The organism is Candidatus Omnitrophota bacterium (genome assembly GCA_030688425.1).
GTDB lineage: Bacteria > Omnitrophota > Gorgyraeia > Zapsychrales > JANLHA01 > JAUYIB01.
In genome coordinates this window covers 168244-225914 of sequence record JAUYIB010000018.1, presented here as the reverse complement: position 1 = coordinate 225914, position 57671 = coordinate 168244, and the positions used below count along the sequence as shown (strand labels likewise).

52 protein-coding genes and 1 tRNA gene (2 of these 53 only partly in view) are annotated in these 57671 nt (G+C 58.9%); 6 read left to right on the top strand and 47 right to left on the bottom strand.

The genetic code is table 11. The annotated features are described in order from the left end of the window. Both Q8Q08_08015 and Q8Q08_08010 read right to left on the bottom strand, forming a co-directional pair. Window positions 1-673 carry the 5' portion of a bifunctional 3,4-dihydroxy-2-butanone-4-phosphate synthase/GTP cyclohydrolase II gene (locus Q8Q08_08015; GenBank protein ID MDP2653960.1) on the bottom strand. It extends 530 nt beyond the left edge of the window, so the window shows 673 of its 1203 coding nt (coding positions 1-673); the start codon lies at window positions 671-673; its stop codon lies beyond the left edge, outside the window. 897 nt (window positions 674-1570) lie between these two features. Beyond that, window positions 1571-2320 carry a glycosyltransferase family 2 protein gene (locus Q8Q08_08010; protein ID MDP2653959.1) on the bottom strand — a complete coding sequence of 250 codons (750 nt, stop codon included), beginning with the start codon at window positions 2318-2320 and terminating at the stop codon, window positions 1571-1573. Between the two features lie 183 nt (window positions 2321-2503). Here Q8Q08_08010 and Q8Q08_08005 point away from each other — a divergent pair, with 183 nt between their 5' ends. From Q8Q08_08005 to thpR, 3 genes are all read left to right on the top strand, one after another. Next, window positions 2504-4747, top strand: coding sequence for a hypothetical protein (locus Q8Q08_08005; protein MDP2653958.1), 2244 nt, complete (start codon window positions 2504-2506; stop codon window positions 4745-4747). Between the two features lie 178 nt (window positions 4748-4925). Further along, on the top strand, window positions 4926-5393 hold the full coding sequence (locus Q8Q08_08000; GenBank protein MDP2653957.1) for a CinA family protein: 468 nt from the start codon (window positions 4926-4928) through the stop codon (window positions 5391-5393). 5 nt (window positions 5394-5398) lie between these two features. Continuing rightward, window positions 5399-5965: an RNA 2',3'-cyclic phosphodiesterase gene (gene thpR / locus Q8Q08_07995; GenBank protein MDP2653956.1), complete on the top strand. Its 567-nt coding sequence runs from the start codon at window positions 5399-5401 to the stop codon at window positions 5963-5965. A gap of 50 nt (window positions 5966-6015) precedes the next feature. Here the strand turns inward: thpR and Q8Q08_07990 are convergent, their stop codons facing one another. The 9 genes from Q8Q08_07990 to Q8Q08_07950 form a co-directional block, all read right to left on the bottom strand. Further along, window positions 6016-6780 (bottom strand): Bax inhibitor-1/YccA family protein, encoded by a 765-nt coding sequence (locus Q8Q08_07990; protein MDP2653955.1) that lies wholly within the window; start codon window positions 6778-6780, stop codon window positions 6016-6018. A gap of 162 nt (window positions 6781-6942) precedes the next feature. After that, on the bottom strand, window positions 6943-7410 hold the full coding sequence (locus Q8Q08_07985; GenBank protein ID MDP2653954.1) for a phosphatidylglycerophosphatase A: 468 nt from the start codon (window positions 7408-7410) through the stop codon (window positions 6943-6945). A 30-nt stretch (window positions 7411-7440) separates the two neighbouring features. Continuing rightward, window positions 7441-8031: a CDP-diacylglycerol--glycerol-3-phosphate 3-phosphatidyltransferase gene (gene pgsA, locus Q8Q08_07980; protein MDP2653953.1), complete on the bottom strand. Its 591-nt coding sequence runs from the start codon at window positions 8029-8031 to the stop codon at window positions 7441-7443. Then, complete coding sequence (gene rimO / locus Q8Q08_07975) at window positions 8028-9368, bottom strand: 30S ribosomal protein S12 methylthiotransferase RimO (protein MDP2653952.1); 1341 nt, start codon at window positions 9366-9368, stop codon at window positions 8028-8030. Before rimO ends, pgsA begins: the two co-directional genes overlap by 4 nt. Window positions 9369-9425: 57 nt before the next feature. Beyond that, window positions 9426-10397, bottom strand: a complete 972-nt coding sequence (locus Q8Q08_07970; GenBank protein ID MDP2653951.1) for a DUF4115 domain-containing protein — start codon at window positions 10395-10397, stop codon at window positions 9426-9428. 14 nt (window positions 10398-10411) lie between these two features. Beyond that, window positions 10412-12688 (bottom strand): DNA translocase FtsK, encoded by a 2277-nt coding sequence (locus tag Q8Q08_07965; protein MDP2653950.1) that lies wholly within the window; start codon window positions 12686-12688, stop codon window positions 10412-10414. Window positions 12689-12912: 224 nt separating this feature from the next. After that, a complete protein-coding gene (locus Q8Q08_07960) occupies window positions 12913-15045 on the bottom strand; it encodes a polyribonucleotide nucleotidyltransferase (GenBank protein MDP2653949.1) in 2133 nt (710 codons plus the stop codon). A 9-nt stretch (window positions 15046-15054) separates the two neighbouring features. Then, window positions 15055-15324 (bottom strand): 30S ribosomal protein S15, encoded by a 270-nt coding sequence (gene rpsO, locus Q8Q08_07955; protein MDP2653948.1) that lies wholly within the window; start codon window positions 15322-15324, stop codon window positions 15055-15057. Between the two features lie 218 nt (window positions 15325-15542). Then, complete coding sequence (locus Q8Q08_07950) at window positions 15543-15869, bottom strand: hypothetical protein (protein MDP2653947.1); 327 nt, start codon at window positions 15867-15869, stop codon at window positions 15543-15545. A gap of 169 nt (window positions 15870-16038) precedes the next feature. Between Q8Q08_07950 and Q8Q08_07945 the strand changes: the two genes are divergently transcribed. Together Q8Q08_07945 and Q8Q08_07940 are read left to right on the top strand one after the other, a co-directional pair. After that, window positions 16039-16278 carry a hypothetical protein gene (locus Q8Q08_07945; protein ID MDP2653946.1) on the top strand — a complete coding sequence of 80 codons (240 nt, stop codon included), beginning with the start codon at window positions 16039-16041 and terminating at the stop codon, window positions 16276-16278. Window positions 16279-16295: 17 nt separating this feature from the next. Then, complete coding sequence (locus tag Q8Q08_07940) at window positions 16296-16547, top strand: hypothetical protein (GenBank protein ID MDP2653945.1); 252 nt, start codon at window positions 16296-16298, stop codon at window positions 16545-16547. A 45-nt stretch (window positions 16548-16592) separates the two neighbouring features. On the opposite strand, the gene Q8Q08_07935 is transcribed toward Q8Q08_07940, so the two are convergent. The 26 genes from Q8Q08_07935 to Q8Q08_07810 all read right to left on the bottom strand — a co-directional run bounded on the left by Q8Q08_07935 (window position 16593) and on the right by Q8Q08_07810 (window position 42662). Further along, window positions 16593-17027, bottom strand: a complete 435-nt coding sequence (locus Q8Q08_07935) for a hypothetical protein (GenBank protein ID MDP2653944.1) — start codon at window positions 17025-17027, stop codon at window positions 16593-16595. Window positions 17028-17038: 11 nt separating this feature from the next. After that, on the bottom strand, window positions 17039-17212 hold the full coding sequence (locus Q8Q08_07930) for a hypothetical protein (GenBank protein ID MDP2653943.1): 174 nt from the start codon (window positions 17210-17212) through the stop codon (window positions 17039-17041). A 74-nt stretch (window positions 17213-17286) separates the two neighbouring features. Beyond that, on the bottom strand, window positions 17287-17805 hold the full coding sequence (locus Q8Q08_07925; protein MDP2653942.1) for a hypothetical protein: 519 nt from the start codon (window positions 17803-17805) through the stop codon (window positions 17287-17289). Window positions 17806-17832: 27 nt separating this feature from the next. Next, window positions 17833-18150: a hypothetical protein gene (locus Q8Q08_07920; protein MDP2653941.1), complete on the bottom strand. Its 318-nt coding sequence runs from the start codon at window positions 18148-18150 to the stop codon at window positions 17833-17835. Next, a complete protein-coding gene (locus tag Q8Q08_07915) occupies window positions 18137-19312 on the bottom strand; it encodes an AAA family ATPase (GenBank protein ID MDP2653940.1) in 1176 nt (391 codons plus the stop codon). Before Q8Q08_07915 ends, Q8Q08_07920 begins: the two co-directional genes overlap by 14 nt. Window positions 19313-19353: 41 nt before the next feature. Then, window positions 19354-19935 carry a hypothetical protein gene (locus Q8Q08_07910; protein ID MDP2653939.1) on the bottom strand — a complete coding sequence of 194 codons (582 nt, stop codon included), beginning with the start codon at window positions 19933-19935 and terminating at the stop codon, window positions 19354-19356. 393 nt (window positions 19936-20328) lie between these two features. Beyond that, window positions 20329-21732 (bottom strand): hypothetical protein, encoded by a 1404-nt coding sequence (locus tag Q8Q08_07905; protein MDP2653938.1) that lies wholly within the window; start codon window positions 21730-21732, stop codon window positions 20329-20331. 755 nt (window positions 21733-22487) lie between these two features. Beyond that, window positions 22488-22561 (bottom strand) — tRNA-Arg (locus Q8Q08_07900). A gap of 429 nt (window positions 22562-22990) precedes the next feature. Beyond that, window positions 22991-24709, bottom strand: a complete 1719-nt coding sequence (locus tag Q8Q08_07895; GenBank protein ID MDP2653937.1) for a tetratricopeptide repeat protein — start codon at window positions 24707-24709, stop codon at window positions 22991-22993. 86 nt (window positions 24710-24795) lie between these two features. Further along, a complete protein-coding gene (locus tag Q8Q08_07890; protein MDP2653936.1) occupies window positions 24796-25317 on the bottom strand; it encodes an adenine phosphoribosyltransferase in 522 nt (173 codons plus the stop codon). Then, complete coding sequence (locus Q8Q08_07885) at window positions 25314-26189, bottom strand: substrate-binding domain-containing protein (protein ID MDP2653935.1); 876 nt, start codon at window positions 26187-26189, stop codon at window positions 25314-25316. The genes Q8Q08_07890 and Q8Q08_07885 overlap by 4 nt, the downstream gene beginning before the upstream one ends. Beyond that, on the bottom strand, window positions 26176-27003 hold the full coding sequence (locus Q8Q08_07880; GenBank protein MDP2653934.1) for an RNA polymerase sigma factor RpoD/SigA: 828 nt from the start codon (window positions 27001-27003) through the stop codon (window positions 26176-26178). The genes Q8Q08_07885 and Q8Q08_07880 overlap by 14 nt, the downstream gene beginning before the upstream one ends. Window positions 27004-27009: 6 nt before the next feature. After that, entirely contained in the window at window positions 27010-29793 is a 2784-nt protein-coding gene (ppdK, locus tag Q8Q08_07875) for a pyruvate, phosphate dikinase (GenBank protein MDP2653933.1), read from the bottom strand. Window positions 29794-29900: 107 nt separating this feature from the next. Further along, window positions 29901-31208, bottom strand: coding sequence for a glycine--tRNA ligase (locus tag Q8Q08_07870; protein MDP2653932.1), 1308 nt, complete (start codon window positions 31206-31208; stop codon window positions 29901-29903). 178 nt (window positions 31209-31386) lie between these two features. Further along, window positions 31387-31695 carry a zinc ribbon domain-containing protein gene (locus Q8Q08_07865; protein ID MDP2653931.1) on the bottom strand — a complete coding sequence of 103 codons (309 nt, stop codon included), beginning with the start codon at window positions 31693-31695 and terminating at the stop codon, window positions 31387-31389. Next, window positions 31692-32519 (bottom strand): 3-methyl-2-oxobutanoate hydroxymethyltransferase, encoded by an 828-nt coding sequence (gene panB, locus Q8Q08_07860; GenBank protein MDP2653930.1) that lies wholly within the window; start codon window positions 32517-32519, stop codon window positions 31692-31694. The genes Q8Q08_07865 and panB overlap by 4 nt, the downstream gene beginning before the upstream one ends. 40 nt (window positions 32520-32559) lie before the next feature. Continuing rightward, window positions 32560-33933, bottom strand: coding sequence for an FAD-dependent oxidoreductase (locus tag Q8Q08_07855; protein MDP2653929.1), 1374 nt, complete (start codon window positions 33931-33933; stop codon window positions 32560-32562). A gap of 4 nt (window positions 33934-33937) precedes the next feature. Further along, window positions 33938-34786: a sulfide/dihydroorotate dehydrogenase-like FAD/NAD-binding protein gene (locus tag Q8Q08_07850; GenBank protein ID MDP2653928.1), complete on the bottom strand. Its 849-nt coding sequence runs from the start codon at window positions 34784-34786 to the stop codon at window positions 33938-33940. An 81-nt stretch (window positions 34787-34867) separates the two neighbouring features. Beyond that, window positions 34868-36586: a DNA polymerase/3'-5' exonuclease PolX gene (gene polX / locus Q8Q08_07845; GenBank protein MDP2653927.1), complete on the bottom strand. Its 1719-nt coding sequence runs from the start codon at window positions 36584-36586 to the stop codon at window positions 34868-34870. Between the two features lie 33 nt (window positions 36587-36619). Continuing rightward, a complete protein-coding gene (locus Q8Q08_07840; protein ID MDP2653926.1) occupies window positions 36620-36928 on the bottom strand; it encodes an antibiotic biosynthesis monooxygenase in 309 nt (102 codons plus the stop codon). A gap of 88 nt (window positions 36929-37016) precedes the next feature. After that, complete coding sequence (locus Q8Q08_07835; GenBank protein ID MDP2653925.1) at window positions 37017-37727, bottom strand: hypothetical protein; 711 nt, start codon at window positions 37725-37727, stop codon at window positions 37017-37019. A 58-nt stretch (window positions 37728-37785) separates the two neighbouring features. Beyond that, complete coding sequence (locus Q8Q08_07830) at window positions 37786-38220, bottom strand: carboxymuconolactone decarboxylase family protein (GenBank protein MDP2653924.1); 435 nt, start codon at window positions 38218-38220, stop codon at window positions 37786-37788. A gap of 28 nt (window positions 38221-38248) precedes the next feature. After that, complete coding sequence (locus Q8Q08_07825; protein MDP2653923.1) at window positions 38249-40270, bottom strand: DUF3352 domain-containing protein; 2022 nt, start codon at window positions 40268-40270, stop codon at window positions 38249-38251. A gap of 123 nt (window positions 40271-40393) precedes the next feature. Continuing rightward, the gene (locus Q8Q08_07820) at window positions 40394-41179 is read right to left on the bottom strand and encodes a TatD family hydrolase (GenBank protein ID MDP2653922.1); all 786 of its coding nucleotides are present in this window, start codon (window positions 41177-41179) and stop codon (window positions 40394-40396) included. 87 nt (window positions 41180-41266) lie between these two features. Beyond that, window positions 41267-41710, bottom strand: coding sequence for a D-aminoacyl-tRNA deacylase (gene dtd, locus Q8Q08_07815; GenBank protein MDP2653921.1), 444 nt, complete (start codon window positions 41708-41710; stop codon window positions 41267-41269). A gap of 4 nt (window positions 41711-41714) precedes the next feature. Next, window positions 41715-42662 (bottom strand): 2-dehydropantoate 2-reductase, encoded by a 948-nt coding sequence (locus Q8Q08_07810; GenBank protein ID MDP2653920.1) that lies wholly within the window; start codon window positions 42660-42662, stop codon window positions 41715-41717. A 319-nt stretch (window positions 42663-42981) separates the two neighbouring features. Between Q8Q08_07810 and Q8Q08_07805 the strand changes: the two genes are divergently transcribed. After that, complete coding sequence (locus tag Q8Q08_07805; GenBank protein ID MDP2653919.1) at window positions 42982-45159, top strand: DEAD/DEAH box helicase; 2178 nt, start codon at window positions 42982-42984, stop codon at window positions 45157-45159. A 15-nt stretch (window positions 45160-45174) separates the two neighbouring features. Here the strand turns inward: Q8Q08_07805 and recO are convergent, their stop codons facing one another. The 10 genes from recO to Q8Q08_07755 form a co-directional block, all read right to left on the bottom strand. Then, complete coding sequence (recO, locus tag Q8Q08_07800) at window positions 45175-45909, bottom strand: DNA repair protein RecO (protein ID MDP2653918.1); 735 nt, start codon at window positions 45907-45909, stop codon at window positions 45175-45177. Beyond that, window positions 45906-47759 carry a hypothetical protein gene (locus Q8Q08_07795; GenBank protein MDP2653917.1) on the bottom strand — a complete coding sequence of 618 codons (1854 nt, stop codon included), beginning with the start codon at window positions 47757-47759 and terminating at the stop codon, window positions 45906-45908. Before Q8Q08_07795 ends, recO begins: the two co-directional genes overlap by 4 nt. Continuing rightward, complete coding sequence (gene ybeY / locus Q8Q08_07790) at window positions 47749-48186, bottom strand: rRNA maturation RNase YbeY (protein MDP2653916.1); 438 nt, start codon at window positions 48184-48186, stop codon at window positions 47749-47751. Before ybeY ends, Q8Q08_07795 begins: the two co-directional genes overlap by 11 nt. After that, complete coding sequence (locus Q8Q08_07785) at window positions 48092-49549, bottom strand: HDIG domain-containing protein (protein MDP2653915.1); 1458 nt, start codon at window positions 49547-49549, stop codon at window positions 48092-48094. The genes ybeY and Q8Q08_07785 overlap by 95 nt, the downstream gene beginning before the upstream one ends. 16 nt (window positions 49550-49565) lie before the next feature. Continuing rightward, the gene (locus Q8Q08_07780; protein MDP2653914.1) at window positions 49566-50519 is read right to left on the bottom strand and encodes a PhoH family protein; all 954 of its coding nucleotides are present in this window, start codon (window positions 50517-50519) and stop codon (window positions 49566-49568) included. 16 nt (window positions 50520-50535) lie between these two features. Further along, window positions 50536-51156, bottom strand: coding sequence for a LysM peptidoglycan-binding domain-containing protein (locus tag Q8Q08_07775; protein MDP2653913.1), 621 nt, complete (start codon window positions 51154-51156; stop codon window positions 50536-50538). A 12-nt stretch (window positions 51157-51168) separates the two neighbouring features. After that, a complete protein-coding gene (gene aspS / locus Q8Q08_07770) occupies window positions 51169-52563 on the bottom strand; it encodes an aspartate--tRNA ligase (protein ID MDP2653912.1) in 1395 nt (464 codons plus the stop codon). 6 nt (window positions 52564-52569) lie between these two features. Then, complete coding sequence (gene hisS / locus Q8Q08_07765) at window positions 52570-53919, bottom strand: histidine--tRNA ligase (protein ID MDP2653911.1); 1350 nt, start codon at window positions 53917-53919, stop codon at window positions 52570-52572. Between the two features lie 104 nt (window positions 53920-54023). Beyond that, window positions 54024-54296, bottom strand: a complete 273-nt coding sequence (locus tag Q8Q08_07760) for an HU family DNA-binding protein (GenBank protein MDP2653910.1) — start codon at window positions 54294-54296, stop codon at window positions 54024-54026. A 193-nt stretch (window positions 54297-54489) separates the two neighbouring features. Next, on the bottom strand, window positions 54490-57671 hold the 3' portion of the coding sequence (locus tag Q8Q08_07755) for a DNA polymerase III subunit alpha (protein ID MDP2653909.1). It continues 253 nt past the right edge of the window; the window shows 3182 of its 3435 coding nt (coding positions 254-3435); the start codon falls outside the window, past its right edge; the stop codon is at window positions 54490-54492.

Below are 57671 nucleotides of genomic sequence, written 5' to 3'. Positions count from 1 at the left end.
TGAATTCACCGTATTCTGTCGGCAAAGACGCCTCGACGGTGCGGTGCACGACCTTTTCCGAACGGCGGCGGGCTTCGATGAGGCTTGCGATCGAGCAAATTTTGAGGTTGTGCTCTTTGGAGAATTCAACGAGATCTTCGGTCCTGGCCATGGTCCCGTCTTCATTCATGATCTCGCAGATAACGCCCGCGGGATACAGGCCGGAGATGTTCATCAGGTCCACCGACGCTTCCGTGTGGCCGGCGCGGACCAGGACCCCGCCCTTGCGCGCACGCAGGGGGAACAGGTGGCCCGGGGTCACCAGGTCTTCGGCCTTCGAGTTCGGGTCGATCAGGACCTGGACGGTGCGGGCGCGGTCAAATGCGGAAATCCCGGTGGTGATGCCTTTCGACGCGTCCACGGAAATGACCCATCCGGTGTTGCAGGCCTGGTGGCCGAAATTCTGGGTTTCGTCCTTCATGGGATAAAGTCCCAGTTCATACAGGCGGCCTTCTCCCATGGGGACGCAGATCAGCCCCCTCGCGTGCCTGGCCATGAAATTGATTTTATCAGGCGTGATGAACTGCGCGGCGCAGAGGAGGTCCCCCTCGTTCTCGCGGCCTTCGTCGTCCATGACGATGACCATTTTTCCGTCCTGCAAATCCTTGATGATTTCCGCAATGGTGTTGAACATACGATTGGCCCTTTGTTAAGGTTGTTGAGATTTATCCGTAATCTTGATCCCGGGGCACGGGCCGCGGGAAGAATCTCATCGGGAAAATTTGCTCTTTGTGTCTTGATCCCGGCTGCCTGACCGCTGAAATCTTGACCCCGCATGATTTGCTGTCGTAAATCTTTGGAAGATCCCGGCTGCCCCATACGCTGACGCGGGGCAAGACAGCGCTGTTAGATCAGAACCCCGCATGATTTGCTGCGCAAATCAGGGCTGCGGGGTTAATTCGGTCATACAACTTATGTTCGTCCCGCCTTGAGCGGGACTCCATAAGTTGTGACCTCATTAATTCGCCCAACAAACTTACGTTCGCCTACGGCTCCGTAAGTTTGGGGCTCATTAAAAAAAATTCCCGAGCAAGCATGCTCGGGATTGGATATTGGCAACGGAAATAGAGCAACGGCCCTGCCCGGGGAGAAATAGGATAGACTTCCGTCCCGGAATAGAGCTTCGCCTAAGAATCGATTAATCCGTTGCTTTCTCCCATCTAGGCTTTCTCCCGGCCGTCGCCAAAGAAGAACCGCTTTGGCTACGGGGGGACCCCGTGTCGAGCACGGGACTATTGGCTCAAGATTCGCACTTGATCTGCCCCCACACCTTCGCTTGCGCGAAGGACCGCAGTAGGAGCTCGTAGGCTCATTCCCCGTAACAAACCGGGAAAATTACTACCAGCTGGGATTTACACCCGTCTCCGAATCGGCCTTCCGGCCCTTCGAAGTTCCCGAAAGCATTGTAGCTAATATAAGCGAAATCCCCGCAAATGTCAAGGGACGCCCCTTCGGGTCGCCACTTGGCCGTGGCATGACCACGGCCAAGTACTGCATCAAGCCACGGGCAAAGCCCGTGGCATCTGATTTGTCAAGCTGAGGGAGGCAAACCGGCCTCCCGGACGATCCGGCCCCCCGTCACCGCCGTTTTGCCGGCCGCAGCCTGTCTTTTCCCTAAGATCATCTTCAGCAAACCGCCGAGGCACTGGAGCCCGTCCTTGAAACGATGGAATTTGGACAAACCGATCCGCTGGGAATAGTCGATATGGACCTCCCCGCACTTGACCCGAGGGTTCAAATAAGCATTGATCTTGATCTCCTGGGAAAAACCCATCCCGGGGTTGGCCGGGAGGATCTCCGGAAGGATCTTCCTGCGAAAAACCCACATCCCTGACTGAAGGTCCTTAAAACCCACGGGCAGGAACCGGTGGACAAACCACAGGCTCACACGATTGGCCCACTGGTTGACCCTGGGCATGCTGGCCTGCTGTTTCAGGGGGAAACGGCACCCCGAAACAAAATCATACCCTTCCTGAAGGACGAGTGAAAGCATCTTGGGGATGTCTGCCAATGGATATGTCCCGTCCCCGTCCATGGTGATAATCACGTCTCCGGTCGCTTTCGGCAGGCCGGCCTGGTAGGCCATCCCGTAGCCGCGGCGCGGCTCCGGGACCACCCTGGCCCCGTTCTCGCGGGCGACTTGGGCCGTCAGGTCTTCGGACCCGTTGTCCACGACAATGACCTCATCGATAAAATCCGGCCTTTCCTGCAACAACCGGGCGATCGCCTTCTCCTCGTTGAGGCAGGGAATGACAAGGGACACAGTGCTGGCGTGAAACACGATCCGACCCTTTCTGCGGGAAGGTCCCCTGGAACAAAACGGAGCGGGTCATTCCAGAAAACCATGAACTGGCAAAGTTAACAATTGCCAAATGGGTGTTCTTCGATTAAAGTATTTCTTAATACTTCCGTCGATTAAAGCTTTTGAATCATAACATAATTTTCTACCCCGCACAAATAACGCATGGGATTTCTTTTCATCAATGGCCTCATTTTCTTCACCCACATTCTGCTGGCCCACCGCTTAGGGATCCCCGGGTTTTCCGGCCGGCTCCTCTATGCCGGGGTTTTATCCATGGCGCAAATCATCTCCTGGGAAATCATTCTTGGAATTTTCGGCGTCTTGTACCGCGCGCCTCTCATCGGAATGCACCTGCTGACCTGCGCAGGCATTTTCCTGCTGGGCATCCCGGGAAAAAAAAGGATCCCCGGCTGGCTGGCCCTGGACGCGCGCGTGATCCGCTCCGTCGGGCGTGACGCCCTTTTCTCTTTTGAAAATGCCTGCCTGCTCGGCCTTGTGGCCTTTGTTTCCGCCTGGCTTTTTGTATCCGCCTATTTTCTCCCCCCGAGGGGAACCGACGATTTGAGCTATCACCTCCCGGTCATTTTTGAAACCATCCTGCACCACAAAATCCAACTCTTGCCCGTAGACCTGAACGGCCATTTCGCCTTCCCGATGAACGCCGAGATGCTGTTCCTCTGGCCGGTCATTTATTTTCACCATATCCGTTGGGTGGACATCGTGCAATGGGTTGTCGGATTCTTTGGAGTCCTCGCCATCTACCGGTTGGCCGGAATATTCTCGGTCCCGCGGAGGGAATCCATTTTCATAGCCCTGCTGTTCCCTCTGATCCCCCTGGTGATCACCCAGGGAGGGGTCAATTACATCGACCTGATCATCTCCGTTTTCTATCTGATCTCGCTATGGCTGGCGGCAGAACTTTATCTTCAGACCCGGGACGGCAGGTCCGCCGCCCAGGCGCTCCCCTATCTCTACGGGCTGGCGGTCTCCACCGGGCTCCTTCTGGGGATGAAATACATGAACATCCTGCTTGTTTTGGTCCTGCAGGTTCTCGCCATCCCCGCGATGACACGGCTGCCCCGTCGCCATGTCCTGCGGTGCGCGCTTCTCGCCCTGCTGTTCGGAGGGTACTGGTACCTGCGCAATCTTTTCCTTCTCGGCAACCCGATCTACCCGATAGATCTCCTGACCCACGGTTTTGGCATTTTCACGGAAGGACCCCAAACGGAGCATATCGGATTTTGGGCTGCCAACCTTAAGAAATGGCATCTTTTATTTTTCAAGGACTCAGGGATCGGGACTTTCAACGGCGGATTCGGGCTCACCTTTTGGGGAATGGCCTTCCCGGCCTGGGTCATGGCCTTTTGCTCCGCAGTATTCAGCCAGGGGAAAAACCGGTTCGTCAGATTTTTCATTCTGGCCCAATTCCTGTTCGGCCTATCTTTGCTCCTCGGCGTCAGCCTCCGCCAATTCCCCTACACGCCCCGCTACGCGATCTTCATCGCCGGGCCCGCATTGATCGCGCTCGGGACCATCCTGGCCGCTTTTCAGAAATCCCGGCCATACGCCGTATTAACAAAATCCCTCTGCATAGCGTTCTCTTTTCTTTCCCTCACTTCTCTCCCCTGTTATTACTGGCCCATTTACCGTATTGCGCAACCGATTTCCGACTTCAGGCGAGGAGAGCCTCCTTCAGAATTCAAGTATTACCAAGACGGCACAGAGTACCTCAAAAACATGAAAACCGGAGCGGAACCGCTTGATTTCATCACCCGGCCCCAGGGAGATCCCGGCCTGCGGATTTATCTTGCATCCGATGGGAATTCATTTTGGATTGGGAGTTTTTACGGAAGCCGGCTTCAGAACCGCATCTGGAACATCCAGGAGGACAAAGACCGGGGCCCTGCCGACGCTTTTTATTTTCAGGCGATTGAAAAAGACGAGTTGAGGTTCTACGGAGGCACCGTCACGCCAGAGGACATGGTCGGGGACCCGCAGAAAATGCTGATTGCCACATCCACCTATTCCATGCTTTTCCTGGATGCCGCTGTCCTTCAACACCAGGAACGCCGGCAGAGACTCCTGACCTACTATCAGCACCACTACGCGTCGACCATCCAGCAGGCGAAGGAGGAGGTCCTGCCGGCCCTGGAATCGCAAATCCCCATCCTCATAACCCATCCTTACGGAGCGGTCTTGAGGTCCCTGCAGTTGAACGATGAGCTGCCAAACCCATTATACTGGGTCCCCGGGAATTACGAGGGCCGGCTCCTGGCGCAATACAGATGGCCCGTGGTTTACACATTTCAGAAACCTTTGCAAGATTATCAACAGCGAGAAATCTTGACCTTGACGCTCAAAGATCAAACGTCCCTCAAAATTTTCAAGAACACAAAAATGCAATGAGCGATTTCTCCCGGGAAAAAATAAAAATCACGCTGATGTTCCTCATCCTGGTCATCAGCAGCTTCTGGCAATGGAGCTCCCGTCACACTCCTTACGAAAAAGGCATTCCCATCTTTTTCAATAATTTACAAACTATCATAAAAACCCTTTGGCCATAATCCGCTGTTGAGGTGATCCCATGACACTCGAGCAAAAGGTCGCGAACCGCATGGAACAGCACGGGAAATCCTTAGCCGTGGCCGAATCCTGTTCCGGCGGGCTTCTGTCCCACCGGCTGACCAATATCCCCGGGAGTTCGCAGTTCCTGAAATTTTCCCTCGTGGCCTATGCCTACGAGGCCAAAACACGCCTGCTCCATGTCCCGCCCGCCCTGCTCAAGAGATACGGGGCCGTGAGCGAGCCCGTGGTCCGGGCCATGGCGGACAACGCCCGGAAGCTTTTAGGAACGGATTTTTCCATCGGTATCACCGGCATCGCCGGCCCCGGCGGGGCGACGGCCACCAAACCGGTGGGGCTGGTCTATATCGCGGTCAGCTCCCGCTCCCGGACCGTTTGCCGCCGGTGCCTCTTCCGCGGCAGCCGGCTGCAGATCAAAAAACAATCGACAGACCAGGCTCTGAGAATGTTGCTGCAATTCCTCGCCTGAAGGCCATGGAAAAAATCCGATCTTTCATCGCCATGGAACTGGCCCCTCAAGTCCGAGAACAGCTGAGGGACATCCAGGCACGGCTCAAGCCCCTCGATCTTGACGTGAGCTGGGTCAAACCCGAAAACATCCACATCACCCTCAAATTCCTCGGGGAAGTTCCGGATAAAAAAATCCATGACGTCCAGGACAGCCTTCCGGGTATTTTCAAAAACCTGCCGCCCTTTCCGATCGCCCTGGGCGGCCTCGGCGCGTTCCCTCAACCTGAACGCGCCCGCGTCATCTGGGTCGGGCTTTCCGAAGGCGAAGACCGCGTCAAGGCCGCGGCAGAAACGCTGGAACACCGCCTGGGGCTGATGGGATTTACAAAAGAAGCCCGGGGATTCACGGCCCACCTGACGCTGGGCCGCGTCAAATCCGGGAAGAATCTACCCCGGCTTGTCCAGGCTATCCAGGATCTCACGCCGCCGCACGGCGCCCGGCAGACCGTCTCCCGCATCGTCCTCTTCAAAAGCACGCTCCACTCCTCCGGCTCGATCTACGAGCCCCTCTCCGCCGTTTCCCTTCAATAAAAAAGGAGGCCCTTGGGGGGCCTCCTGTGAAAAATGCGGACATCTGACGCTTAACGTCGCCGTGTTTTGGCCAGCAGCCGGAGAATCTCCATATATAACCAGATCAAAGTCACCATCAGCGCGAAAGCGCCGTACCACTCCATGTGCTTTTGCAGACCCTGCTCACAGGCATTGTCGATCATGTCAAAATCCAGGACCAGGTTCAAAGCGGCGATGACGACGACCACCACGCTGAATCCGATGCCGATCGGCGTGGCGGCGTGAATGAAATTGAAAATGCCGACGTTGAAAAACGAAAAGACCCAGCTCACCAGATAAACCAGCATGATCGCCCCTGTCGCGGCGACGATGCCGAGCCGGAACTTGTCGGTCACCTGGATCAGTCCGGAGCGGTACGCCGTCAACATGCACAACAGCGTCCCGAATGTGAGCATCACCGCCTGCATCACGATCCCGGGATAACTCATTTCATAATAAGCCGAAATCCCCCCCAGGAGAAACCCCTCGCAGATCGCGTATACCGGCGCGGTGACAGGCGACCAGGAAGGGTTGAACACCGTGACCAGCGCGATGATGCCGCCGACCACCAGCGAAATAAAAATCAGGGGCATCAAATAACCGGCGGCCTGCGCCGGTTCCGTCCCTTCGGCCAGCCCCATGATCTTGCCCCAGACCCAGGAGGCCCCGCCGACGATCAGCGCCAGAAGGATAAAACATTTATTGACCGTTCCCCGCATGGTCATGGTTTCCCCCATGCCGTGGCTTCTTGCGTTCAGGAACATCCCTGCCTTCAATGCCGGATTGCTTGTTCTCATTTTGTCCCTCCTCAATGATGGCCTGACTTACGGAAGTCCCGTGAAACGGGACGACGTTAAGTCAGGCGCCCGAACCCCTAATTTTGTCCTTGGTGGTTTGGCCCAGACGGGGCAAACCATTGATCCCGCGGCTTTCGCCAGAAGCGGGATTCCCTTTTATGGCTAGGCCATCCCGGCGATGCGGATGGCAACGTGCATGACAATGTTCGTATAAATCCCGGCGATGATGTCGTCCATCATGATCCCGGCGCCGCCCTTGAGGTCTTCGAGCCTGTTGGCCGGATAGACCTTGAACATGTCGAACGCCCGGAAAAGAAAAAAGGCCGTCATATAAACCGGGGCCGTCATGGGCAGAAGAAACAGCGAGATCATCATGCCGCTCACCTCGTCGATGACGACGCACGACGGGTCTTTTTCCCTCACGGCCGTCTCCACCCGCGACCCGGCGGCGAACCCCGCCCAGGTGACAAGGGCGAAAACCGCCAGATAAAACCCCGGGTTCGGCTGCAGGGCGATGCACACCAGCACCCCCGCCGCGCTGGCAAAGGTCCCGGAGGCGAACGGGATCAGACCGATATAACCGAACGTGGCGAGAAACCGGCTCAATTCATCCAGCATTTTTGCGGACATTCAAGTCTCCTTCACAGTTGGGACGCAGGATCAGGACGTGAGACCGTTAAAGAAAACGACCCTTCGATTGTTCCAAAAATACATGACGCCGGAAACGACGGTCAGCCCCACCGTCAGAAACATGAACACGTCGATGCCGCGCAGGCATCCGGTCTGCCACGACGGGGACAAACGGCCGAACAGGCCGGCCTCCCGGGACATCAAAAGGATCAAGATCAAAAGGATCCCGAACAGCTGGGCGACCGTCTTGCATTTCCCGGCCTTTTCCGCCGCGAGCACCCGCCCCTTGCGGTTCATGGCCGCCAGCCTTGAAGCGGTCACGGCGACCTCCCGCACAAAAATCACCGCAAACATCCAGGCCGGGATCAACTGGCGGCCGGAAAAAATATAAAAGGCCGACAGGACCAGGAACTTGTCGGCGATCGGGTCCAGGATCTTGCCGAAATTGCTGACCTGGTTGTATTTCTTTGCGTAATAACCGTCGTAAAAATCCGTCCAGGACGCCGTCATAAAGGCCGCGGTGGCGAGGACCGCCGCCGTCAGCCCCGAACGGTCCAGGGCGAAGATAAAAACCACCGTCAGGAGGATCCGGGACATCGTCAGGGCATTGGGAAAGTTCATGCCGTTTCTCCGACCAGATCGTACTCGTAGGCGTCCGTGATCCGCGCTGTCACGAAATCGCCGGGCGACAGGTCCCTCGGCGCGTGCACGTACACGACCCCGTCCACGTCCGGCGCGTCATACTCGCTACGGCCGAAAAAAACGCGGCCGTCGCCCTTCTGTTTTTCCTCGATCAGCACCCGGAGGGTGCGCCCGACAAATTTCTGGTGAAGGTCCTGGGCTATTTTTTGCTGCTCGCGCATCAACTCGTCCATGCGGCTGCGCTTCACGCGGTCCGGGACCTGCCCGGGCATGTCAAAGGCCGGAGTGCCCTCTTCGCGGGAGTACACGAACACCCCCACGCGCTCAAACCGTTCTTCCCTCACAAAATCCATCAGCTCGTTGAAGTCCCTGTCCGTCTCGCCCGGAAGCCCGACGATGAACGTGGTGCGCAGGATCCCCTGCGGCATCTGCCGGCGCAACTTCCGGATCAAATCCCTCGTCCCCTGGGTCGTGATCCCGCGGTTCATGCTCGATAAGAGCGGGTCGCTGATGTGCTGGAGGGGCATGTCGATGTACTTGCAGATCTTTTCTTCGCGGGCCATGACGTCAATGAGCTCATCGGTGACGTGCGCCGGGAAGGCGTACAAGAGCCGGACCCACTGGATGTTCTTCGTGACCGGGATGATCTCCTTGAGCAGGCGGGCCAGACTTTTCTCGCGGTAAATGTCCATGCCGTAGGCCGTGATGTCCTGGCCGATGATGTTGATCTCCTGGGCGCCGGCCTCATCAAGGCGCTTCACCTCGGTCAGGACCGATTCGATCGTGCGGGACACGAATTTCCCCTTGATGCCGGGGATGGCGCAAAAACTGCAGCGGTTGTAGCAGCTCTCGCAGATCTTGACGTAAGCGAAATGTTTCGGCGTGAGAGACACCGAGTCCGGCACGGCCTGGCGGTCGAGCTTCTGGACGCCGAGGATCGCGTCGATGCCGTCGATCTCGGCGGCGAGCTCCTTGCCGTACCGCTGAGCCAGGCATCCGGCGACCACCACCCGCTTGATCTTGCCCTGTTTCTTGAGCTCGATCAGGTCCAGGATGGCGTCGATGGATTCTTTCTTGGCGTCCTCGATGAACGCACAGGTGTTCACAATGGCCACGTCCGCGCGGTCCATGTCCACGATGGCATGCCCGTCCTTTTTGAGTTTCCCCAGGATGGTCTGGGAATCCACGAGATTGCGGGCGCAGCCCAGGTTGACCATGCCGATCTTCTGCCCGGCGTAGATCCGCTCGTTCAGAAAATCCAGCGTGGTCCTGATCCCCTTTTTCTTCAGCACATCTTCTTCCGCGGGGCGAATCATGAATAAATTCCTTCGCGCACAGTTTATCCTCCGGATCCCCGGGCCGGGGACGCGGGATTACTTTTTGACCGACAAGCCGTCTTTGGTGATGACGACCTTGCGGGTACGGCTGCCGGTCTTGCCGAGGGAACGGAGTTCTCCGTTCACCTCAAATTCAAGATAATTGATATTGTTGCCGGAGAGCTCGATGGATTCCTTGGCCTGCCAAGTCTCGACGATCCCCTTTTCCAGGGTGGAACGAAAAACCACGCTGCCGTCGGTTTTCACCTGGAGCCAGCTGCGCTTCTTGGCCCTGACCGTGAGGTTCACACCTTTAAAGGCGGGCTTCTTGGCCGCGGGTGACGCGACATCGGGATCAGATTCCGCCGGTGGTTCCTCCCGGGACTGACCGTCCTTCACGGACAGGAGGACCGTTTCCGTTTTGGGTCCGGATTGGGGTTCCGCCTTGCCGGCCGGCTCGGGTGCGGCCTTGACCTCAGCCTTTTTCTCCTGCGCAGGCGCGCCCGGCTTTCGGAGGACCGCTTTTTTCGGGACCGCCACGGCCGGTACGGCCGCCGCTTTCCTGGGCTGTTCGCGTTTGGCCGGAGACTTCACGGCCGTCGCGGCCGCCTTGTTCTCCTTCGGCGCGGGCTTCCCGCCCCACCATCCGAAAACCTTCCCGGCGAACAGCAACGCCACCGCAATCCCCAGGCCGATGACCAGCTGCTGTTGACGATGCTTTGTCAACAGCGTCCCCATTTTCAGATGGAATTCTTCATCGGGATGCTTGTCCTTGAGGACCTTGGGAAGCTTTTCCGTCTGATAATCGTCGATCACCGTCAACGGATCGATCCCCAGATACTGGGCGTACATCTTCAAAAACTGTTTGCGGTAAAACGGGGACATGGACCTGACCGTGTATCCCTCCTCGATGGCCTTCAGGGCGTCCAAAGGGATCTTCGTCGCCTCATGAACGGTCATCAGAGGGATGTCGCGGGCCACCCGCGTTTCTTTCAAAATGGATTCTTTGCGTTTGGGGACGTCAGTCATAGGGTCCGATAAAATTATTGGGATTCTTCTTCCGCGCCCGCCGAAGCGGAATCGGCGCCTTTCATGTTCTGCATCAGCCATTCCTCGCGGTTAATGAGAATGTCGCGGGGCTTGCTTCCGCAATACGGGCCGACGATGCCGTTCTGCTCCATCATGTCGATGAGCCGCGCCGCGCGGGTGTAGCCCAGCCGCATGCGCCTCTGGAGGATGGACACGGACGCCTGGTTGGTCTCCAGGACCAGGCGCAAGGCCTCGTCGTAAAGCTCGTCTTTCTCGCCGTTCACTCCGCCACTCTGGGACGACTGGTGGTGGAGGATGCTGTCGTCATACTCGGGTTTCTGCTGCTCCTTGATGAAAGCCATCACCTTGTCGATCTCCTGGTCCGTGACAAAACTGCACTGGCCGCGGGTCGGCTTGGCATCGCCGGGCTTCATGAACAGGAGGTCCCCTTTGCCCAGCAGGTTTTCCGCGCCGTTCATGTCGAGGACGGTGCGCGAATCCACCTTGGAGGCCACCTTGAAGGAGATCCGCGCCGGAAAATTGGCCTTGATGACGCCGGTGATGACGTCCACCGACGGCCGCTGGGTCGCCAGGATCAGGTGGATCCCCACCGCGCGGGACAGCTGGGCAAGCCGGGTGATCGCGCTTTCGATGGTCTTGGCCGAGACCTGCATCAGGTCCGCCAGCTCGTCGATGATGACCACGATGTAAGGCATCTGGAAACCCTTGGCGTGATAAGCGCTGATGTTGCGCACGCCGGATTTCGACAACAGCGAGTAGCGCGACTCCATTTCGCTCACGATCCAGTTCAGCGCGGCCGAGACCTTTTTGTGGTCCGTCACCGCCGGGCACAGCATGTGGGGGATATCGTTGTACATGGTCAACTCGACCATCTTGGGGTCCACCATCAGGAATTTGACCTCGTCCGGCGAGGCGTTGTACAGCATGGACATGATGAGGCTGTTCACGCAGACCGTCTTCCCGGACCCGGTCGTGCCCGCGATCAACAGGTGCGGCATGTCGGCAAGGTCCGCGATCATCGGCATGCCCGAAATGTCCTTGCCGATGGCCAGCTTCAGCTTGGACCCCTTTTTCTGGTCCAGCAGGTTCGGGATCAGCTCCTTCAGAAAGACCATGGCCGTTGAACTGTTGGGGACTTCGATCCCCACGCGGTTCTTGCCGGGGATCGGCGCGACGATGCGCACGGTGGACGCCTTCATGGCCAGGGCGATGTCATCGGACAGGGTCGTGATCCTCTGAACCTTCACGCCCGGCGCCGGCTCCAGCTCATAACGGGTGATGACCGGCCCCCGCTCGATGTCCGCCACGCGGGCGCTGACGTTGAAATCGGAAAGGGTCTCTTCGAGGATCCTGGCCCCCTGGTGAAGATCGCTCTGCAATTGGGAACTGGACACGGGAGGCGGATCCGCCAGCAAATCCAGCGTGGGCAGGCGATAACTGCCGACGACGATCGGCTCGGGGACCCGGTCAGGCTTCGGCGGCTCTTCCGGCGGCGCCGTGATGCGGATCTGCGGCTTTTCCGGCACCGGCTCCCTGGCCGGAGGCGGAGGTGGAGCCATCTTTTTCAACAATTTGTCTTTAAGGGACTCTTCCTCTTTCTTCCCGGCGACCCGGACTTCCGGCCGTTCGGTCGGCCTCGGCGGGGCCTTGACCTTGACCGGCTCGCGGAATTTTGGGACCGGCTTCACGGAAACTTTCGTCTGCCGGCTTTCCTCCCATCTCTCCCGGAATGCCGCAAGCGCGTCCTGGGCCGAACCGAAAGCCTTGAACACCAGCGGCGACACCAAAACCTCGGCGATCACGATGAGCGTCAGCGTGCCCATGGCGATCAGGATCACGTAAGCCCCGACGGTCCCGATGTAACGGACCAAAAAGTCCGACCCCAGATACCCCACAAGCCCTCCGCGCAAAAAACGCACCGTGGATTCCTGCGCGCCGGCCAGGCTGAACAATGAGCTCACCACGCAGATCGAGACCAGAAAACTCACGAATTTCGAAAAGGAAAACAGGATGGCCCGGGACGTGAATTTGTTCCATCCCCAGAAAATGAGGAACACGACGAGGCAGTACGCGCTGTACCCGAAAACAAAAAACAGCGCGCCCGCTCCGTAAGCGCCGACAATGCGGATCAGGTTCTTGGCCGGGGTGTTCGGGTAGGGCGTGAACCAGGACAGGTCTTCGGGGACAAACGAAGCCAGGCTGGCCAGAAGGATCAGGCCGAAGGCGAGGATCACAACGCCCTGGATTTCGTTGATATGCTCTTTTTTCATAGGCCGGGAAAAACGAAACCGCGGCGAGGGAAAATCCTTGCCCCCTCCGTCCGGTTTTAAAATAATATTGGTATTATTATAACAACCAAAAAAAGAATCTCAAAGACTATTTATGGTCTTTGGGGACCGCGGTGAGGATCAGAAGACAAATGCGTGGGAGGGCGAGGGGACCACAGAGGAAACCCCCTGCGCCCCGCGGAACGCGGAACGCAGGGGGATAAAAATTACTGCTTCTTCGCGACAAGGCCCAGTTCTTCGTCGGCCTTTTTCTTGCTCAGGTTGACCCGGCGCATATCATCGATCTCGACGAGCTTGACCTTGAACTGGTCGCCCACCTTGACCACGGAGGCCACGTCCTTGACGTAGGTGCTGGAGAGCTCCGAGACGTGGACGAGCCCTTCCTTGCCGGGAAGGAACTCGCAGAAGGCGCCGAAATTGGTGACCTTCTTGACCTTGGCGTCGTAAATCCTGCCGATTTCAGGGTCCTCGGTCAGGCCGCGGACGAAGACCAAGGCTTTTTCAGCCGAAGCCATGTCGGTGGACGAGATCAGAACCGTACCGTCGTCCTCGATGTCGATGGACGCGACGCCGGTCTCTTCGATGATCTTCTTGATGGTCTTCCCGCCGGAGCCGATGACCTCGCCGATCTTTTCCGGGCTGATCTGGCAGGTGACAATCTTCGGAGCGTACTGGGAGATCTCCTTGCGCGGAGCCGGGATCGCGGCGTGCATAATATCCAGGATCTTGAACCGCGCGTCGCGGGCCTGTTCCAGGGCCGCGCCCAGCAGGTCCAGGGCGACCTTCTTGACCTTCATGTCAAGCTGGATCGCGGTGACCCCCTTGCGGGTGCCGGCGACCTTGAAATCCATGTCGCCGAAATGGTCCTCAAGCCCCATGATGTCCGTCAAAAGAACGGCCTTCTCGCCCTCGGTCACCATCCCGACGGAAATTCCGGCCACCGGCTCCTTGATGGGAACGCCGGCGTCCATGAGCGACAACGTGCTGGCGCAGACAGACGCCATGCTGGACGAACCGTTGGACTCGAGGATCTCCGAAACGACGCGGATGGTATAGGGGAACTCGTCTTTCCGGGGCAGAACGGCCTTGAGCGACTTGGCAGCCAGCGCGCCGTGTCCGATCTCCCGGCGGCCGGGACCGCGCATCGGGCGGGTCTCGCCGACGCTGAACGACGGAAAATTGTAATGCAGCATGAAGGTCCGGTAACTGGTGCCTTCCAGGGATTCGATGAGCTGTTCGTCGGTGCGGGTGCCGAGGGTCACGATCGCAAGACTCTGCGTCTGCCCGCGGGTGAACAGGCTGGATCCGTGGGTCCGCGGAAGGACGGAGACCTCGCCGGAAATCTGGCGGAGGTCCTTGGGGCCGCGGCCGTCCGCGCGCCGGTTCTTCTCGAAAATCATCCGGCGGACTTCCTCATACTCGACCTGGTCGATCAGGCGGCGGATCTCCGAGACCGGGATCTCGTCCTGGCCTTCGGCCTTGTAGGGGTCGAACACCGACATATCTTCCGTGACATCGTTGACGAGGTCGCTGATCGCGTCTTCGCGCTGCTCTTTCTCGCCGAGCTGATAGACCTTGGACAGGCGGTCCCTGGACAGCTCTCGCACCTTGTTCAAAAGCTTTTCGTTGGCGGGCAACAGGACCACTTCGGATTTCTCCTTGCCGGCCTCTTTGCGGAATTCCTTCTGGATCTCGCAGAGGGGCAGGAGGGCCTTGTGGGCAAACCGCAGGGCCTCCTCCACCTTGGCCTCGGGAACTTCCTTGGCCTCGCCTTCGATCATCACGACGCCGCCGCTGTGGCCGACGACGATAAAATCAAGTTCGCATTCTTCGCGCTGTTTGAACGTCGGATTGATGAGCCATTCGCCGTTGCACGACGCCACGCGAACCGAGCCGACGGGGCCGTCAAACGGGATGTCGGAGATCATCAGGGCCGCCGACGCGCCGTTGAGCGCCAGCACGTCCGGGTCATTTTCGCCGTCGCTGCTCAGCACCGTGGCCACGACCTGGACTTCGTTAAAAAGCCCTTCGGGGAACAACGGCCGGATGGGCCTGTCGATCATACGGGACGTCAGGATCTCCTTCTCGGTGGGACGGCCTTCGCGCTTGAAGAACCCGCCCGGGATACGCCCGGCGGAGTAGGTCTTTTCCTGGTATTCAACGGTCAGAGGGAAAAAATCGATCCCCTCTCTTGGTTTCTGGGCGATACAGGCGGTGACGAGAACGATGGTCCCGCCACAGGTGACAGTCACGGCGCCGTTGGCTTGTTTGGCAAGTTTGCCGGTTTCCATAGCCAAATTCTGGGCGCCGAACGGAATTTCAATTCGTTCGATCTTCATGGGATAACCTCACTTACGGATGTCAAGTTTTTGGATAAGTTCTTCGTACTGCTGGGGATTGTTGCTCTTGAGGTAGGACAAAAGGCGGCGTCTCTTGCCGATCATCATCAGGAGTCCCCGGCGGGAATGAAAATCCTTGCGGTACACCTTCATATGATCGGTGAGATCCGTGATCCGCTTCGTCAAAATGGCGATCTGGACCGCGGCCGAACCGGTATCCTTGGCGTGGAGCTTGTGATTGTCGATGATCTCGCTTTTCTTTTCCTTTACTAAAACCACTTTCTCTTTCCTCCTTACTTACTTAGGCCTTCACATCACTGGCAAAATGACAGCACCAAATGAAAAAGGCCTGTACGCCGGCTCCTCAGGGCCATTCCCTGGCTAAGGCCGGCAGGACGGTCTGCGTCCTTCCTTTGACGTGAAGGCACAATTATACTATCGGCCCGTTCTTTAGTCAAGATGAATTACGGAGGCGGCCCGTGAAGGCCGGGGGAAGGTTATCGGCCGCCCACGGTCCGGATGCCGCGCTGAAGCCCCTTATGCGCCTTGTCGATCTTACGGAATTCGGCGATCAAGGCCTTGAGCTTCGGGGTCTGGGTCCCGGGGCACCTGGCACGGATATACTCCCGGCCGATCAGGTGGTACAAGTGCTCTTTTTTAAGGTTCAGGGTCGCCGAGTCGAGGTGGAGTTTGCCGCGGCCGGAGAACGTCTTGAGCTCTTTCTCGCCCTTTTTCGCCAGACGAAGGGCTTCCCGGCTGAAGGTCATGAGCTGTTTCTTCACTTCGGGCCAATCGGATTTGATGTCAAACTTGTTCTTGTTCATCTCTGCCTCCCGGAAAATCCTCTGTCCTGTTTAAGTGTGTTTTACCGGTGTATTATAGCAACACCCCCGGGGAGGATGCAACGGGATATCCAATTTCCTCATTCCGCCCCGGCCCCGTGTCCTCAATTGAAAAATCCGGGTTGATAATCCCGGGGAGCTCTTCTATACTATGAGTATGAAAGGAATCATGATATTTCTGGTATTGGGCGCCTGGATCGTCGGCATTTACTACGGCTACGTCTACCTCGTGCGAAAAGCCATGAAGACCGAACCCAAAAGCGATTCGGAGGTGATGGCAAGATCGCTCCAGCAGGAAGAACAGCGGAGGAAGGCCCGGGAGACCCTGGAACAACAGCGCCGGCTCATGCAGGACCGCCAGCGCACCATCCAGATGCACCGAAACCGCTGAACCATCCCCTTTCGCCCATGAACAAATTCCTGGCAGTGATCGTTATCATCTGCGCCCTGGCCCTGGCGGGCCGGAGCCTTCAGCAAAAATTCCGGCAACCGGATGTCCTTCCCGCCGCATCACCCTCCGAACGCCCCCTCCCCTTGCCGGCCGATGACCAGGCGCAACAACTCCTGGAAAAACGCCGTCGCGCCGCCGAACAGCAGAGACAACTCCAGCGCCAGCGGCTGGAATCCTACTCCGACACTCGCGCTTTTGAAAACAATTGAGATGTAGCGGAAAGACTCCGGGACCCGGACGGGAACGGCCGGGGATCAGGTGTGGTCCCGGGCCTCGAGGATACGGCGGGTGAATTCTCTCTCGAAAAGCTCCTGCATCTTGCGAAGCTCGCCCTTCCCGAGAAGGTCCACGACCGTTTTCTCGATAGCCGCGAAACGGTTTTTCAGATAGAGGTATTCCGGCTGGAGTGACCGGCGGGCGGAATCGGAAAATTTCTGGGCGACCGCCCCTTTTTCCTTGTCCTCGATGTATTTGACGAACTGCTCGACCTTGAAACGGTATTTGGCCGCCACCTCGCCGGCAAGGCCGGTCTTGTTCTTGTCCAGGTGCGTGAGGATGCGGCGGTCCGCCTCAAGCTGGGTGAACTTGCGGTCGACCCGCTCCAGGTCCTCGCGGGTGGTTTTATAGCACCAGAGCAGATAGCGGCGGACCAGGTCTTTTTTTTCTTTGGGGATTCTCTGGGACGGCATGGGAGAGGTTGTCAGGGGGTGATGGCCTGGGCTTCCTTGTTGATCACGTTCAGCGTCATGTTGATGGAATCCTCGATCGCCCGTTTAAACTGCGAGGACCGCGCGAACGTGACCACGACAATGACGACGATCGCGAACAGCAGAAGGTATTCAATGAATTGTTGGCCCCGTCGGGATCCGCGCATGGCTTTTCTCCGTCAACAACGACATGTGTTTCAAATATAGCACACCCGCCGGGCTTTGTAAACGGGAGATCTCGCTATCCCGCCACCTTGAAGATCTTGGCCCCCGGTTTCGCCTCCCGGTCCACCTTCAGCCCCGCCAGTTTGCCCTTCACGGCCGTCCGCACATCCAGGCTCTCGATCTGGAGCGAAGCCACTTTCTGGACAAAATCCGCCGATCCGCCTCTGACGCGGATGGTGTCGCCGACGGAGAGCCGGCCCTGCTTGACCTCAACGACCACGACCATGATCCTGGAAAAATAATGCGTGATGTTCCCGACGAAGATCTCTTTGGGCGCCTTCACCGCCGGGATGCGGGATTTCGGGGCGGCGGATTTTTTCGCCTTCCGGACGGCAGGGCGTTTCGGTTTCCGGGTAACGGCCCGGCGCCGGCGGAGCGGACGCCTCTTCGCGGGCGCGCGGCGGACGCGGCGGACCGGACGGCGCAAGGACCTAAATTTTTTACGGGGACGGGATTTCCGGGAACCGGCGCGGCGGCGGGGCTTGCCTTTCAGCAGATGGCGGACAGCCGATAGCAAACGTTTCCACAGGGCCATGATGAGGGGACCGGGCGCGGGACGCGCCTATAAAGTGATCTTCTGGGCCAGCTTGGTGACCAGCGGGAACTCCACGTACTGCCCTTTGAGCACGGCGATGATCCCGATGAAAGAGATGAGCAGGAGGACGAACATCCCGACCGGGAGGATCCAGGAAAACGGGATGCTGAAGACAAAAACCCCCACCTCAGCGGTGAAGATCACAAGCCCCTGCCTGCCATGGTACAGGACGAACGGATTCTCTTTTTTCAGGACCAGCGGGATAATGCAAAGAACCGGCAGGTAAGACAGGATGGCGATGACCTTGCCCTCCAGGATGTCCTTGTCCTCATCACGCTTTGACATGGGGCACAACCTCGATCAGGGAATTGATGTCTCCGAACGAATTGCGTTCCTGGCTGGGGTTGGTCGGGTCTTCTCTCCAGCGCCCGTCGATGATGAACTGGTATTTGTGCGTGCCGGGCTGAAGAGGGATGCGGGCCGTCCACCGGCCGTTCTCGTACTTCATCCGGCAGGTTTCGTCCAGGGACCAATCGTTGAAACTGCCCGTGACGTAAACGGACTGGGCCTCGGCGGCCTCGAGCGTGAACGTGGTGGAAAAAAGCTGGGGGGACTGCTCCTTGACCAGGGACTGCATCCGTCCGGACAGCGGCTGGAACCCGGCGTCGGCGGCGGTCTCAACGGCCTCGCGCGTCCCGGCCTTGGCTCCGGCGGCCACGGCCTCCGCGGCCTGCGCGACTTCGGCGCCGGCGCTCTCGCGGGAGATCATTTCCTTGGCCAGGCTGAAATAATCCTTGGACCCGCGGCAGTACTTGTCGAAGGTCACGACGGTCTCGCCCATCACCGCGGACTCCTTGAGCTTGACGTTGATATGGATCATGGTGTCGTAAAGCACGTCGGAAAAACGCTCGCGGATCTTGGACAGCATGGAAAACGAATGCCGCAGGCGGGAATCGAACATGGTGATGAGGATCCGGTAATCGACCTGGTGGTTCAGCCGGTCGCGGATCAGGTGGATGATGTCCAGCAGGTGGTCCACACCCTGCATGGAGAAACGGCTCGTCTCCACCGGGATCACGACCTCGTCGCTCGCCCGCAGGGCGTTGACGGTCAAAAAGCCCAGGCTGGGCGGGCAGTCGATCAGGATGTAATCATAATCGTTGCGGACCCCGCGGATGATCTCGGTCAGCTTCTGCTCGCGGCCGATCTCATCGGCCAGCTCCTGCTCCAGCGTCCCGACGAGGACGTTGGACGGGACGATGTCGAAGCCGTCATGGACCTTCTGGATGATGTTCTCAATGCGCAGTTTGCGGGGCGTGAGGCGCGAAATGACGTTGTAGATGCTGTCCTGGTTCTCCAGGTTCAGCCCGAGCGACGCGTGGGCCTGGGGGTCCAGGTCGATGAGCAGGACCCGGCGGTTGTTCACGCTCAGCGCCGCCGAGAGGTTGATGGCCGTCGTGGTCTTGCCACAGCCGCCTTTCTGGTTCGCGATGGAAATGATTCTCATGTCTTTCGGTCCTCCCTCGAGTTGATAAAATCGGAAAAAATTCAGCTGGAGAAACAAACGTCGTCGATGAGCACGGTCCCCTTTTTCTTCTGCGCGTTCCACGACTCCAGGATGAAAGAGACGTCGCTCACGTTGCTCCAATCGGTGATCTGCTCGAATTCGTCCAGCGGGATGCGCACCGCGTTCCAGTCGAGCCGGACGTCCTTGATGATGACGGAATCGACCTCGTTCTTCCGGTTCTTCATCTCGACGCGCACGATGCCCGGCCAGCCGTCGTCCATCCCCCGGATGGAGAACTGCAGGGTCCGGTATTTCGACGCGTTCATCTCCGGGACGCTCAGCGAAAAGGTCTTCACCGGCGGGAACGGATAGTTCAAGTTGTACGTCACGCGGATGGGGCCGTGGTGCAGGGCGTAGATGATCTTGTCCTGGAACGCGCCTCCCCGCTTCGTCAGGAACGCCGTCAGCCCGTACACCGAGCTGGCGAAAATCACGACGGTGATGCCGATGTTGATCAGCAGCCACGCGCTGAACTGCTCTTTCTTCTTCAGCGCCTGGGTGGTGCCGGTCTTCTTGCCCAAATACACCTGGGCCAGGTGATCATATATTTCGTCTCGAGTCATATCGCTAACCCATTCAGTATTAAAAAGTTATTGATGCGGAAAAATCACGGATGACGGGCGGAAATCTCAAAGAAGCCGCGCAAAAAATTCGATGAATAATTTTATATTAACAAATATCTATCATTTTCAAAACACTATTTCATCTTTTTTAAGAACAGGCCGGCGTGTTTACCGACGGAGAGAGACCGGCGCGCAACGCGGGCCGCGGCCAACGCCACAAATGCCATCAATTCATTTTTTTGGGAGAGAAAACGGCGCGCGGGCCGCATCCGACTGAAAGGAAACGGTTTGAGGCGGAGAAACAGGGAGTGCGCCCTGCCGGGCGCACCCAAAAAAACCCCCTGCCGGGAAATCCCGGCAGGGGGTTAAGCGAAACAGCTAACGCTTCGTCAATTAGAACTTCACGTTCGCGTTGACGACGCTCTGATAAGCCGCTTCGTTGTTGTCTTCGTGAAACGCGCCGCCCGGAACGAACGCGGAGACGCGGGCACCGATCTGAACATCTTCGGTGTAGTCATACACAACGCCGGCGCCGAATTCGTCGCCGAGCATTGTGTTCGTGGTCATCTTCGGTGTCAGCGTGGTCCCATCCGGCTGCAACAGCGTCAAGCAGGTGGCGCCTGAGCAGTCGCCGCTGAAGTCCCCGTCATCGAGGGCCTTATCCAACCAGAGCCTGTCCCAGGTTACTGTCGTCGTAACGTCCTGGATCGGCTTGATGGCCAATTTACCGCCCACGATATGGGCGTTGGTCAGGTTGAACAGCGTGTTGTAGATGGTGCCGCCGCCCTGGTTCTCGAACATCGGGTCCCAGGCGTTGTAATGATCGTCACCGGCCAACGTGCCAGCTTCAGCAGGACCGCTGTCGCCGGAAACGTAGGTGTAAACACCCGTGACAACCGGGCTCCACTGTGCCGTGCTCTCGAACGGGAGCATGTAGTTCGCGATGATCTGGCCGCCCTGGGCTTCGCGGTGAACGTTGTCGCCACCGGAAAGCGTTGTGGCCTTGTTGCCTCTCTGCATGGCACCTTCGGCCTGCAGATTCAACCCCTTGATCGGGTTGGTGCTGACCCTGGCACCCGGCATGTAAACGGTATCATTCTTGCGGCCGACGCCGCCAGTTTTCGTGCTCTGGTCGATCTTGGCCCAGAAGTAGCCTTCGACGACCGTGTTCCACTCGTCGCCGATCTGATAATTGGCGTTGGCCCCGTAGAGGTCAACGTCATCATCATGGGCGCCCAGACCCACCACGGTATTTTCATCCACTTTGGCGAAAACCACGTCAATGGTGAGCGGGTTGTAGTCCAACACCATGCGAATGGCGTTAAGCGCCGTTCTCTTGGTGAAGTCCTCGGCAATGCCGTTGAGCCCGCCTTCGGCCACGTTGTTATTGGTGCCGGAGGCATCGATAACGAACGAGTTGCCGTAAGCGAACACCTGGCGGCCGATGATGACCGTCAACGGCGAGTAGAGCATCTCTCTCATCGTGACATAAGCCAGATTGAGGTCGATGTCGTTGGCCACGTCGTCGTTGGCCTCTTGCCAGACTCTTTCATTGAGGAGACCGACCGTCGCCTGGACGTTGTCCGTGAGGTCAGCATCCACGCGGAGGCGGGTCTGGGTGAGAAACAGGTTCTGCTCGTAGATCGGAGCAGCCCCGGACGTGCCGAGGTCGAAGTCATGGCGGACTAACCACGTGTTGTCGATGTCGCCGCTGACTTTCACGTTCTGAACACTCGCGAACGCGGGCACTGCCACGAGGGCGAATGCGAGCATCGCGAAAAGGATCACTTTTTTCATTACTTAACTCCTCCCAAGAAGCCGGTTTCCCGGCTTTATATCACACTAGGTTTATACTTCGTATATATAACGGCCTAGATTGTTTCGCATTAGACCAGTCCTGATGATTCCCGGCTGATTGGTTTTATCCCTCCTTTCGGCGCCAGATTGAAATCATCACTGGAGAGTAATTAGGTGAAAGACATTTTCACACAAGGAGTTAGGCATGTCAATGAATTATTAAAAAATTTTAAGATTGGGTTAAGTCCGGGGTTACGGGGGAAAAACCGACGGGAGAAACGGCGGGGGAATCGGCCGGATAGAAAAACTTTACGATTCGTCAAGAAATAAGACGCGTATTAGATGCCGGAGCTTGATTTGTTTAAAAAAATAGACGTGCCTGCCCCCTGCCTTTAAAAGAGAAAAGCGCCTGTCCTTGTCAAAGGCAACAGAAAAGGAAAAGCGCCTGCACCCGTTTCTCTAAAAAACTGAAGGAAACGGGTACGAGGCACACCCTTTCTGATTCAAAGGGCAAAAAGCGCCTGCCCTTGCTGGGAAATGCAAGGGCAAGGCGCACTCTTTTCTGGATGTAAGAGCTTGACTGGATAGAAAAAAAAGACGCGCCTGCACCCGTTTCTCTAAAAAATTGAAGGAAACGGGTACGAGGCGCATTCTTTCTGATTCAAAGGGCAAAACGCGCCTGCCCTTGCTGGGGAAACGCAAGGGCAAGGCGCATTCTTTTCTGGATGTAAGAGCTTGACTGGGTTAGGGAAGAATGCGCCTGGACCGATTCGAACGGTCGACGCCGGCCTTAGGAGAGCCGCGCTCTATCCATCTGAGCTACAGGCGCAAATTTCCTCTAAATCTATAGAAGGCGCCGAAGGCGCCCGACATCCAGATAAATTTGCGCCTAGTCCCAGCGTTTTCCAGCTGGGACAGGCGCTTTAAAGCTAAGAACTAACTTCCAGAACGATTTGCGCCTAGTCCCAGTGCCGTCCAACTGGGACAGGCGCTTAAAACTTAAAAAAATACCCGCAAAGCGGCGCAGTCATCCAGAACAATTTGCGCATAGTCCCAGCGGTTTCCAACTGGGACAGGCGCTGTAAAGCCAAAAACTAACGATCCAGAAAGATTTGCGCCTTGCCCCAGTAGTTCCCCATCTGGGGCAGGCGCCGTAAAGCACAGATGCTTAAATGTCCCTCTTATATAAGGAATACTACTCTATATAAGGCAACTCCCGCTTTTCACCCCGCCATTAAACCACCCATCCCGCCCTCTGTCAACCCCCAAACTCCTTCAAAAGCTCCTCTTTGGCTTTGCGGTACCTCTCCCCCTGTCCGGCATCGGCGCTCATCCGCTCCAGCTCGGGCAGGACTTTCTTGAGCATCCGCCCGTGTTCTGGGTAAAGCTCCACCGCCTTGCGGAACGCCAGGACCGCCTCGGCGTGCAGGCCGGCGGCCTGGTTGACCTTGGCCAGCAGAAAATACGCGTCAAAATGGTCTTTCCTCAGCTCAATCGCCCGGGCCAGATTCTGAAAAGCCAGCGGCCCGTTGCCCAAACGGTAATACAGGTCTCCCATGCCGTAAAAGGCGTTTTCGAAATCCGGCTTGATGGCGATGGCGGCCTGGAAATACTGCATCACCATGCCGATTTTGTGAATGTCGTTTTCCAGAAGAAGGCGGTCGTTGTAGTCCAGGGTGTTCAGCGGCCGCTCCTTGATCGCGACGTAATGGTCCAGGATCTTCTGGAAATCCGGCTGGCGCAGGTAGCCGTCGCCGAGCTTTTGATAGATCAGGGCCGTGGCCACGTCGTTGCGGATGTCCATCTGGTGTCCCCACAACGACACACTGTCCTTCCAGACCAGGGTCTGATAGTAGGCCTTGGCCCCCAGCCCCGTCACCGCCGCCAGGAGAAACGCGATGAGCGCCCCGCGGGCGAAGACGTTCTTGCCGTATTTTTCCAGCAGGCGCTGGGCCCCGTATCCCAACAACAGGCAGAACCCGAGGCTGGGCAGATACATGAACCGGTCCGCCACCACGTTGGCATCGGCGGCCGCATCAAAGCGGAGGAGGAAAAAGATCGAGACGATATAAAAAAGGCAGGCCAGCACGAACATCCGGCATTTCCGGAAAACAAAAATCCCGGCGATAAAAAGAACGAACGCCGTAACGGAGGCAAGGTAAGTCAAATTGGTCACGGCCAGCGGTTTGGGCAGGCCGTAGAAGACCACGAACGCGTCCGGATAAAAAAATTTGCGCAGATAAAACGCGAAACACCACACCCACGTCAACAGGCTGTCCGGAAATTTCAGTTCCGGAAGGCGCGCCTGCATCGCGTACGTCACGCCCGCGACCGGCGCGGCCACCAGAAGAAACGGGATCTTCTCCCAAAGCAGGCCCGGGGACCAGGGCCGTTTCAAATACCAGTCGTACAGGATGAACACAAACACCATGCCCAGCGCCATGGGCTTGGCCAGGACCGCCAAAAGCAGGAACAGGAGCACCATGGCGTAATACCGCTCGCGCTGGAACTCGAACTGCCCGACCGCCGCGTACCGGCCGTAACAATACAGCGCCAGCAGGGCGAAGAACGAATACAGCACGTCCTTGCGTCCCGTCACCCACGCCACGGATTCAACGTGCATCGGGTGGACCCCGAAAACCAGCGCCGCGCAGGCCGCGCCCGTCCAGGATATCCCGGCCTGCCGCGCCAGGATCAGGATGAGCAGGCACACGCCCGCGTGCAGCAGGAGATTGTTCAGGCGGTAAACGGCCGGGTTCAGCCCGGACAGCTTGCGCTCGACGGCAAAGGACAGCGTGGACAGCGGGATGTAGGTCCCGTTGACCGTGGTGGTGAAGATCGGACCGAGGGAACGCGGCCCCAGGTCCTCGGTGAACGGGTTTTCCAGCAGATGGACGTCGTCGTCCCAGTTGACGAAGCCGTTGTCCCGCACCGACGGGCCGTAAACAAAGGCGAGCGCCAGAAGGACGAAGGCCATGGACCAGAGGGCTTTGTTGGAAAAAGAAATGAAATGGCGCTTGGGAGGCATGGGAGTCAACCGCGGCGAAGGGGCCCGCGCGCGGATCAGTACCTGATGATGGCGGCCATCGGCGTGTCTTTGAGCTTGGCCTTGCCTTTGAGGAATTTGAGCTCGATCAAAAAGACAACGCCGGCGATCGGGGCCCGGGCGCCCTTGACAAGCTCCACGACCGCGCTCACGGTCCCGCCGGTGGCCAGGACGTCGTCCACGATCAGGACGCGGTCCTGTTCGGTCAGGGCGTCTTCGTGCATCTCCAGGGTGTCGGTGCCGTATTCGAGCTGATAGGTCACGCCGCGCGTCTTGTAAGGAAGCTTGCCTTTTTTGCGGACCGGCACGACCCCGGCCTTCAGTTTATAGGCCAGCGCCGAGCCGAAGATGAAACCGCGGGACTCCACGGACACGACCTTGGTGATCTTCTGGTCCTTGAATTTCCTGGCCAGGAGGTCGATCGACTTCCGGAAGGCCTCCGGGTTGCCGAGCAGGGGCGTGATGTCCTTGAAGATGATCCCTTTAGACGGAAAATCCGGGATGTCGCGGATCAGCGCCTTCAGATCGTTCGCCTTCATGCCGCCTCCTTCCCGCCATGAACGGCCGCGGTGGATTTGCGCGTGACGAGCTTGGCGGCGAGCGTCAGTTTCACGGGCAGTTTCGCGTCGCCCAGACAGATTTTTTTCAGGTTCTCCGCGCCCAGCCGCCCCATCTCCACGATCGGCTGAAACACGGTGGTGAGCGGGACCGGGCTGTTCATGATGAGCGGGTTGTCGTCGAAGCCGACGACGGACAGGTCTTCCGGGACGCGCAGGCCCTGGCTGCGGGCCACGTCCATGAGCTCGAGGGCCATCACGTCCGACGCGGCAAAAACGGCCGTCGGGCGCTCTTTGAGGGCCAGGAGCTTCGTGGCCGCGATGCGCGCCGGCGTGCGGAGGAAATCTCCGTAAGTGATGTACGACTTGGGGACGTCAAGCTCACGCTTGGCCAGGGCTTCCTTGAACCCCTCCAGACGCATCTGCCCGGCCTGGGTGGACATGTCCCCGGCGATGGTGGCGATGCGGGTGTGCCCGAGCTTCACCAGGTGCTCCACGATCTTGTGCGTCACCTCGCGGTTGTCGATCGCGATGCAGTTGACCGGCTCGTCAATGGCGTTGTTGAGGACCATCGTCGGTATCTTCTTGGAGATCACGCGCCTGACCACGCTGAGGTCGTTGTCGATGTCCGCGAAGATGATGCCGTCGATATACTTGGGTTCGAGGAGGGACGAATTCAACCAGCTGCGGTGGTCGAACCGGTCGGTGATATGGATCAGGATGTCGATCTTCAGCCGGCTCGCGGCCAGGCTGACCCCCTTGATGATCTCTCCGGCGTAAAATGAATGAAAAATATCTTCGAAACTGGGGATGATCAGGAGGAACGTTGTCTTGCGCTTTTTACTCGTCAGCATGCTTCTTCCCCTTCTCCCTGTTCTTGATGACCTGGCGGATCTTCTTGATGGTGGAGGCCTCGAGCTGGCGCACGCGCTCGCGGGAAACACTCAGGACCTTGGCGATCTCGGCGAGGGTGTGCGTGTTGCCGTCGGTCAGGCCGAAGCGCATGTCGATGATCTTGCGCTCGCGCTCGTTGAGCGTTTCCAGGAAACCCAGCGCCCGCTCGCGGTTGAAAAAGACCTCCAGCTGTTCGTCGGGGCTGATCAGGCTCTGGTCCTCGATGATGTCCTTGACCATGCCGTCGCCCTCTTCGCCGATGGGCGCGTCGAGACTGGACATCTTGGCGATCGAGTTCTCCAGTTCCCTCACCTTGTCGACCGAGACCTGCAGACGCTTGGCGATCTCGCCGGCGCGGGGCTTGCGTTTGAGCTTGTGGGTCAGGTCCTCAATGGTCTTCTTGTATTTGAGGATCTCCTCGTTCATGTAAACGGGAACGCGGATGAGCTTGCCCTGATCGATGATCGCGCGGGAGATCCCCTGCTTGATCCACCAGGCTGCGTACGTGGAGAAGCGAAACCCCCGGTCGGGGTCGAACTTCTCCACGCTTTTCATCAGCCCGATATTGCCTTCTTCGATCAGGTCGCTCAACGGCACGCCGAGGTTGACGTAACGCTTGGCGATGCTGATCACCAGACGCAGGTTGGCGCGGATCATCATGTTGCGCGCCTCTTTATCGCCCTTCTGGACGCGCTGGGCGAGGTCGAATTCCTCCTCGGCGGTCAAAAGGTCGATCTTCCTGACGTCCCTCAAGTATGCTTTGATCGGATCCATACCGGGTTATCTTTTCTTTCCCTTTTTCGCGGCTTTGGCTTTGGCCGGGGCCTTCTTGCCCTTGGCGCTCAACGCGGCCTGGGCTGCGGCCAGGCGGGCGATCGGAACGCGGAACGGCGAACAGCTCACGTAATCCATGCCGATGGCATGGCAGAACTTGACGCTGTCCGGGTCCCCGCCGTGCTCTCCGCAGATCCCGACCTTCAGGTTCTTGCGGACGGAACGGCCGCGCTCGATGCCGATCTTCATGAGTTCGCCGATGCCGTCCTGGTCGATGGTCGCGAAAGGATCGGCCGGCAGGATCTTCTTGTCGAGATAATCCGGCAGGAAACTGCCGATGTCGTCGCGGCTGAACCCGAAGCCCATCTGGGTCAGGTCGTTGGTCCCGAAGGAGAAGAACTCCGCGCCCTCGGCCATCTTGGCGGCCTGCAGAGCGGCCCGCGGGATCTCGATCATGGTCCCGTACATGAAGTTTAATTTCTTGAGGCCGAACTTGGCGCAGACCTCGTTATACACTTTGTCCACGATGACCTTCTGGTGGTTGACCTCGTTCACCGTGCAGGTGACCGGGATCATGATCTCGGGGTTGGCTTTTTTGCCTTCCTTGACCAGCTCCGCGGCCGCCTCGAGGATGGCGCGGATCTGCATCTCGGTGATCTCCGGATACGTGACGCCCAGACGCACGCCGCGGTGGCCGAGCATCGGGTTATTTTCGCGGAGGCCGTTGGCGCGCTTGCTCAGCTCGCCCATGTCGACCCCGAGTTCCTGGGCCAGCGCGGTGAGCTTGTCCTCATCGTGCGGGACGAACTCGTGCAACGGCGGGTCCAAAAGACGGATCGTGACCGGCCTCTCGCCCATGACCGCGAGCGTGGCCTTCATGTCGTTCTTCACAAACGGAAAGAGCTCATCCAGGGCCTTGCGGCGCTCGGCCACGGACTTGCTCATGATCATCTTGCGCAGGAGGAACAACGGCTTGTCGCTCCCCTCGCCGTAAAACATGTGCTCGGTACGGAACAGCCCGATGCCTTCGGCCCCGAATTTGATCGCCTGCTCGGCGTCCTTGGGGGTGTCGGCGTTGGTGCGGACCTTCATGTCCCGGACCTTGTCGACCAGCTTCATCAGCTCCGTGTAGGTCGTGTTGTGCTCCACGTCAACGTCCACCAGGCCCAGCTTGCCCTGATAGACCAGGCCTGTGGTCCCGTTCAAGGTGATCCAGTCGCCTTCCTTGACAACGGCGCCCTTCTTGGTCTTGAACGATTTCCCGTCGTGGGAGATCTCGACGTCGGAACAGCCGACGATACAGCACTTGCCCCAGCCGCGGGCCACGAGGGCCGCGTGCGAGGTCATCCCGCCCTTGCTGGTCAGGATGGCCTGGGATTTGTGCATGCCGTCGACGTCCTCCGGGGAGGTCTCTTCGCGGACGAGGATGACCTTCTCCCCGCGGGAGGCCCATTCGACCGCCTCGTGCGACGTGAAGACCGCGCGTCCCACAGCGCCGCCCGGACCCGCCGGAAGCCCCTTGGCGATGGCCGGCGAGGCCTTCTCGGCTTTCGGATCGATCATGGGCAGGAGCAGTTCGACCAGCTGGCCGGGCCCCACGCGCATGACAGCGGTGTTGAGGTCGATGAATTTATCTTTATACATTTCCACGGCCATGCGCACGGCGGCGGTCCCGTTCCTTTTGCCGACGCGGCACTGCAGCATGAAAAGTTTTCCTTTTTCAATGGTGAACTCGATGTCCTGCATGTCCTTGTAATGCTTCTCCAGGCGCAGGCGGATCGCGTCGAGTTCCTTGTAAGGCTTGGGCATGCCCTTTTCCAAAGTCGTCAGATGGCGGCTCTGGTCGTTGACGGACGGCTCGTTGATGGGCGCCGGGGTGCGGGTGCCCGCCACAACGTCCTCGCCCTGGGCGTTGACCAGGTATTCGCCGTAAAACTTGTTCTCGCCTGTGGCCGGGTTGCGGCTGAAGGCGACACCGGTGGCGCAGTCGTTGCCCATGTTGCCGAACACCATGGACTGGACGTTGACCGCGGTCCCCCACTCATCCGGGATGCGCTCGATGCGGCGGTATTCGAAGGCGCGCTTGCCGTTCCATGACGAGAACACCGCGCCCACGCCGCCCCAAAGCTGCTCCCTGGCGTCGTCGGGGAATGCCTTGCCCAGAACGTCCTTGACCAGCTGCTTGAATTCCGCGACCAGTTTTTTCAGGTCGGCGACGGACAGGTCCGTGTCCGATTTGTAGCCCTTGGAATGCTTGAGCTGTTCCAATTTCTCATCGAGCAATTTGCGGATGCCCTTGCCTTTCGGCTCAATGCCGGCCGCTTTTTCCATCACGACGTCGGAATACATCATGATCAGACGGCGGTAGGCGTCATAAACAAAACGCTCGTTGCCGCCGCTCTGGGCGATGAGGCCGGGGATCGTGCCTTCGGTCAGGCCGACGTTCAAGACCGTTTCCATCATGCCGGGCATGGAACGGCGGGCGCCGGAACGGACGGAAACCAGAAGCGGGTTCCTGGCGTCGCCGAATTTCTTGCCCAGCAGGTTCTCGATTTTGGCCATCGCGGTCTCGACCTGGAGCTTCAATTCTTTGGGATAAGTCCTCTTGTTGTCAAGGAAGTAGGTGCAGACTTCGGTGGTGATGGTGAAGCCCGGGGGGACCGGCAGGCGCAGCGCCGGATGACCGGCCATCTCGGCCAGGTTGGCGCCCTTGCCGCCCAGGAGGTTCTTCATGGATTCGTTGCCGTCGGCCTTGCCTCCGCCGAATGAATAGACATACTTCTTAGCCATTTTGCCCAATTCCTTTCCTTTAGTGCTGCGTTGTTTAATGCTCACAAATTTCACTTGGGCCCCGCGACTGATCCGGGGGGCTGACGAAAGGCGTGTGCCCATAAGATTTACCTCGTAAACTTTGTTTTTAAATATTCCCCCATCCGCTCGGCGGGGATGCGTTCCTGTTTCATCGTGTCGCGGTCCCGGACCGTGACCTGCTTGTCTTCGAGCGACTGGACGTCCACCGTCAGGCAGAAAAACGTGCCGATCTCGTCCTGGCGGCGGTAAAGCTTGCCGATCGCGGCCGTGTCGTCATACACACAGACAAAATCTTTCTGTAAATCTTGCTTCAATTTCTTCGCCATGTCAACGATTTGCGGATTTTTCTTCAGCAGCGGCAGGACCGCCACCTGGACCGGGGCGAGCTGTTTGCTGAACTTCAGCACCACGCGCGTGGCGCCGTTGACCTCCTCCTCATGGTACGCGTCCACCAGGAACGCCAGGATGGCCCGGTCCACGCCGCCGGACGGCTCGATGATATAGGGATAGAACTTCTGGTTGGTCAGGTTGTCCAGATACTGCAGGTCCTTGCCGGAGAACTTGGCGTGCTGTTTGAGGTCAAAATCCGTGCGGTTGGCGATGCCTTCGAGCTCCGACCAGCCGAACGGGAAATTGTATTCGATGTCCGTGCAGCCGGCCGCGTAATGGGCCAGCTCGTCCTGGCCGTGCGGCCGCAGGCGGAGGTTCTCCTTGCGCATCCCAAGATTCAGATACCAGGCGTGACGGTCCGCGATCCAGCGCTCGTAACTCTGCGGGGCGTCCTCGGGACGGCAGAAATACTCGATCTCCATCTGCTCGAATTCGCGGGTGCGGAACGTGTAATTGCCGGGCGTGATCTCGTTGCGGAACGATTTGCCGATCTGGGCGATGCCGAACGGCAAACGGCGGTGTGTCGCGTCGATCACGTTGGGGAAGTTCACGAAGATGCCCTGGGCGGTCTCGGGACGCAGGTAGGTGACGCTGCTTTCATCTTCCACCGCGCCGAGGTTGGTCTTGAGCATCAGGTTGAACGCGCGCCCGTCGGTAAAATCCTTGCCGCCGCAGTTGGGGCATGTGTCGCCGATGTGGTCTTTGCGGAAACGTCTCTTGCATTTCTTGCAGTCCACCAGGGTATCGGCGAAATTGTCAGTATGGCCCGAGGCCTTCCAGGTCGTGGGGTGCATGAGGATGCTGGCGTCCAGGCCGACGATGTCGTCCCGGTCATGGACAACGGCCTTCCACCAGGCCTGCTTGAGGTTGCGCTTGAGCTCCGCGCCCAAGGGGCCGTAATCCCAGGCGCTGGCCAGTCCGCCGTAGATCTCTGAAGACTGGAAGATAAACCCCCGCCTCTTGCAGAGAGACACGATCTTGTCCATATCAACTGTTGACTGCATGGGTAAGGTCATTAGATTTTAAAAAAGACGTTTTCCGGACAGGGGTTGTGGGGAACGACCGGAAATCTTAAGGGAAAATGCTAATCGAAGACAGTATTGTATCCAAAACCTTACTAAAAAGCAAGAATTTTGAAATGGCAAAAACGGAAAAGAGCTCTTTGCCCTCTTTGCAAAGGCCTTAATACCCTCCGTAAAGCAACCGTTCATATTCCTTGAGGGTGACCATGGCGTTCTGCCAGCCCTTCCACAAATAATAGGAAGCCACAGCAATGAGGGCGGTCAGGATGATCTTCGTCAGTTTGCTGTAGCGGGGGTGAAGCCAGATCAGGGGCAGAACGCCCGGCCCCACGGTGCAAAAGGCCAGGAGAAGGAACCCGCTGTTAAAATACCAGGGGGCCGACTTGGGTTTGTTCAGGAACTCGTTGCAAAAACGGCATTTGACGGCGTCATCCTGGATATCTTCGGCGCAGTAGGGGCATTTTTTCATGAGGGCTCTCCGGACTGCAACCTGCGGAATTCGTTCTCATCCATGCCGTAACTGTGCTCTTTGTCCGGAAAGGATCCGGCCTCCACTTCCGCGCGGAACTGCTGGACCGCCTGGACAGCCGCCTGCCCCAACTCCGCAAAGGTCTTGACGAACTTCGGTTTCACTCGGGGGTAAAGCCCCAGCACGTCGTGGATGACCAGGACCTGGCCGTCGCAATCCGGGCCGGCGCCGATGCCGATGGTCGGGATGGACAAATTTTTCGTGACAAGCCCCGCGACCTTGTCCGGAACGCACTCCAGGACAAGGCTGAAACATCCCTTCTCTTCCAGTTGCGAAGACTGGCGGATGATCTGCCGGGCCGAATCCGCGTCCTTGCCCTGGACCTTGAATGCGTCCGCGGTTTGGGGCAAAAGCCCCACATGACCCATGACCGGGATCCCGGCCTGGACAATGGCCTCGGTCACCGCCGGGCAGTCCTCGAACCACTCCAGCTTCACCGCTTCACAGCCCGCTTCCCGGACGAACCGCCGGGCATTGGCCACCGCCTCCTCCGGGGTCCGGTAAGACGCGTAAGGCATGTCGCCGACAAACAAAGCGTTCTTGACGCCTTTTCGCGCGGCCTTGGCGTGATGGATCATCTCCGTCATGCCGACCTCGCGGGTGGACTCCAGTCCCAGCATGACGTTGGCCAGGGAATCCCCGACCAGCACGATGTCGACCCCGGCCCGGTCCACCAGCGACGCCGTCGGGAAATCATAGGCCGTGAGCATGGTGATCTTCTGCCCGCGCTTTTTCTTTTCCAAAATGTCCTGGATCTTCGTCATGGCAAGCGGGGGAACACGCCTGTCCCCCAATTTTAACTTGTTAAGGGGACAGGTGTGCGTCCCCGGACAAAAACAAATGGATTTCTTCCGCCGCTTTCCTGCCCGAGGCGATGGCGTTGACCACGGCCCCGGCGCCCCGCACGGCGTCCCCGGCGGCAAAAACGTTCGGCAGGCCGGTGGACGCGGACCCCTCCCGCGTCCAGACGGTCCCGTCGGAATTCAATGTCAGCTGCGGCAAAAGGAGATTCAGGTTGACCGGCGGCTGGTGCCCCCAGGCGATGACTACGCTCTGGACGTCCAGCGTGAATTCCGAACCGGGGACGATCGTCAATTCCCAGCGGCCCGTCGAATGCGGGTCCGCGTAATCGAGCCGCATGCCCTTGATCCCGGTGACGCGGCCTTCCCCGTCGCCGAAGATCTCCACGGCCTTGGCCAGCGGTTCAAAGATCACGCCCTCTTCCCTGGCCTGTTCGCGGTCGGCGGGATAGACCCGGAGCTCCTCTTCGAGCCTGTCGAACACCAGCGTCGTTGTCTTGCCCCGCCGGACACAGCACCGCGCGCAATCCAGCGCCGCGCTGCCGAACCCCAGGACCGCCACGGTGTCGCCCAGGCCTTTGATCTGCGCGTTCTTCCGGAACAATCCCGGCTTGATGAAATTGTCCTGCCAGAGGATCTCTTCGCCGTAGAAAACGCCGGACAGATGCGTGCCGGGGATATCCAGAAATTTCGGAGCGCCGGCGCCGAAGGCGAGAAGGGCCGCCTCATACCCGGCGGATTTCAGGTCCGCCATGTCCATGGTCTGCCCGAGACGCCATCCGGTCCGGAACTCCACGCCGAGGGCTTCCAACTCCCGGATCTCCCGGTCCAGCGTCTTTTTAGGAAAACGAAATTCCGGGATCCCGTAACGGAGGACACCGCCCGGCTTGGGCATGGCCTCAAAGACCGTGACGTCATAATGCAGGCGCGCCAAAAACGCGGCGGCGGTCAGCCCCGCCGGGCCGGACCCGACCACGGCGACCCGTCGGCCTTTCGCGCTCCTTCGTCCCGGCGGTTTGACCCGGCCGTGGTCCGCGGCATACCTCTCCAGCGCCCGGATCCCGATCGGCGCGCCGTCTTTCTCGAAAATGCAGGACTTTTCGCACGGGGCCGGGCACAAACGGCCGCAGACCGAGGGAAACGGATTCTGTTCCTTGATTTTGGACAAAGCCCCGGAGACGTCGCCTTCGCGGACCAGACGGATAAACGCCGGGATGTCGATCCCCAGCGGGCATCCGGGCCGGCAGACAGGGTCGCTGCACTGGGGACAGCGCCGGGCCTCACCCAGGGCCGTCTTTTTGGGATAGCCGAGGGAGACCTCATCCGAGGTCTTGATCCTTTTCTTCGCCGGCAAAATTTTCGGTAACGGCTGCGGCATAAAATTATTGTTTCTTTTCCGGGACCGTGATGCGGAGCCCCGACGGGTGCAGAGAGATCTCCTCTTCGGCCTTCAGCGGGACGCCCGAGCGCACGGCCAGATAGGAAAAATCCACCTGATGGCCGTTGAACTCCAGACCTTTTTCGCAGGCCAGGACAACGTCCCCGGCCACCCGCACGCGGCAGGCCCCGCACAGGCCCAGGCCGCAGGGCATCGCGGGGCTGAGCTGGACAAGGGTCTTGATGCGGCGGGACCGCGTCAGTTCGCAGACCGCCTTCATCATCTCCGGCGACCCGACGGCGTAAACAAGCCGGATCTTCTCCTGGTCGAGCAATTGGCGGACGATGTCCGTGGCCCGGCCGCGGCGTTCATAAGACCCGTCGTTCGTGGCGATGTAAAGCTTATGGCAGGACAGCCGCATCTGGGCTTCCAGCACGAGGGCGCGGCGGGTCTTGGCGCCGATGACGCCGATCACCTTGTTGCCGGCCTTGGTGAGGGACCGGCAGACCGGGAGGATCTGCGCGGTGGCAGCCCCGCTCGAGACGCAGATCACCAGCCCGGCTTTTTCGACCGTGGACGGCCTGCCCAGGGGGCCGATGATGGAATAAATGTTCTGGTTGATCGCCATGGCGCCGAGCTGTTTCGCGGCGGGGCCGGCTTCCGGAAAGATCAGGCTGATCGTCTTCCGGCGGGGATCGGCTTCCACGATCGTCTGCGGCAGCCATTCCCCTCCCTCCTGGGGAATCACCATGACATACTGGCCCGGCTGGGCCTTAACCGCGATCGTCTCGGCCAGGATGTCCAGCCGTTTGACGTCGCTGCCAAGCATCTGTTTGTTGACGATTTTGAACATATTTTGAGGGTATTTTGAGGGGACACACACCTGTCCCCAAACATTTTATATTGAAGGACAGGCGTGTGTCCCCTGACAAAATTACTTTAGCGCCTTCAAAAGATCTTCACACTTCAACGTGTTCAGCACGCGGTCTTTGGTCAGCCAGCCGCGCCGGGCGATGGACACGCCGAATCTCATGTGGTCCAGGTGCTCCACGGCGTGCGCATCGGTGTTGATGACGAATTTGACGCCCTGGCTCCGGGCGAAATACACGTTGGCCGAATCCAGGTCCAGGCGGATAGGGAACGCGTTGATCTCCAGGGCCGTGCCCGTGTCCGCGGCGGCCCGGCAGACTTCCTTCAAATCGATGTCGTACGGCTCGCGTTTGCCGATGTGCCGTCCCGTCGGGTGAGCGATGATGTCCACATGCCGGCTGCGGCAGGCGGTCACGAGCCGGCGCGTCAACTGCTCGCGGCCCTGCTCGAATCCGCTGTGGATGGAGGCGACCACCACGTCAAAGCCGCCCAGAATGGCCTCATTGTAATCTAAATTTCCGTCGCTGTCTATCTCGACCTCGGTGCCGAACAGGACCCGGAACCCTTTCAGCTTCGCGTTCAGCTTGTCGATCTCGGCTTTTTTCTTTTTCAGGTCCGCCGGGGAAACGCCGCGCGCGACCCGGAGCCGCTCGGAGTGGTCGCTCACCGCCAGGTATTCATAACCGCGCTTCCGGGCGGCCTCGGCCATGTCGGCGATGGTGTTGCGGCCGTCCGACCAGGTGGAATGCACGTGGACCTCGCCGCGGATGTCCTTCAGTTCGATCAGCCGCGGGATCTTCGCGCCCGAGAACAATTCCGTCTCGCCGATGTCCTCGCGCAGTTCCGGAGGAATATACGGCAGGTCCAGCGCCTCCAGGCATTCCTTCTCGGTGCGGCCCGCCACCCGCCGCTCGCGCTCGCCCTTGACGGAAAAAACGCCGTATTCGCTGACCTTCATGTCCTTCCTGATCGCGAGCTGTCTCAGCTTGACGTTGAAATTTTTGGACCCCGTGAAATACAAAAGCGCCGCGCCGAAACAGTCCGGGTCCACCACGCGCAGGTCCACCTGCACGTTGTCCTGGGTCAGGATCGAGGATTTGGTCTCGCCGTGGGCGTTGATGGATTTGACCTGCGGCAGGTTCACGAACACGTCCATGACCTTTTGCGGCCTGGGGGAATCGACGAGAATGTCGATGTCGCGCACGGTTTCCGACCCGCGGCGCAGGCTCCCGGCCGCGGCGATCTCCTTGACCTCGGGCAGTTTATTGAGCTCGGCGATGAATTCGCCGGCCACGCGTGTGGCCGCGCCCAGGTTCATCCGCTCCCGGCCCTGGCGGACCACGGCGATGCCTTCGCGGATGTTGGTGATGGTTTTCTCCTTGATGCCGGGAAGCCCGTCCAGCCGGTTCTGCTCAACGGCCTTTTGCAGGTCCGCGAGACTCTTGACCTTCAGCTGGTCATAAAATAATTTCGCTTTTTTCGGGCCTACCGACGGGACGCCCACGACCTCGAGCAGAGTTTCAGGGATCTCCTTTGTCAGCTTTTCATAAGCCGACATCTTCCCCGTGTCCAGATATTCGGCGATCTTGGCCCGCAGGGTCTCCCCGATGCCGGGGACATCGGACAGCCGGTCTTCACGGCGCAGGTCCGCGATGTCCTCGCCCAGGGCCGAGATGTTCTCCGCGGCCTTGAAATAGGCGCGGACCTTGAACACGTTCTCGCCCTGGATCTCCAGGAGAGTTCCCATGCGTTCGAAGATGTCGGAGATCTCTTTGTTCTTCATGGCTTGGTTATCCGCCGGGGGCAACGGCCCGCGTCATCCCGCCCGGTTCTCGCGAAGGAGCGTCAGGTTGGTGAACACGGGATCTTCGGCGCACAGCGGGTAAAGCACGTCCACGAACTTCTTCACATACGAGGATTTGCGGTGCAGGGTCTGGGCGTATTCATCGTCAAAGATCATGTAATGGATGAACACGGTCGGATCATTCGCGTCCTGAAAAGACTGGTAGGCCAGCGTGTCCGGCTCGTCGGCCTGCACGGCCTCGACGAACTCCGCCACGGCCTCCTTGACCTCGTCGACCTTGTCGGCCTTCACCTTGTAACGGACCATCATGTGTTTGGGCATATGTCCTTTTTCAGCGTATAGCGAATAGCGTAGAGCGGTTAGTTAAAACTTCTTAGCCCCTATCCGCTAAACGCTCTCCGCTCCACGCTCAATCAATTTTTTCCCCCCGCAAGATCTCCGGGATGCGGCTGGCGTCGATGCGGATGCCGCCGTCGTGCTCGATCCGCAGAGTGTACAGGATCCCGGGGACGAATTTCGTGCCGGGCGCCTCGATCTGGGCGTTCTTGATCCCTTTGCGCACGGCCTTGCGCGGGTCGAGCGCGTAATTCCAGAAATCCCGCCACAGCCCCTGCTCAAACTCTCCGGCGGGGCCGTCCAGTTTGTACCCCTGGGGAATCTCGTTCACTTTCGCGATCTCATATTCCTGGGTGTTGGAACCGTCGAGCATAAAGGCCTTCCAGAACAGATAAACGCTTTTGCCCCGCAGGTTGTCGGCCGATTTGACAAAGGCGTCGTCAAACCGCACGACCAGAGACTGGAACTGGATGATGTTGCCGGCAAAGGTGAAATGTTTCGCCGGCAGGGGGCGGCCCTGGGTGTCGTACTCGAGGAATTTGATCGTGGTCATGTGTTTCTGGGTGATCGGGTTAAAGCTCACGTCCGAGACCAGGACCTCCGCGGCCCGCGAGTCCGCATCGAGCCGTTTGATCACTTCCTTGAGGACGCGGGTCTGGTTGAAGGACCGCTGATAAATGTCGTACCCGCAGTATCCGCCGTAGGCGATGAGTCCGAGGATCAGCAGGTTGCCGGCCGTTTTCACGGGACTGCCTTTGCGGGAACGGGGCGGTTGGGATGTCATGGTTCGTGTCTCCTGCGGCTATGAAAATTCGAAATTCGCGGCCCCGGGCGGCGGGCGGTCAACGGGCGCGCCTTCGGCCCCGGCCCTTCCGTCCGGCGGTTGTCCCAAAAACGCTTTGCGCGGTGGACAACGCGTTCAGGGCCGCCGGAAAACCGGCGTACACCGCCATCTGGATGATCACTTCCAGAATTTCTTTCCGCGAACAGCCGGCCGACAGCGCGTTATGGATGTGCGCCTTCAACTGCGGCTGAGGAAAGCCCAGCGACGTCAGCGAGGCGATCGTCACCAGCTCCCTGGTCTTGAGGTCAAGGCCGGGGCGGGAGAAAATGTCGCCGTAGGGAAACTCGATGATATACCGCGCCATGTCCGGGGAGATGTCCTTGAACATCTCCATGACGCGTCCGGGGGCGCTGCGGTTGATCTTGCCGAGCGTCTTCCACCCTTTTTGAAAACGGGCGGCGCCCCGGGCCCCTGTTGTCGCGCGCTTCTTCATCTCTGGTGCCTCCTCCCGGAAAGACGCGTTATTCCAGCCGGATGTAGGTGATGTTCTCCATGGCCTTCTCCCGGATCACGGTCCTGGACGACACCGCCGGGACCTGCCGGAGGGCGCCGAGGATGGGATTGACATAACTTTCCATGGCGGCCACCTCGTCCTGAGCGGACATCGGGCCGGCCTCATATTCCTCCAGGAACCGTTCGATATCCTGGACCCTGGACTCATCCGTTTCGATATCCCTCCGGGTCGTCTCGATCTGCTGTTTGAGCACGTCCGGTTCCGCGGCCTGCGCCGCGTCCCCCGCCTGCGACTCCAGGGCCAGGAGGTCCTGTTTCTTCTGCTCAATCCCCGCCTGAAGGTCGCTCAGCCGCTGCTGCTGTCCGGTCTTGAACGCCTCCATCTTCTCGGACTGGGAGCTTTTCCACTTCCGGGCCCAGGCAAAAAACTTTTCGCCCGTCTGCGCCATCTGCGCGACCGAGAGAAAGACGACGGCGTTGCTGGGTTCGGTCAACCCGAAATTCACTTTCTGGAACTCCGGATTATTGGTGAACAAACCGCCCGGGATCTTTGTCATGTCGATGGCCTGGTGCAAAACCGAACGGTCGGTGGCGATCAGGAGGTAGTCCCCCAGGACGCCATACGCGGGCGCGACCGGCGTGGACGACGGCAGCATGGGGATGACGAAATAATTGACCGGGATGTCCTGGTATTTTTCCGACTGAAGCTGGATCATCGGCTGTCCCTGGATGAGCCGGGACAGGACCGCGTCGGCCTTGGCCCGGTCGGCGACCTTCACAAAGACCGCGCCTTTCGGCACGGGCAGGCCCTCGCCGAAATCCACGCCCTGGACAAACCCGCCGATCTCATCCCCGAACGCGGGGAGCAGGTCGTCCTCGACGCTCACCCCCAGGATCTGCTCAATGCCGGCGACCACCTGGGCCGGCGTTTCGCCATTGCCGGAGGCCGGGGCCCGGGACATCTCATCCTTCATCTGCTGCCAGTACGTGGACAGTTTGTAGCAGTTGTTCCACTGGTAGATCATCGCGTCCTGCGGGACGAATTCGAGCGTGCGGTTCCGCGCCGGAGGGCAGTTGTACAATTCCCTGTAGAGCGGGTCCAGGTCCTCCGGCTTGTAATGGACGTCGATCTTCAGCCGGCTCAGGGAATCGACGATCATCGAATAGCCAAAGACCTGAAACCCCTTGACCTGGCGGAAGCTCGATTCCACTTGCTGCAGCATCGGCCCGGCGACAACGGGGTTGGCCGAGGCGAAGAGTTCCGCCTGTTCCTTAACAAAACGGAAGATCGCCTCGATGTTCACAAAACTGACCGTCTGGGCCTGGGGCAGGAACCGGGCTTTGGCCGTGAGGAACATCGGGTCCTGCTCAAGCGGGGCCGCGGTCTTGGCCATGACGTCCACAACGGCCTTGGCCGCGCGGTCGCCGAACCCGAACACCAGATAGTCCTTGACCCGGACATAATAAATGGCGAAGGCCTTGTTGTCGGTCGCCACCTTGGTGATGGTGTGATTGTTGTAGGAAATCGTTTCCGTGTTCACGGAGCGGCCGAAACGGCCGAAGAAACGGGACACGAACTCGGCGAACTGGAGCTCCGGCTTCAGGCGCGTCACCAGGCAAAAACTCTTCGGGATCTCCTCGAACATCTCCAGCCCGAAACTCTTGACCTGGACCGGATAAACGGCCACGGCGAATTCCTCGCCGAAAAACTGTTTCAACATGCGGAGGCTGTCTTCTGAAAAAAGCTGGTCCGCCAGCTGGTTGACCGACTGCATCTGTCCGGCAGACGCCCCGCCCTGCTCCATGGCCTTTTTCCAGTCGATCGTGGACAGTTTCATCCCGAACGGCGTCGCGGTGAACTTCTCCCAGTTCCGTTCGACGTCCTTGAAATGGACGTAAACCAGCGGGCCCGAAGGAAGGACCTGCTCGAGGGTAACGGCTTTGTCCTGGGGCGTCCGCGAGACATAAGCGAAATAACCGCCGGTCCCCAGCGCGGCCAGGACCAGGACAGCAATCAAAATTTTTTTCATGGGATTCCTTTCGTTGCCCCCTGCCGGACGGCCAGGGGGTTGGGATCAATTCATCCGCCTTCGCCGAGGTCTCGGCTACGCCGGATTCCACGGGTCAGCGTTCAAAGACAGTTGGACCACGGGCTAAGTCCCGTGGGGTTCCATTCCGAAAAAAGACCTGGCGTTGCGGTTCAAAATCTCCAGGGCGCGGTCGCGGTCCACCTTCTTAAGCTCACAATAGGCCTCCAGCGTCCTGAACACGTCTTTCGGCGTCGCCTGAAAACCGTCGTCTCCGTCGGCGCTGAACCGGTAAAACACGGGGCTGTCGGTCTCGATCATGGTCTGCTCGATCGGCGCGTGGGCGATGGCCTCCCGCGACTGCGGGCTGTACGCCAGGCTGGGCGAACAGGACACCAGATACCCCGCGGCCAAAATTTTTTCCAGGACGTCCACCGGCCCGCTGTACCAGTGAAAGACCGCCTTCTTGACGCCGGACTCACGGACCGTGTCCAGGCATTCCTGCCACGTCCCCCGGGAATGGACCACGGCCGGAAGTCCGCATTCCGCGGCCAGGTCCAGTTGACGGCGGAAGACCCGGCGCTGTTCGTCCTTCTTGTCCTGGTCCTTGCGGACCCACTTGTACCAAAAATCCAGACCGATCTCGCCGATGGCGTGGGCTTCGGAAAGGTGCCCGCGGATAAACGTCAGGGTGTCTTCGACCTCTTCGGCCTTGATGTTCCCCGGATGGATCCCCAGCCCGACGAAAATTTTCGGCGCCGCGACCGTTTTTTTCAATTCCAGATTGGCTTTGTTCGAGGCCAGGTCCACGCCCACGGCCACGACCGCTTCCACGCCGGCCCTGGCCGATTCCTCCAAAGCCGAGGGAGCGTCCGGGACCTGGTCCATGTGCGCGTGGGTGTCGATGATCATTCTTTAAAAACTGAAAATGGAAGAAGGAAAATAGAAAATTGAAAAAATAACTTCAAAAACGCCTCTTCCATCCTCCATCTTCAATCCTCATGATTTGCTTTCCAACACAAACGTCACCGGGCCGTCGTTGACCAGCGTCACGTCCATCATGGCGCGGAACTGTCCGGTCTCGACTCGGAAATCCTGCGCCTTGAGCCGGCTGACAAAAATGTTATAGAGCGCTTCCGCCTTGTCCGGCGGCGCCGCGGCGTCGAACGACGGGCGGCGGCCCTTCACGCAATCCCCCAGCAGGGTGAACTGGGACACGACGAGAAATTCGGCCTTTGTTTCGGCGGCCGACAGGTTCATCTTGCCGTCCGGGTCTTCAAAGATCCGCAACTGCGCGATCTTGTTGACCAGATAAGCCGCGTCTTCTTCCGTGTCTTCCTTGGCGACCCCCAAAAACACGAGGACCCCGCGGCCGATCCGGCCGACGGCGCGGCCGTCCACATCCACCCGGGCTTCTTTCACTCGCTGGATGACAAGGCGCATGGGATCACGAAGGATTTTGCGGACGCGGGACTTCCTGCTGATAAGAGGATTCAACGGCCTTGACCAGCTGATACAGCGTGGTGTTCACCGGCACCGGGATCCCGGAACTGTTCCCCTGCCGGATGATGGCGCCGTTGATGAAATCGATCTCGGTCTGCCGGCGGGCCAACACATCCTGCAGCATGGAGGAAACGTTCGCCGCCGTGGCCTCGCAGACGGCCTCGACCTTGGTCACGGGGTCGTCGAAAAGCAGTTTGATCCGCTTTCTCTTGGCCACGCGGACGGCCTCGTTCACGGCCGCGCGCAGGAGCTGGGCGGTGTGCTCTGACCGCGTCAGTTCGCCGTTGCGCAGGCGGGTCACCGCCGTGAGCGCGTTGATCCCGGCGTTGATGACCAGTTTCGACCACAGGACGCCCTGGATGTTCATGGAAATGCGCGCTTCGATCCCGGCCTTGTTGAACACCTCACGGACCTGGCGCAGGGACACGGGGACCTTCCCGGCCAGATGGCCGATGACCGTTTCCCCTTTGGCGACATGCTCGATGTGCGCTTCCCGGAGCAGGGTCACCGCCTGCTGGGTCGAACCGACCAGGACATTCGTTTCTCCGACGACCTCGGCGATCACTTCGGCGTTGCCCAGCCCGTTCTGCAGGGTCAGGACAGCCGTATTTTTTTTAACGAGAGACTTGGCCTGGACAATGGCGTCTTTGGTGTGGTAGGCCTTGGTGCAGATGACGACCAGGTCCGCGTCCCCGATGTCTTCCGGGCGGGCGGTGGCCGGGATCTTGGCCTGCCAGGAACCGGACACACCCTGGGAGGAAATGCCCTGGTTGCGGATGATGCGCTCGGCGCGCTGGGGGTCGCGGTCCAATAGCCAGACCTCGGCCTTTTTGGACAAAAGGCCCCCTAAAAGACACCCGAGTGCTCCTGGACCGACAATGACGATTCGCATATTAACCTGAATTTTGCATTACATCTTTTCCGTTATCATGACCATTGAAGGGTCATGCAAAATTCACCTTCGGCCGCCTGCCGCAAGATATTCCGGCAGGCGGGGTTAACCCCGCTATCCGCCAAAGGCGGAATAGCGGCCCGGAGGGCGGATTTTGCATAGCAAAATCCGGGTTTAAATAATGATTAGTATTAAAGGAATTATACGGGGTTGGCCCTGGATTGTCTACTGAAAATGATTCCGTCCGGGTTGCTGCGCCGCCCGTATTTGACAAGCCGGCGCGTTTATGTTACAAGTGAAGCCGTTCATCCCACTCATCATGCGATTGCCAGCCATCCTAACGCGTTACGGTTTCTCTGCCGAAGTCCAGGACATCTTCCGCCAAAGCGGCATCGCCGAACTTTTTCCGCCCCAGGCCCAGGCCGTGGAGCAGGGCGTTCTCGACGGTAAAAACCTCCTGTTGTCCGTGCCCACCGCCGCGGGAAAAACGCTCATGGCGGAACTGTGCATGCTCAAATCCATCCTGCAGGAGGGCGGCCGGTGCCTTTACATCGCGCCGTTGATCGCCCTGGTCAACGAAAAGCACGACGACTTCAAGAAAAAATACGAACCGCTCGGCATCAAGGTCGGCATGGCCACGGGCGACATGGACGCGGCCGACCGGTACCTGGGCCGCTACCAGATCCTGGTGGCCACGTCCGAAAAAGTGGATTCCCTTCTGCGGTCCAAGGCCAAGTCCCTGATCAACACCTTGAGCGTCGTGATCGTCGATGAGGTCCACCTGATCAACGACGGCTCCCGGGGACCGACCCTGGAGATCATCCTCGCACGGATCCGCCAGCTCAACCCGGCCGCGCAGATCATGGCCCTGAGCGCCACGGTGAGCAACGCGAAAGAAATCGCCGACTGGCTGAAGGCCGGGCTGGTGGCCAGCGACTGGCGGCCCATCCCCCTGAAGGAAGGCGTCTATTACAACCGCCAGATCAAATTCAACAACCATCCGTCCCGCGTGATCACCGAGGATGAAGGCGACCCGGTCAGCGACCTGACCCTGGACACTCTCAAATCCAAAGGCCAGGTCCTGGTCTTTGTCAATTCCCGCCGGTCGGCCCAGGCGGCGAGCCGCCAGCTCTGCGAAAGCGTGTCCCAGGCCCTGACCCCGGAGGAAAAAAGGCAATTGCAGGCGCTCTCCAAAGACGTCGTCGGCCCCGAATCCAGCGCCACCAAGATCTGCCGCAAGCTGGGCGACGTGGTCCGGCACGGCGTGGCCTTCCACCACGCCGGACTGAAACCCGAGCAGAGAAAACTCATCGAAGCGAACTTCAAAAAGAATCTCATCAAGGCCATCTGTTCCACGCCCACGCTGGCCGCCGGCGTCAACCTCCCGGCCCGGCGCGCGGTCATCCGCGACTGCAAACGCTTCGAGAGCGGGCTGGGCTCCGCGTTCATCCCGGTCTCGGAATACAAACAATGCGCCGGACGGGCCGGGCGGCCCCAGTACGATCCCTACGGCGAAGCGGTGCTCGTGGCCAAATCCCCGGCGGAATCCAAGGTCCTGATGGAAAAATACGTCAAGGCCTCTCCCGAACCGGTCATCTCCAAGCTCGGCGACGAATCCGCCCTGCGCATCCACATCCTGTCCTCGGTGGCCGGGGGATACGTCCACGACATCAACGACACGTTCGATTTCCTCTCGCACACCTTCCTCGCCCACCAGAAGCTCCTCCCCAATCCGATCGAGATCATCGGCCGGATCTTCGACTTTCTCCTCCGGGAGGGATTTGTCGAAAAGAACGGCTTCCGCTTTTTCGCCACGCCTTTCGGCCAGTGCGCCAGCCGGCTTTATGTCGAGCCCTGGACGGCCATCACCCTGCGCGACGGGCTTAAAAAAATCGCCGCGGGAAAATCTTTTTCGCACATCGGGCTGCTGCACCTCGCCTGCTGCTGCCCGGACGCGCCCCTGCTGTCCGTCGGAAAGCAGGACTTCGAGAACCTGGAGGCGTTCGCCGCCAAATGCCAGGACGAACTCGTCTTCGCCCAGGGCGAGATCCCGGCCACGGACGACCTGTTCCGCTTCCTGTCCGTCATGAAAACGACCTGGCTTTTGAATTCATGGATCGAGGAAGAAAAAGAGGACGATCTCTGCGAGACCTTCGGGATCGGCCCCGGCGACATCTACCGCCATCAGGAGGCGGTCCAATGGCTGCTGCACGCGGCCACTGTCTTTGCCGAACTTCTGGAAGCGCGCAAGCTCACCTTCCCGCTGGAAAGCCTGCGGCTGAGGGTGAAATACGGCATTAAGGAAGAATTGGTGGAATTGGCCCAGCTTCGGGGAGTGGGCCGCGTGCGGGCCAGGAATTTATTCGCCAAAGGTCTCCGGAAACTTCCCGACCTCAAGCGTCTCTCCGTGGACGAACTGGCCGCCGTCCCCCAGATCGGCAAGGCCGTGGCCAAAGAGATCATCGAGCAGTTGAAGACCCTTCATCCCCCCCGCTGACCACCCTGCCGGACACTACGACAAGTACTGGGCGGTCTTGACTTTTTTCCCCAGATGAAAAACGAGAAAATGGTTGATGACGTACTTGAGCTCCTCCCGGACGGCCCCGGAGATCTGCAGGCGCAGACAGCTTGACCAGGGGTTGCGCTCGATGAACAGGATCGAGGCGACGGTCGCCGGGGCAATGAGGTGCACGGTCGTGTCGTCCATCGGGCAGCGGGAACAGATCAGCCCTCCGTCCTTGAGGCTAAAACGGGCCGGCCCCGTCACCTCCTTGCGGCAGCGCAGGCAGGCGTCCAAATGGGGGCGGAACCCGGAATACAGCAGGGTCTTGATCTGGAAGGCATGGATGAGTCTGTTGACGTCCTCCGTGGTCTGCAGTTCCCCGAGGAAATCCAGCATAAGCGCGTAGATGTCCTCATTTTTCTCTTCCGGGGGCATGATGAGGTAGATCAACTCAAGGACATACTGGGCCGCCATGGATTTTCGAAGATCCTGGCGGATGGGGAAAAAATAATTCCGCATGTCGCACTGGCCGATGAGGTGCAGGTCGGAATTGCGGTACTGGTAATAGACGATGTCGTTGACCGAGAACCGGTCCACGCTGCTGCCGAATTTCCGGGGGTCTTTGCGGATGCCCTTCAGGACCCCGCTCACCCGCCCGTGGTCTTTCGTGAAGAAAACCGCGATCCGGCTGGTCTCCCGCAGGTCGAACGTTTTCAGGACAATGCCTTCCGTCTGGACGATCATTTCCCGTCTCCCGGAGGGTCCTTCCAGAGGACAAAGATGGCCGTCGAGTAACGGACCTGCGTCCAGAAGAGTCCCCCGCTGATATCCGCAGTATATCTCATGTCCGGCGTGCCGGGATACAGGATGGATTCCTGCGGGATGAGGCATCGGGACGGGTCCAGGAACGGGAACCGTATCGTCTTCTCCCTCCGCAGGAGCAACCGGTGGCGGTAATCGCCGGCGAGACCGTCCAGGAACGGGAGGGTGAACAGCGTCACGTTCAGGTTGGTCATCAGATAAAAATGGCGCCCCGCCCATCCCTCCCGGACCAGGACCTCTTTCAGCTGGTCCTCGCTTTCATAATACGGATCCCCGTAAGGATGTTCGTTCAGATCCAACCGGCGGCCTTCCGCCAGCAGGAGGTACCGGACATCCTTGGCGAGCCGGTTGTCGGAAACCAGCAGGACTTTCCCGGCCGAACCGATGGCTTCTTCATGCCGGAGGATCGCCGCCGCGGCCTCGCGCCCGGCCTCGGCCGTGTCCCTAAACATGCGGTGAACCCGGCTGATGTTCAAAACCTGGTCGGCTCCGGCAAGGCCCACCCCCAGGGCGACGGCCAGCATGGCGAACCGCATCTTCGGGCGGACGGCGGACAGGCCGGCCATTTTCCGGACCAGCTGCCCGATCTGGTGAAACAGCGCGATGCTCACCGGCCCGATGGCATACACAAAATAACTTTCCGACACGAAAGAAACAAACAGAAACGGCACCCAGGAGAACAGCATCCAAACGGCGAGAATCCGGCTGGTCCGCCACACCGACCAGGTGATCCCCGCCATCGCCAGCAGAATCACGCATCCCGCGGCCGGACGCAGATGGGAATGGACGGGTACGGCCAGGGCCAGGATGAAAACAGATAGACAAAAAATTTTCCATGCGGCGGACATGGCGCGAGGAAGCCGTCCCGCAAAAAGGACTCCGGCCACGCCCAGGACCACCAGCAGCGGCGATATGGCGTAAAACATCCGGGCGATCATTTCCGTCCGCCAGTTCAAAACCAGAAAATTTTCCAGGATCCCCGCACTGACGAACGTCGAAGAAACAGCGGTCTGGCCGTAACAAAATCGGTTGATGAACCAGGCAGGCGCGTATGCGTTCAGAAAAAACGGCAGCAAAATCAGCAGAAACCGCCGGTTCTTGTTGAACTCCAGGCACTCGAGCGCGAAAACGGTCATGACCGCGGTCGAAGTGTATTCTTTATACAGCGGCGCGAAGTAGGCCACCGCGAGGATCGGGACCGTCCAGAACAGAGACCCGCTCCGCTTGTATCGCTCATAACACAGCACCACAAGACAGACCAGCAGAGGCACCCAGGCCTGGACGCTGCCCGTCGCCACCCATGTCGATGTAACGGACGGCAGAAACAGAAGCATCATCACCGCTGCGGCCGCGGAGGCGGCACGGTCTTTCGTCAGCCTCCAGCCGGCCAGATACGTCAGCCCGGCGGCCGCGGCCAGGGACAGGGCGCTGACCAGGACAGGCAGCGCCGGAGCATGGTGAAAAATATGGGATTGCAGGATGATCCAGGAAACCCAGATGCTCTCCAAAGGCCGGTAATAAAACGGCTGGACGGGCCGGTCGGACGGCTGGACCCAGAAATCCTTCCAGTACCGCGAGAAATATTCTCCAGGGCTACTGATTCCCCGGTCTTCCACCCGATCCCTGATTTCCAGAATCATGGCCGTTTCATTGAAGACCGGCGGCAGCGTCCGGCGGGCGCAGAAGTGAACAAGGGTTCCCAAAACCACGACGGCCAGGACAACGGCAAGATCGATCCGGCGGACGCTCCGGCTGAGACGGTCAGGATTCATCGCAACGTGCCGGTCTCCCCGTCAGCTCCGCCTCCCTCCTGCGCATGAGGCGGATGTCACCCGGGGAATGGTCGTCGTAACCCGTAAGATGAAGGATGCCGTGGACGACGTAAAGGTCGAGCTCATGGCGGAGGGACGTGCGGTAGATCCTGGCCTGGCGGACGGCGGTCTGGACGGAAACAGCAATCTCCCCTTCCAGGGGACCGTCTCCGGAGGTCAGGTCAAAGGCCAAGACATCGGTGGCGTAACTGCGCTTGAGGAACCGGCGGTTGAGGATGCGGATCGCCCGGTCGTCCACAAAAACGACGCATAGGCGGGCGTGCTTGACGCCTTCAGCCCGCAGAGCCGTTCGGGCGAGGGCCTTGATCCGGGCGGGAGAGATCCGGACGATCGTCTGCCGGTTTTGGATTTCGACTTTCAGTGCCATTCTTTTTTTCCGGGTATTTGACGCGGCCGTGATACATGGCGCTGAGCACGCGGGTGAACGTCGAGGCGATGGTATCGATCTCCTTGAGGGTGAGGTTGCATTCATCCAGCTGGCCGTCGATGAATTTGTTGTTGATGACCTTGCGCACGGTTTCGTTGATCTTGACCGGCGTGTGCTCGTCCAGCGCCCGCGTGGCCCCCTCCACGGAATCAGCCAGCATCACGATGGCGGTTTCCCGTTTCTGGGGCTTGGGCCCCGGATAACGGTAATTCTCTTCCTTGATGGTCTGGGGATCGTCCGTCTCTTCCAGGGCCTTCTGGTAAAAGAAGTGGATGAGGCTGGTCCCGTGATGCTGGGGAATAAAATCGATGATGATCTGGTTGAGCTTGTATTTTTTCGCCAGCTCCACACCCTCCTTGACGTGATTGAGGATGACCAGCCGGCTCATGGACGGCTCGATGTCGTCGTGCTTGTTGTCGCCCAGGAGCTGGTTCTCGGTAAAATATTCCGGTTTTTCCATCTTGCCGATGTCGTGATAATAGGCGCCGACGCGCGTCAACAGGGCGTTGGCGCCGATCGCGCCGGCCGCCGCTTCCGACATGTTGCTCACAATGAGGCTGTGGTGATACGTCCCCGGGGCTTCCAGGACCATGCGCTTCAACAGCGGCTGATTGAAATCGGAAAGCTCCATCAGGCTGAAATTGGTGATGACGCCGAAAAGATATTCGCAGATCCCCAGCACCGCCATGACCACCAGCCCGCAGACAACGCCGTTGATCAGCAGCGGCGACAGGTATTGCATCATGAATTCCTTGGTCGGAGAAAGGCTCAATTCGGGGAAAGCGAAGATGGCCGCGATGGCCTGGACGATCCCGACGTAAATCCCCCCGCTTAAAAGCTTGCCCCGCGTGCGGGCGTCATACACCGCGAAGGCGCCCGTCAGGTTGCCCAGCAAAAGGATCAGCACCGTGTGAAGATTCGGGCTGGTCAAAAGGGAAACGGTCGTGCAGCCGACCACCGACATGACCAGAACCAGCTGGAGATCGTTGAACAACAGCATCGTCAGCATGGCCACGCTGGCGGCCGGGATGTAAAACGGCAGGAGAGTCAGGGGAATCTGGGTGTAACGGATGGCGTAATCGGTGATGAAGACCAGGCCGACGAGCAAAAGCCCCAGACGCAGGAAAAAATACGTGCTGCCCTTCTGAAAAAACAGAAGATACACGCCCAGGAAGGCGACCAGCAGAGGGATCAACAGCGAAAACTGCAGGGCCCAGCAGTACGCGATCAAAAAAAGCAGGATGCCGATGGCGAGCCACACCTTGGGGGCCCGTATCGGTTTGTCTCTGCGCAACATTTTCATAACGGTTCCTCGGCGCTCAGGCGATCTTCGCGGCGCGGTCGTACGCTTCAATGATCCTCTGCACGAGCTCGTGACGGACAACGTCCTCGCCGGTGAGGTGGACGAATTTGATGCCCTCGATGTCCTTCAGGGTCTTCTGCGCCTCGACCAGCCCGATCGGCGTGCCCTTGGGCAGGTCGCTTTGGGTGACGTCGCCCGTGATCACGGTCTTGGAATCGAACCCCAGACGCGTCAAAAACATCTTCATCTGAAAGGGCGTGCTGTTCTGGGCCTCATCCAGGATGACGAAGGCGTCGTTGAGCGTGCGGCCGCGCATGAAGGCCAGCGGGGCCACTTCGATGATCCCCTGTTCGGTGTACTGCTCGACCTGGTCCGGCTCCATCATGTCGTAAAGGGCGTCGTACAGCGGGCGGAGATACGGCAGGACCTTCTGCACCATATCGCCGGGAAGAAACCCCAGGTTCTCCCCCGCCTCGATCGCTGGCCGGGTGAGGATGATACGCCGGACAATCCCCTTTTTCAGGGCGTTAACCGCCATGGCCATGGCCAGGTACGTTTTTCCCGTCCCGGCCGGGCCGATGCCGAACACGATGTCGTAATGCTTGATCGCGTCGACGTACTCGATCTGGCCTTTGGTCTTGGGCGTGACGAGCCCGCCCTTGATCGAGACCTCGATCTTTTCCTTGGCGAGCCGCTTAAAATCGAATTGTTTGTCCTGCTCGGAAAGGCGCAGGGCGTAGATGACGTCCTGCCGCTTGACGTCGCGGCCGCTGTCGACGATGCTCAGCAGGTAATCCATGAGCTCGCCGATCTTGTCGAGCTTGTCCTGCTTGCCGATGGCCTTGAGCCCGCCGTCGGTGAGGTAGATCTTGACGTCCCACTGCTGTTCGATCAGTTTGAGGTTCTGATCGTAGCGGCCGAAAATGACCTGCACGTCACGGTTGTTGCCGATCTTGATGGTCTTTTCCATCGTCGTGACAGCCGGCCTATTCGACCGGGATCCGCAGGACCATCCCGGCCTTGATCCGGTTCGGGTCCTTGATGCGGTCCTTGTTGGCGTCGTAGATCTTCATCCAGCGGCTGTAGGTGTTGTAGTGCTTTTTGGAGATCTTCTGCAGGGTGTCGTTCTTCTCGACGATGTATTCGGTGAACTGCGGTTCGCCGCCCATGGATTCCCTGGCGGCCGGAGCGGGCTCGTCCCCCTCGTCAAACGACGGGAGCGAAATCCTCTTGCGGACCGGTTCCCGGGCAGGCGCGGGTTCCGAAGGGCGCTCGTACGAAGATCTCTCCGGCGCGGCGACCGGCTCATCAATCTCGATCTCGCCCGGCTCTTTGGTCACTTCCAGAACATAGATCCGGCGGGTCTTGCGGTAATTGCTCCGGTCTTCCGGCTTCGGGGTCCCGGAGATATAACCGAAATTCCCCCCCTGCATGTCCTGGTCCACGCGCTCTTTGTCCGCCACGTAGGCACGGGTCGAGACCTTGCCGCCGGTCTCCTGGACCTGGGGATCCTGCTTGGCCTTTCCGCTGCTGGCGCACCCGGACACGAAAACCGCCAGGGCCAGGAACGGCACGAACGCGAATCTTTTATAAAATTGTGCGGGCATGTTTGCTTCCTCCTATGATTTATGATCCTTTTTCACCTTCATGATCCCGAGTTCCGATAACTGTTTGTTGTCCACATCCGACGGAGCGTCGGTCATCAGACAGCTCCCCTTCTGCGTCTTGGGAAACGCGATCGTGTCGCGGATGGAATCCAGCCCCGACAACAAACAGACTAATCGATCGATCCCGTAAGCCACCCCGGCGTGCGGCGGGGCCCCGTATTCAAACGCCCTCAAAAGGAACCCGAAGCGCTTCTCGGCTTCCTCGGGGGCAAGGCCTATTATATCAAATACTTTCTGTTGCATCTCCTTTTTATGAATACGGATGGACCCGCTCCCGATCTCGCTGCCGTTGAGCACGAGGTCATACGAACGGGCTCGGGCCTTCTGGTATTCCCCCTTCTCCACCAGCGGAAGGGAATCCTCCTTGATGGAGGTGAAAGGATGATGCTCGCTTTCCCAGCGTTTTTCCTCTTCATTATATTTGAACATCGGGAAATCCACAACCCAAAGAAATGCAAACTTGTCCCCGGGCTTTCGGGTGTCCGGCTTGTCGCTGTTGTACTGGGCCATGGCCTCGGCGTGGGTCATGCGGGGGAACGGCACGGGCAGGTCGATGTCCATGACCTCGCGGAAAACCGCCTTGAACAGGCGCTCGGTCAGGTCAAACACGTCTTCCTCGCTCACGAACGACATCTCCATATCGAGCTGGGTGAATTCCGGCTGGCGGTCAGCCCGCAGGTCCTCGTCGCGGAAACATTTGACGATCTGAAAATACCGGTCGAAGCCGGAGACCATCAGGATCTGCTTGAACAGCTGGGGAGACTGCGGCAGGGCGAAGAACTGCCCCGGGCTCAAACGGGCCGGGACCAGAAAGTCGCGCGCGCCTTCGGGGGTGGACTTGGTCAGGACCGGCGTTTCCACCTCCAGGAACTTCTCCTCGTTCAAAAATTTTCGGATCGCGATGCAAAGACGGTGACGCAGGGCAAGGGCCTGCGCGACTTTGGGCCGGCGCAGGTCAAGGTAACGGTAACGGAGGCGGTGCTCCTCGGAGACCTCCACGCTGTCATCGATCTCGAAGACCGGGACCTTGCTGGGGTTGAGGATCTCCAGCTCTTTGGCCAACAACTCGGTCTCGCCGGTGGGAAGGTCGGGATTCACGTTCTTCGGGGGCCGGACAGACACAGAACCCGTGATCTTGACCACGAACTCCGGGCCCAGCTGTTGGGCCGTCTGGTGCGCCTGGGGCGCCACCGACGGGACAAAGACGATCTGGGTCAGACCGTAGCGGTCGCGAATATCAATGAAGATCAGTTTGCCGTGGTCCCGGCGGCGGTGCACCCAGCCGCAGAGGGTCACGGTTTGGTCTTTGTGTTCTTTACGCAGTTCCCCGCAGGTATGAGTTCTCAACATCGCTCAAATGCACCTTTCTATGATTTCTTTTGTGAAAATGGAAACGTCATTCAGGGCGCCCGGCAACGGTTTCTGCTCTTTCCGGGCCATGTCTTTCAACGTGACACTGCCGTCCTTCAGCTCGTTCTCGCCCAAAAGCGCGACAAATCTCGATCCTTTGCTGTCCGCGAGCCGCAATTGGCTCTTCAAAGAAGCGGAATAACGATGCGACATGTCCACCGAAACATTTTTTAAAACGGGATTGGTATTTGCAAGGTCCAGAACGACCCGGCGGAGGTTGTCCGCGAAACCAAAGGCCGTTTTCCAGGATGCTTCGTCCATGGCAATGACACAAATGTCTTTCGAGGCCGCCGCGGCCGGCTGTTCCGGAAGAGCCAGCAGGATCCGCTCGATCCCCAGGGCAAACCCCACGGCTTCCACCCCTTCGGACCCGCCCAGTTCCCTGACCAAATTGTTATACCGCCCGCCGGCGCCGAGCGCGTCCTGGCTTCCCAGCGAGGGGCAGGAGATCTCAAAGACCGTATGCGTGTAATAATCCAGCCCCCGCACCAGCTTGGGGTCGGCCGTGTAGCCGATCTTCAAATTATCCAGAAATTCCCGGACATCCGCGAAATACTTGCGGCTTTCGTCCGACAGATGCGCCTGGCTGGACAGATTCAGCTTGTCCACGATCGAACGGCAGGTTTTGTTCTTGCAATCCAGGATGCGCAGGACATTGCGCTCAAAGCGGGACTGGCAGTCCGGGCACAATTCCGTAACATGCTTCTTGAGCTGTTCCCGCAAAAATTTTGAAAAATTTTCCTTATCTTCCGGCGCGCCCAGCGTATTGATCTTCAGCTGGAATTCCTTGATGCCTAACGCCTTGAGGATGTTCACGCTCATGGCGATCATCTCGGCATCCAGGGACGGAGAGCCGGTTCCCGGGCCGATGGCTTCCGCGCCGAGCTGGTGGAACTGACGAAGCCGTCCCTTCTGCGGACGCTCGCCCCGGAACATGGCCCCGAGATAATACACTTTGGTCAGGGGCTCCTTTTTGTCCAGACTGTTCTCAATATAAGAACGGACCACCGAAGCGGTCCCTTCCGGGCGAAGGGCAAAACGGCTGGCCTGCAGGTCTCCCTCCTCGGAATTCTTCTGGGCCTGAAGTTGGAGCATCTGCTTCTGCACCACGTCGCTGGTCTGCCCCATGGACCTGGCAAATAATTCGACGTCCTCAAAGGCCGGCGTGCGTATTTCCTTGTATCCGTAGAGGTTAAAGATTTGGCGGGCCGTCTGCTCAAGCTTCTGCCAGCGTGCTGCGTCAACAGGCAGAACGTCTGCGGTGCCTCGGGGGACTGAAAACTTGGTGCTCATGGGCTCTAACAACCGGAAGGGCGGAGTTGGTTCGGTCTCCGCCCTTAATGGATTAATACTGATAGATTTATGAATATTAGGGTAGACAGCAATCCGTGCTTACCCTATTTAATCCGCTGTTTCATTTCGAGGCCGGGTTTGAAGATGACGACTTTGCGGGGAGGAACCGGAACGCTTTCGCCGGTCCGGGGATTACGTCCATAACGGGCCTTGCGCTCTTTGATCTTGAAAACGCCGAAGTTACGTAATTCGACTTTTTCCGCGCGCATCAAACTTTCGATGATGACATCGAACGTTTTCTGGACGATCTTCTTGACATCCACCTGCTTGATCCCGGTCATGTCGGTAATCTTGAGAACGATGTCCTTTTTCGTCATTGAATCACCTCCTATAGACCTTCACCCAATTAAAAGTCAATTTTTCAAGCTAAGAAGGTCGCACTGCCGACTTCCACAGCAAAGAATGCCCACAGAAACGTCAGCAATCCTAAATATAGTATCAACAACGCTTTAGGGTGTCAAGGAGTTATTTGGGGCATCAAAGGAGGGAAAAACAAATATTTCCGGAGGGTCACAGCGTCACAGAAAACTTTTCTTTGCCAACAAGCTCCTTGATATCGTTCATCAAAAGCTCGCTGGGCGCCACAAAAAGGTCTTCGCCGACCATGATTTGCACGCTTTTGTAATTCTTGGTGTCCATGCGCAGATAAACCGGTATCTTTCCGGGATATCCGGCGAGTTTTTCCTTCAAGCGGCCCAGGCCCTGGGCGTTGACACCGGAGAGGTCCACGTTGATGGCCTTGACCGTCTTGTAAACGTCCTCAATTTTGCGGATGTCCGAGGCCACAATGCCGGGCCTGTCTTCGCGGAAATTCACCCGGCCGACCACGACCACAACGCTCCCCTCCACCAAAAGGGTGGCCACATTCGGGTAAGTGGACGGAAAGATAACGATCTCGACCGTGCCGTCCAAATCCTCCAGGGTCACGATCGCCATGCGCTCGTTGCCCTTGCGGGTGGTGGTCAGCTTGACCGCGTCAATGATGCCCACGATCTTGATCTCTTTGCCTTCCGTGGCCTGACGGAGGTCTTTGGTGGCGAAATCCGAGAATTCCTTGATCTCCACCTGGTAATGCGACAGCGGGTGCCCGCTCACATAAAAGCCCAGGACTTCCTTCTCAAACGCCAGGGTCTCGTTCGGCCGCCATTCCTTGATGTCCGGCAGAGTTTCCTCCTTGCCGGCAAACCCTTCATCGCCGCCGCCCATATCGAAAAACGAGAACTGCCCGACCGCCTTTTCTCTCTGTGCCTGGGTCCCCCGGTCCAGGGCCCGGTCGATCATCGCTGTCAACTGGGCGCGGTGGCCGCCGAAACTGTCCATGGCCCCGCTCTTCACCAAACTTTCCAGCACCTTGCGGTTGACCAGACGCAGGTCCACGCGGTTGCAAAGGTCGGACAACGATTTATAGTGCCCGCTCTGGGTCCTGTTCTCCACGATGGATTCAATGCCCGTTCGGCCCACGTTCTTGACGGCCAGGAGCCCGAACCGGATCGTTTTATCGTCCACCACGCTGAATTCCAGCACGCTTTCGTTCACGTCCGGCGGCAGAATGGTGATGCCGATGGCCTCGCATTCCCGCACGTATTCCACGACCTTGTCCGTGTTGTCCTTTTCAGAGGTGAGCAGGGCGCACATGAACTCGACCGGATAATTGGCCTTCAAGAACGCCGTCTGATAGGAGATCAGCGCGTAGGCCGCCGAGTGACTGCGGTTAAAACCGTATCCGGAGAAATAATCGATCAAATCAAAAAGCTTGTTGGCCTGGTCTTCCTTCGTGTGGCTGTTCTTCCAGCAGCCCTCGACGAAATCATGCCGCATCTTGTCCATGACATCGGGGATCTTCTTGCTCATGGCGCGGCGCAGATGGTCGGCCTGCACCATGGAGAAGCCCGCCATCACCGAGGCCATCTGCATGACCTGCTCCTGATACACGATGATGCCGTAGGTCTCTTTCAAAACGCCCTCCAGCTTGGGGTGCGGATACTGGACGTTGACCTCCCCGCGCTTGCGTTTGATGAAATCGTCGAGCATCCCGCTTCCCATCGGACCCGGGCGATACAGGGCCAGGATGGAGATCAGGTCCTCAAATACGTTGGGCTTGATCTTCTTCAGCAGTTCCCGCATCCCCGCGCTTTCCAGCTGGAAGATGCCGGCGCTGGTGGCCTGGCTCAACAGCTCGAAGGTCTTCTTGTCATCCAGGGGGATGGTCTCGATGTTGATGTCGATGTTCCGGCGGCGTTTGATCCACTTCACGGCCTTGTCGATGACGGTCAGCGTGCGCAGGCCGAGGAAATCCATCTTCAACAGCCCGATCTTGGCGATGCCGTCCATGGAAAAGCCGGTGGTGATCTGGTCGTCCGAGGACTTGAACAGCGGAACGTATTCGGTCAGCGGCTTGTCCGCGATCACAACGCCGGCGGCGTGGATCGAGGCGTGGCGGTTGAGCCCTTCCAGGACCTGGGCGGTCTCGATGATCTCGGCCGCGACCTTGTCTTCCTTGCAAAGCTTGTCCAACTGGGGCTCGATTTTCAGCGCGTCCTTCAGGGTCTTGCCCGGTTCCGCCGGGATGAGCTTGGCGATCTTGTCCACGTCGCTGTAAGGCGCGCCCATGACGCGGCCCACGTCGCGCACCGCGGCCCGGGCCTGCATGGTCCCGAACGTGATGATCTGGGCCACGTTTTCCTTGCCGTATTTCTTGGTCACGTATTCGATGACCTCGCCGCGCCGCTCGAAACAGAAGTCGATGTCGATGTCCGGCATCCCCAGGCGGTCGGGGTTCAGGAAACGCTCGAACAGCAAACCGTATTTGAGCGGGTCAAGGTTCGTGATGCCCAAAAGATAACTCACCAAACTCCCTGCCGCGGACCCGCGCCCCGGCCCAACGGGAATCCCACGCTGGCGGGCGTAATGGATGAAGTCCCAGACGATCAAAAAATAGCTGACAAAGCCCATCTTCTTGATGACGGCCATCTCGCGCTTGAGCCGCTCTTCCAGCTCCATGGTGGACTGGCCGAAACGCTGGACCATGCCTTTGCGGCAAAGGTCCTCCAAAAATTCATCGCGGCTCTGCTTGCCCGGCGGCTCGTAATTGGGCAGGTGATACTGGTTAAAATCCAGGGTCAGGTTGCACTTTTCCGCGATCTCCAGGGTGTTCTTCAGCGCGTCCGGGACCCAGGAAAATTCCTTCTTCATCAACGCCGGGTCCTTGAAATAGAACTGGTCGGTCTTCAGCCGCATGCGGTTGGGGTCGTTCAGCAGGGACTGGGTCTGGATGCACAACAGCGCCTCGTGCGCCTTGGACTGGTCCTGCTGGAGATAATGCACGTCGTTGGTGACAACGAGCGGGAGGTTCATGTCCTTGCTGAGCCGGATGAGCCCTTCGTTCACCACTTTCTGGTCCGGGATGCCGTGCTCCATCAGCTCAAGGTAAAAATTCCCCTTGCCGAAGATGTGGTGGTACTCGTCCGCCACGCGCATGGCCGAGGCGTAGTCGTTCTGGCGAAGGAACCAGGCCACTTCCCCGCGCAGGCAGGCCGAGGTGCACAACAGCCCCTCGGAATGTTTGGCAAGGATCTCCTTGTCCATGCGGGGCCGGTAATAAAACCCCTCGAGGTAGCCGGCGGAAACCAGCTTCATCAGGTTCTTGTAACCGGTCTCGTCCTTGGCAAACAGCACCAGGTGGGACGCGCCGC

Excerpts from the sequence above, each read along its gene's own strand:
- Q8Q08_08005 (MDP2653958.1), top strand. The coding sequence starts at position 2,504 with ATGGGATTTCTTTTCATCAATGGCCTCATTTTCTTCACCCACATTCTG.
- Q8Q08_08000 (MDP2653957.1), top strand. The coding sequence starts at position 4,926 with ATGACACTCGAGCAAAAGGTCGCGAACCGCATGGAACAGCACGGGAAA.
- thpR (MDP2653956.1), top strand. The coding sequence starts at position 5,399 with ATGGAAAAAATCCGATCTTTCATCGCCATGGAACTGGCCCCTCAAGTC.
- Q8Q08_07990 (MDP2653955.1), bottom strand. The coding sequence starts at position 6,780 with ATGAGAACAAGCAATCCGGCATTGAAGGCAGGGATGTTCCTGAACGCA.
- Q8Q08_07985 (MDP2653954.1), bottom strand. The coding sequence starts at position 7,410 with ATGTCCGCAAAAATGCTGGATGAATTGAGCCGGTTTCTCGCCACGTTC.
- pgsA (MDP2653953.1), bottom strand. The coding sequence starts at position 8,031 with ATGAACTTTCCCAATGCCCTGACGATGTCCCGGATCCTCCTGACGGTG.
- rimO (MDP2653952.1), bottom strand. The coding sequence starts at position 9,368 with ATGATTCGCCCCGCGGAAGAAGATGTGCTGAAGAAAAAGGGGATCAGG.
- Q8Q08_07970 (MDP2653951.1), bottom strand. The coding sequence starts at position 10,397 with ATGACTGACGTCCCCAAACGCAAAGAATCCATTTTGAAAGAAACGCGG.
- Q8Q08_07965 (MDP2653950.1), bottom strand. The coding sequence starts at position 12,688 with ATGAAAAAAGAGCATATCAACGAAATCCAGGGCGTTGTGATCCTCGCC.
- Q8Q08_07960 (MDP2653949.1), bottom strand. The coding sequence starts at position 15,045 with ATGAAGATCGAACGAATTGAAATTCCGTTCGGCGCCCAGAATTTGGCT.
- Q8Q08_07950 (MDP2653947.1), bottom strand. The coding sequence starts at position 15,869 with ATGAACAAGAACAAGTTTGACATCAAATCCGATTGGCCCGAAGTGAAG.
- Q8Q08_07945 (MDP2653946.1), top strand. The coding sequence starts at position 16,039 with ATGAGTATGAAAGGAATCATGATATTTCTGGTATTGGGCGCCTGGATC.
- Q8Q08_07940 (MDP2653945.1), top strand. The coding sequence starts at position 16,296 with ATGAACAAATTCCTGGCAGTGATCGTTATCATCTGCGCCCTGGCCCTG.
- Q8Q08_07935 (MDP2653944.1), bottom strand. The coding sequence starts at position 17,027 with ATGCCGTCCCAGAGAATCCCCAAAGAAAAAAAAGACCTGGTCCGCCGC.
- Q8Q08_07930 (MDP2653943.1), bottom strand. The coding sequence starts at position 17,212 with ATGCGCGGATCCCGACGGGGCCAACAATTCATTGAATACCTTCTGCTG.
- Q8Q08_07925 (MDP2653942.1), bottom strand. The coding sequence starts at position 17,805 with ATGGCCCTGTGGAAACGTTTGCTATCGGCTGTCCGCCATCTGCTGAAA.
- Q8Q08_07920 (MDP2653941.1), bottom strand. The coding sequence starts at position 18,150 with ATGTCAAAGCGTGATGAGGACAAGGACATCCTGGAGGGCAAGGTCATC.
- Q8Q08_07915 (MDP2653940.1), bottom strand. The coding sequence starts at position 19,312 with ATGAGAATCATTTCCATCGCGAACCAGAAAGGCGGCTGTGGCAAGACC.
- Q8Q08_07910 (MDP2653939.1), bottom strand. The coding sequence starts at position 19,935 with ATGACTCGAGACGAAATATATGATCACCTGGCCCAGGTGTATTTGGGC.
- Q8Q08_07905 (MDP2653938.1), bottom strand. The coding sequence starts at position 21,732 with ATGAAAAAAGTGATCCTTTTCGCGATGCTCGCATTCGCCCTCGTGGCA.
- Q8Q08_07895 (MDP2653937.1), bottom strand. The coding sequence starts at position 24,709 with ATGGCCTTCGTCCTTCTGGCGCTCGCCTTTGTTTACGGCCCGTCGGTG.
- Q8Q08_07890 (MDP2653936.1), bottom strand. The coding sequence starts at position 25,317 with ATGAAGGCGAACGATCTGAAGGCGCTGATCCGCGACATCCCGGATTTT.
- Q8Q08_07885 (MDP2653935.1), bottom strand. The coding sequence starts at position 26,189 with ATGCTGACGAGTAAAAAGCGCAAGACAACGTTCCTCCTGATCATCCCC.
- Q8Q08_07880 (MDP2653934.1), bottom strand. The coding sequence starts at position 27,003 with ATGGATCCGATCAAAGCATACTTGAGGGACGTCAGGAAGATCGACCTT.
- ppdK (MDP2653933.1), bottom strand. The coding sequence starts at position 29,793 with ATGGCTAAGAAGTATGTCTATTCATTCGGCGGAGGCAAGGCCGACGGC.
- Q8Q08_07870 (MDP2653932.1), bottom strand. The coding sequence starts at position 31,208 with ATGCAGTCAACAGTTGATATGGACAAGATCGTGTCTCTCTGCAAGAGG.
- Q8Q08_07865 (MDP2653931.1), bottom strand. The coding sequence starts at position 31,695 with ATGAAAAAATGCCCCTACTGCGCCGAAGATATCCAGGATGACGCCGTC.
- panB (MDP2653930.1), bottom strand. The coding sequence starts at position 32,519 with ATGACGAAGATCCAGGACATTTTGGAAAAGAAAAAGCGCGGGCAGAAG.
- Q8Q08_07855 (MDP2653929.1), bottom strand. The coding sequence starts at position 33,933 with ATGCCGCAGCCGTTACCGAAAATTTTGCCGGCGAAGAAAAGGATCAAG.
- Q8Q08_07850 (MDP2653928.1), bottom strand. The coding sequence starts at position 34,786 with ATGTTCAAAATCGTCAACAAACAGATGCTTGGCAGCGACGTCAAACGG.
- polX (MDP2653927.1), bottom strand. The coding sequence starts at position 36,586 with ATGAAGAACAAAGAGATCTCCGACATCTTCGAACGCATGGGAACTCTC.
- Q8Q08_07840 (MDP2653926.1), bottom strand. The coding sequence starts at position 36,928 with ATGCCCAAACACATGATGGTCCGTTACAAGGTGAAGGCCGACAAGGTC.
- Q8Q08_07835 (MDP2653925.1), bottom strand. The coding sequence starts at position 37,727 with ATGACATCCCAACCGCCCCGTTCCCGCAAAGGCAGTCCCGTGAAAACG.
- Q8Q08_07830 (MDP2653924.1), bottom strand. The coding sequence starts at position 38,220 with ATGAAGAAGCGCGCGACAACAGGGGCCCGGGGCGCCGCCCGTTTTCAA.
- Q8Q08_07825 (MDP2653923.1), bottom strand. The coding sequence starts at position 40,270 with ATGAAAAAAATTTTGATTGCTGTCCTGGTCCTGGCCGCGCTGGGGACC.
- Q8Q08_07820 (MDP2653922.1), bottom strand. The coding sequence starts at position 41,179 with ATGATCATCGACACCCACGCGCACATGGACCAGGTCCCGGACGCTCCC.
- dtd (MDP2653921.1), bottom strand. The coding sequence starts at position 41,710 with ATGCGCCTTGTCATCCAGCGAGTGAAAGAAGCCCGGGTGGATGTGGAC.
- Q8Q08_07810 (MDP2653920.1), bottom strand. The coding sequence starts at position 42,662 with ATGCGAATCGTCATTGTCGGTCCAGGAGCACTCGGGTGTCTTTTAGGG.
- Q8Q08_07805 (MDP2653919.1), top strand. The coding sequence starts at position 42,982 with ATGCGATTGCCAGCCATCCTAACGCGTTACGGTTTCTCTGCCGAAGTC.
- recO (MDP2653918.1), bottom strand. The coding sequence starts at position 45,909 with ATGATCGTCCAGACGGAAGGCATTGTCCTGAAAACGTTCGACCTGCGG.
- Q8Q08_07795 (MDP2653917.1), bottom strand. The coding sequence starts at position 47,759 with ATGAATCCTGACCGTCTCAGCCGGAGCGTCCGCCGGATCGATCTTGCC.
- ybeY (MDP2653916.1), bottom strand. The coding sequence starts at position 48,186 with ATGGCACTGAAAGTCGAAATCCAAAACCGGCAGACGATCGTCCGGATC.
- Q8Q08_07785 (MDP2653915.1), bottom strand. The coding sequence starts at position 49,549 with ATGAAAATGTTGCGCAGAGACAAACCGATACGGGCCCCCAAGGTGTGG.
- Q8Q08_07780 (MDP2653914.1), bottom strand. The coding sequence starts at position 50,519 with ATGGAAAAGACCATCAAGATCGGCAACAACCGTGACGTGCAGGTCATT.
- Q8Q08_07775 (MDP2653913.1), bottom strand. The coding sequence starts at position 51,156 with ATGCCCGCACAATTTTATAAAAGATTCGCGTTCGTGCCGTTCCTGGCC.
- hisS (MDP2653911.1), bottom strand. The coding sequence starts at position 53,919 with ATGAGCACCAAGTTTTCAGTCCCCCGAGGCACCGCAGACGTTCTGCCT.
- Q8Q08_07760 (MDP2653910.1), bottom strand. The coding sequence starts at position 54,296 with ATGACGAAAAAGGACATCGTTCTCAAGATTACCGACATGACCGGGATC.